We start from the raw sequence: 57509 nt of genomic DNA on the forward strand, positions 1-57509 counted from the left end.
GCTCCCTTTAGGGCCGGGGTAAAACGAAAACTTCCCAAAACCACTCATATCTCATAACCGACAACAGACAACAGACCCCCCTTTTGTCTCCTCGAGTAGTTGCTACTGAGCGATATCGAAGTACAGTCGAAACGTCTTGTTTTCGGCTCCCTTTAGGGCCGGGGTAAAACGAAAACTTCCCAAAACCACTCATATCTCATAACCGACAACAGACAACAGACCCCCCTTTTGTCTCCTCGAGTAGTTTATCCTGAGCGGTGTCTAAGTACGGTCGAGAGCTCTTGTTTTCGGCTCCCTTTAGGGCCGGGGTAAAACGAAAACTTCCCAGAACACTCTTAACTCACAACCGACAACTCACAACTGACTACAACTTCCCATCCACTGGAATTGGCAACACACCTTTTACATCATACAACACACTGGTGTCTTTTCTCAATTTAGCATAGTCCAAATTTAAAAATTCTTGGTGTGCCACGCCCAAAACAAGCGCATCAAAAGTCGTTTCAGGCAATTGATTCAGGGTGGTCAATCCGTATTCATGTGCCACTTCGGCTGGATTGGCCCATGGATCATAAATCGTTACTTGTATGCCATAGTCAACCAAAGCACGTACCACATCCACAATTTTGGTATTGCGTACATCGGGACAGTTTTCTTTGAAGGTAATCCCCAACAACAACAATTGCGCGCCGTTGATGACTACTCCTTTCTTGATCATCAATTTCACTACTTGTGACGCCACATACTCTCCCATACTGTCATTCAAGCGGCGACCCGCCAAAATGATTTCGGGATGATAGCCTTTCTCCTGAGCCTTTTGTGCCAAATAATAAGGATCTACTCCTATGCAATGTCCTCCAACCAATCCAGGCTTGAAGGGTAAGAAATTCCATTTGGTCCCTGCCGCCTTAAGCACTTCACTGGTATCGATGTGTAACAAATTAAAAATCTTAGCCAATTCGTTGACAAAAGCAATATTAATATCACGTTGGGAATTTTCGATTACTTTGGCTGCTTCGGCTACTTTGATAGAAGGTGCCAAATGGGTACCCGCTACGATAACCGATTGGTATAAGGCATTTACCTTTTCCCCAATTTCAGGGGTAGAACCAGAGGTGATTTTTAGAATTTTCTCTACGGTATGTTCTTTATCGCCAGGATTGATGCGCTCAGGTGAGTATCCCGCAAAAAAATCGACGTTGAATTGCAAACCCGAAACCTTTTCCAAAACGGGTACACATTCTTCCTCGGTTACCCCAGGATACACGGTAGATTCATAAATAACCACATCGCCTTTTTTCAGCACTTGCCCTACCGTTTCACTGGCTTTGTAAAGCGGTGTTAGGTCGGGCCGGTTGTTTTTATCTACAGGAGTGGGTACAGTTACAATATAGTAGTTACAATCGCTTATCGCATTTAGGTCTGACGTACACAACAAGCCCTTGGAGGCCGTGGACCAATCATCACATAAAACGGATTGCAACACGGCATCATCGACTTCTAACGTACTGTCGGTACCCGATTGCAATTCGGCGATGCGTTGTGTATTAATATCAAACCCTACAACGGGATATTGGGTAGCAAAAAGTCTAGCCAAAGGCAATCCTACATACCCTAGGCCAATTATGGCAATTTTTGTATTCGTTTTCAATTGGCAATAAATTAAATTCAATTTGTTTTTTCTTAGCGTAAAACCTACTAAAAAAACAAGCTTTCAAAATAATGAATTGCAAATATAACCAATTAAATCAAGTGCTTTACGCTTGAACGTGCAGGCTCCGAAAGGAGTTTATTACGCCAAAAGCTAAACCCCTGAAAACAAAAGATTCAACTAACTGTTAAAACATAGATACCCCATCAAAATCACTAAATTTGGTGAGGCCTTCCAAAAGGGATTTGGAATTAAAAATGTATGAAAAAGAATCACAATTATTAAAAAACAAAGGATTAAAAAAGTTCACACTAGTAAACACTTTGTCGGCACGAGCAAGATGCTCGCGCTAGCGCAATATTGTTTAAAAACGAAAAAAGGGTTTAAAAGTTAAAATCAATCAAACTTTTAAACCCTTTACGAGATCCGACAACTCAGAATAGAGAACCGAAAACCCCTTAAGCCCCAATACCATGATACACAAAACCAATCTCTTGCATTTTTTGTGCATCTAATATATTGCGCCCATCAAATACAAAAGCGGGTTTTTGCATCCCTTCGTAAATGGCTTGCCAATCATAGGTAGTAAATTCATCCCATTCCGTAAGAATCGCAATGGCATGAGCTCCTTGACAAGCTTCGTATGCCGTTTGGGCAGCAGTAAGGTGTTGCTCATTTTTTTCAGCAGCACGAGAGTCAAGGTAATTCAAATCGGCAACAACCTTATAGAACGGTACTTTTGGATCATATACCGCAAGATTGGCTTCTTCGTTGATCAAATCATCGGCCACATAAATGGCTGCCGATTCACGTGTATCATTGGTGTCTTTCTTAAAAGCCCAGCCTAAAAAAGCAATTTTTTTATCGGCAACCGTATTGTATAGGGTTTGAACAATTTTATTGGAAAACCTTCTTTTTTGATGGTCGTTCATGATAATCACTTGCTCCCAATAATCGGCTACTTCGTCCAGGCCATACGATTTGGCAATGTACACCAAATTCAAAATGTCTTTTTGAAAACAAGACCCCCCAAAACCAACAGAAGCTTTCAAAAACTTGGGTCCTATTCGGCTGTCCATACCGATGGCTTTAGCTACTTCGTTGACATCGGCACCTGTTTTTTCACACAATTCCGACATAGCATTAATAGAGGAAATGCGTTGTGCCAAAAAAGCATTAGCCGTTAATTTGGACAACTCCGAGGACCAAACATTAGTCGTCAATATTTTTTCGGGCGAAACCCAATTGGCATAAACGTCGACCAAAGAAGCAATTGCTTGTTGCCCTTCGGGAGACGTATCCCCTCCAATGAGAATACGGTCTGGAAAAAACAAATCGCTAATAGCAGTACCCTCAGCTAAAAATTCGGGATTGGATAAAATTTGGAATTGTACTCCATTACCTGTGTTATCTAGTATACTTTTTATGGCTTCGGCAGTTCGCACGGGTAGTGTCGATTTTTCTACCACAATTTTATTGTCCTTGGCCACTTTAGCAATTTGACGGGCGCACAATTCAATATACTTTAAATCAGCCGCCATGCCTTTTCCTTTTCCATAGGTTTTAGTAGGCGTATTTACCGAAATAAAAATCATTTGCGCTTCGTCTATGGCTTTTTCTACATCCGTAGAAAAAAACAAATTGCGCCCTCTAGCTTCCTGCACTACCTGAGCTAAACCTGGCTCATAAATGGGAATATTATTCACATCGGCATCATTCCAAGCTGCAATACGTGCTTCATTCAAATCAACTACTGTCACTTGTATCTGTGGGCATTTTTGCGCAATTACCGCCATGGTAGGCCCTCCAACATAACCAGCGCCAATGCAACATATTTTTGTAATCTTCATAACACTATTCATTTATTCATTTTTTTTCACTTCTCACTCTTCACTTTTCACCGTCACCCTGAGCGCAGTCGAAGGGCTCACTCTTCACTTTTCACCGTCACCCTGAGCGCAGTCGAAGGGCTCACTTTTCACTTTACACCGTCACCCTGAGCACAGTCGAAGGGCTTACTCCTCACCAAGATGCTCCCAATACCATGCTACCGCTTCCTGCAAGCCCTTTTGCAAAGAATATTGAGGATCATACCCCAAAATCTTTTTGGCTTTATCTATACTCGCTAGCGAATGTGGAATATCTCCTGCACGATTAGGTCCATAAACGATGGCCACGTCTTTGATCCTAGCATCGAAGTCGCTTAAATACGTTTTCAAATAGCCTACCAAATCATTCAGGGTATTTCTATCGCCAAAAGCCGTATTAAAAACCGTGTTGATTGCCTCTGGATTTTGAGTGGTCATGGCCAATTCGTTCATTTGAATCACATTATCAATGTAAGTAAAATCACGAGAATACTGACCATCCCCATTAATTTGAGGGCTTTCTAACTGCATTAATTGTTTTACAAATTTTGGAATGACCGCTGCATAGGCTCCGTTAGGATCTTGCCTACGGCCAAAAACATTAAAATAGCGCAACCCTATGGTTTCCATTCCATACGTTTTTCCAAAAATTTCAGCATACAATTCATTAACATATTTGGTAATGGCATAAGGAGACAAAGGCTTCCCAATTACCTCCTCCACCTTGGGCAACCCTTGAGAATCGCCATAGGTAGAAGAACTCGCCGCATACACAAAACGCTTTACATTTGCCTCACGAGCAGCCATCAACATGTTTAGAAATCCCGTTACATTCACTTCGTTGGTAGTTAGAGGATCATTGATAGAACGCGGCACCGAACCCAAAGCTGCTTGATGCAGCACAAAATCGGCTCCTTGTACTGCTTGGGTACAATCCTCAAGATTTCGGATATCACCTTCTATCAATAGAAAATCCGGATGCTCTTTGACCTCCAACAAATTATGATGATGCCCTGTTGAAAAATTATCCAACACCACCACCTTGTACCCTTTGCTTAAAAAATATTCGGTCAAATTAGACCCAATAAAACCAGCTCCTCCAGTAATTAGTATTGTTTTTTTCATTATCCTTTTCTTTCTTTTATCAACCAATCCCACACTTTTGAAAGACGGTTCTTTGACGTTTCTTGGTCATGGTAGCCCTCGGCATAGGCATTGTTTCCGTAACCGTACCCAAAACCATAACCATACTTAGCACCATATTTTACTTTGTTTTCAAAACCATTCAAGATGATACTTACATTATGCAATTCCTCTCTTTTGACGCGGTTATTGAGCAAGGTAATCATGTCTTTCTTTGAATAATTTTGACGTACCACATACAAGGTTACATCACAAAACTGATCTAATTCTAAGGCATCCGAAACCAAACCTACAGGAGAAGTATCCAAAATAATGTAGTCGTATTGTTGTTTTAATTCCGACATCATTTCTCCCATCGCATCGCTAACTATTAATTCTCCAGGATTTGGAGGAATTGGTCCCGAGAAAATCACATCCAAATTGGGTATAGCAGTCGATTTAATTATTTGATTCAACGAATTTTGATGTATCAAATAATTTACTACTCCAACATCATTTTGGAGATTAAATTCTTCGTATAGTTTGGGTTTTCTTAAATCAAGACCAACAATAACTGTTTTCTTTCCACTTAATGCAAATACAGTGGCAATATTGATTGAGCAAAATGTTTTCCCTTCGCCACTAACCGAAGAGGTAATCATTAAAGTCTTGGCGCCTTCAACTCTTTGCTTTTTGTATAAAAATTGCAAAGAAGAACGAATGGCTCTGAAAGATTCTGACAAGGCCGATTTAGGTTTGTTATACACTGCCAATTCGGATTTATCGGTATTAATGCCCACCACTCCAATCAAAGGAATTTTAGTCAAATTATTTACATCGTCCGTATTTTGAATGGCATTATTCACGAAAAACAAAATCAAAATGAGAGTCAACGGAATCAATATTCCAAGAAAAAGGGCCAACACATAATTTACCGAAGTCTTAGGACCAATTAACCCTCCTCCAACATCTTTGGCCGGATCAATAAAATGAATATCCGACAGATTGGCTGCTTTTACAATATCCGCTTCGCTACGTTTTTGAAGAAAGGTATTATAGATGTTATCGCTCAAATCATATTTGCGCTTGATTTTAATAAGTTCTTGCTGGTCTTCCGGCAGTTTTTTAATAGCGCTTTCAGATGCCCCAATTTTACTGTTCACCGTAGCCAAATCATATTGTAAAGCTTGCTTTGCTGTGGTAATATTTTCCAACAAAACATTTTTTACCGCGTCCATTTGATTGTCAAAATCCTTAAAAATCTTTTCACTTTTCACGGCATAAGCCATTTCTGAACGTTGCGTAGATAAAGCAATGAGTTTAGAAACGTTGACCACAATATTAGGGTCTTCAATTCCTGCAACCGATGGCGCAGGTAATTTTGCATAATCCGTATTGGTATTTAAGTAAGATTTTAAGGAATTGTAGTACACTAATTTTCGGGTAATCTCATCTCTTTTCACGTCATATTGCACGATTTTATCCGAATATTTGACTCCTCCATCTTCGATATCAATAATGTTTTTATCACGTCTAAAGGATTTCAATTCATTTCCAGTTTCTTTTAATTGGGCCTCCATAGCCACCAAAGTACTATCAATAAATGCAATGGTATTGGTTGCAAATTGGTTCTTACTATCCAATTGCCTTTTGATGAGCATTTTTACTGTGGCATTTAAATAATCCACCAAACGTGCTTTGTTGGTCCCTTGAAGACTTAAGGTTAAAATAGAACCACCTTTGTCATCGGCACGAACTCCTATGCCCTTGTAGGCGGAAACCGCCCCGTTAAAATCATTGAACCTTACGTAATATTCATTGCCTTTATAAAATCCTGGATTATCATTTATCTGTAAACGCCAATTCAAAAAAGGCAAACGAACCGGTTCTCCTACACGAAATTGTTTTTTAAATTCTCCTTGAGCAACTGCCGTTGTGGACTGAGTATTATCAGTATAACGAACAATTGGTACCGATTGGGCTTCAAAAGGAATACTGATTTCGTATACTGATTCGGTGATGAACTTTATTTTGATTAATGTTCCTAAAAGTTGTCCTTGCGTTTTATCAATGGTTAGATGAAAAGGGACGGCACCATAAGCATCCACTAAATTGTATTCCCCTTGCACCAAATAATCAATATAATATTGCAACTTTTCCACTACCAATTCGTTGTGAGACCGCGATTGTAAGGTTGTGGTGATATTTTGCACTTCGTCGGAAACTCCTCCCCAATTGAAAGTAAGGCTCGTATTTGAAGTAAACAATGGATTACTTTCTTCTTTTACCGAAATTAAAGTTTCCATTTCATAGATTTTTTCTTTACGTATATTCACTTGATAGGCGATAAAAAAAGCTATGGCTAAACTAAGAAGGAACCACTTCCAATAGCCTACTATTTTCAACAACAAACCTTTGAAATCGAAGTGAGATTGCTCTTCAAAAATGGAAAAATCTTTTAGGTCAAGCATTTGAATGAAAGGGGGTTAATTTTTTAACAAAAGTAAAGTGGTGGTTACCAAAGAAAGAATGGTGATAAACGTTCCCAACGATTCGATTCCGGTTTTTCCTGTTCCCCATGATTTTTGCTTTAGTGGTTTTACATAAATATAATCATTGGGCTGCAAATAGTAATAGGGCGAATGAATTACCTTTCGATCGGTTAAATCCAAATCATGCATTTCTACCCCTGTGGGTGTTTTTCGCATGATGGTAACTTCTTTGCGGTTGCCCACCAAAGTAATATCTCCTGCATTGGCAATGGCCTCCATAATTGTAACATTTTCTTGAAACAACGTTTTGGTGCCGGTACTTCCGACTTCGCCATTTATGGTATAACGAAATCCAGACAATTTCACATTAACAAAAAGATTAGCTTCTTTATTAAAATACTCTTCCAATAATTGTTTTTCAATTTTTAAACGTACTTCTTCAAGGGTATAGCCTAGGACATTGATTTCTCCTAAAATCGGAATCCGAATGTTTCCATGGTCATCCACACGATATCCATTAAAATACAATCCACTCTCAGAGTTTTGCATTTGAGTACTATTTTCGCCTGAACTAACATTAAATATAGCCACCAACTTAGGATCAATAGCTTTAAGATTTATGCTCAACACATCATTGGTTTGCAAACGATAGGGTCTGGCCACCACTGGGGTTATTGCTTTTTCTGGCGATTCGGATTCTTTTTGTTGTAAATACGTTATATCTTTTGCTGGAATGCAAGCTCCAAATAACAAACTTGTGAGGACCATCCAAAAGAAAATCGTTTTGTTCATAGGTTTTAATTTATTACAAATATACTTTATCATTGACAATAGATTCAACTCTAAAAAAATTAATTGGAGCCTGATGATCTAAACGAAGATTCTAAAGGCACCCTCTGAAGAATACTTCGACCTAAGGTAATTTCATCAGCATACTCTAGCTCATCGCCCACCGCTATACCACGAGCGATAGTTGAACAAATAACTGGAGTATTTTGAATTTGTTTGTAGATATAAAAATTGGTCGTATCGCCTTCCATAGTAGAGCTTAAGGCAAAAATAAGTTCTTTCACTCCGCCATTATTCACTTTTTCTACCAATGATGCAATAGTTAATTGACTCGGTCCAATACCATCGATAGGAGAAATTTTACCACCCAGAACATGATACACACCTTTGAACTGACCGGTATTTTCGATGGCCATAACATCCCGTACATCTTCTACTACACAAATAACTTCATGATTTCGAGAAGTATTGGCACATATTTGACACACACTCGTATCTGAAATGTTATGACAGTTGGAACAAAATTGAATTTCGTTGCGCATGCTTTGTAACGCCTCTGTCAAAAAGCGGGTTTGATCTGCAGGTTGTTTTAACAGATGCAAAACCAAACGCAAAGCCGTACGTTTTCCGATGCCAGGCAATTGCGCCATTTCGGCTACTGCTTTTTCCAATAGTTTAGATGAAAATTCCATAACGGCAAAAATACATTTTAAAACAAAACCAATAGGTGTTTTTAACACCAAACTGGCCTTAAAGATGTTGATTATCGGATTTAATTTGTCCTTTTATTTTTGATTGCAAAGAAAAAATTGCTTCTCGAATTCTTTCCTTATCAGCTTCTGAAAGACTTGAACTGGAAGGCAAACAAAGTCCCGTTTTAAACAAGGTTTCGGATACAGTTGAACCATAATAAGGATACTGCTCAAAAACAGGTTGACAATGCATGGGTTTCCACAACGGCCTCGATTCAATATTGTACGTTTCTAACCATAAACGAAAATCTTCCGGACACAAACCATTGGTCTTTACGGGATCAATGAGAATTGTAGTTAACCAATAGGTTGAAAAAAACGCATCTGAAGACACTGAGAAGACTTCAATACCTACAAAATTTTCCAGAAGGTTTTGATAAAAAAGATGATTCGCTCGCCTTGCTGCTATACGTTGATTAATCACTTCTAATTGCCCTCTTCCTATGGCCGCTGCTACGGTACTCATGGCGTAATTGTAACCTATTTCTTTATGCAAATAATGTGAAGCTTTCTCTCTTGCCTGAGTGGCTAAAAAATCGACTTTTTCCTTTTCATTTTTATCTTTTACCACCAAAGCGCCCCCACTAGAAGTTGTTATTATTTTATTCCCATTAAACGAATAAACTCCAAGCGCCCCTAATGTTCCACAAGGCCTGCCTTTGTAGCTACTTCCTAATGCTTCGGCACTATCTTCTAAAATCGGAATATTATATTTTGAAGCTATCGCATTAATTTTATCAGCTTGAAAAGGCATTCCATACACATCGACCACCACAATAGCTTTGGGTTTTTTTCCAATTTTTAATCGCTGGACTATCGCGACTTCTAAGGCTTCCGGGCACATATTCCAAGTCTCTGGTTCGCTATCAATAAAAATTGGTTTCGCCCCTAAATACAAAATTGGATTTACAGTAGCCGAAAACGTAAAAGATTGGCATAAAACTTCGTCACCGGTCTGAACACCTAAAATCATCAATCCCAAATGTATAGCTGAAGTTCCTGAATTTGTGGCACTGACCCAAACTTTTTCTTGTAAATATCCCTCTAATTGTCTTTCAAAAAAACGCACCTCTGCCCCTCCAGAAGTAACGGCATTTTTTTGGAATGCTTGGTTTATATAGACTTGCTCAGTTCCGCTTGGATGTGGTTCTGATAAAAAAATTCGGTCTTGTTTCATTGCTTTATTAAATCGGCTTATTGAAAACTTACATAAGGTCAAGTAGAATCAAAAACAAAGAATCATCAATAGTATCATAAGCTTTGCCTGAACTACTCTCCGCTTTCTATTTTAGTGGAAACAATCTTGATAGCAATAGCTACAAATGGACATCGACAGGTAATATCAAAAGAGTGTCGGAATTAATATTGATGGGTCGTTAATAGTACCAATGTACAGGCTTCTTCTATTGGAATACCGTTGCTTTTTAACAATTGGTAGAATTCCGGATTTTCAGTACCCGGATTGAATATAACCCGCTTGGGTTGCGATTCAATTATGTAATTGTAATACTCCCTTTGGCGTTTTGGGTTCAAATACAAGGTAATTGTATCAATATTTTTCACAGGTATTGCTTTGGTTTGGATTTTCACTCCGGCCACTTCTCCTGACTTTTGACCAATCGCAATTACAGGATGATTGTTGGCCACCAACAAACTTATCGCTTTATAAGCATAGCGTTCTGTATTTGTAGTAGCTCCTAAAACTAAGGTTTTTTTATTTTTTGACATGAATTATGTATTGTAATGCACAAAAGTAATTAAAAAAACCGGGCAATAGTCCCCTAGCCATATCAGATCTGACAATGAAGAGAAAACAATAAAATAACCTAAGACAAACCATTCCTCTTTTCAAAAATTGTAGTTTTGTAAAAATTACTCACTATGGAATTATTCATCTATTTATTTGCCGCTTTATTTTCTGTACTCAATCCTATTGGTACCGTCCCAATATTTGTCGGCCTTACGCATAATGACTCTCAAAAAGAGCGCAATCGAATCTCTTTATGGACCTCTATTAATGTTTTCATCATTTTGATAGTTTCTTTTTTTGTAGGTCAATACGTTTTAACCTTTTTCGGAATTAGCATAGATGCTCTTCGAATTGCAGGAGGGTTGGTTATTTTGAACTCTGGTTTTTCTCTTTTGTCTGGGAAAATTTCCAAAAAGCGAGGCATCAACAAAAAAGTAGAACACGATGCACAGAATAGAAATGATATTGCCTTAACCCCCTTGGCTATTCCAATGCTAGCAGGTCCAGGATCCATTTCGTTGTTAATTGCATTTTACCAAGAGCACCAACAAATGCACGAAATTATTATTTCGTGTTTCGCTATATTGGCCATTGCCATTACTATTTTTGGAATTTTAAAAAGCGCCCATTACTTGTCAAGAATCTTGGGAGCATCTGGAATTGTGGCCATATCAAGAATCATCGGATTTATGGTAATTGCTATCGGCATACAATATATTGTGAGTGCTTTAATCAATATCATTAAAGCCAATTTTTAAAAATAAAAGTCAGCTTTTTGGGCTGACTTTTATGTGTATACAAACTATGCTCTTGGCAGGAATATTTCGGCCATCATACATCGGGCACTTCCTCCTCCGCAGGCTTCTATAGTATCCAAACTCGAGCTTAATATAGTAACATGCTCTTCTAGCTTTTCTATTTGCTTTTTAGTCAATGATTGATGAGCCGAAGCACTCATCACCAAGTACCTTCTGTCATCGGCTCCTTTAACTTCTAGCATGTTTCCAGCAAAATTATTTACTTGATCCTCAGAGATAAGAATCACTTCTTTATCATCATTTTTTAAACTATCGATGACCATTTTGCGTTCTTTTTTATCGTCGATAGCATCCGCACAAAGCACGGCAAATGTCTCACCTAAACACATCATCACATTGGTGTGATAAATTAATTTTCGCTCCCCGTTCACGGTTTGAAAAGCTTCAAAAATTACCGGAGCAAAATCAAAATCTTCGCAAAACTCAATAAACAATTCTTCATCTGCTCTAGGCGAAAGTGCACAATAGGCCTTCCCATTAGCACGATCCAACAATAAACTACCGGTTCCTTCTAAAAAGACCCCATCTTGCTCCGCCTCGGTATAATCCATTATTTCATTGATTACAAAACCCTCATCTTCCAACAGATCCAAGATATCTTCTCGTCGTTCTAAACGTCGGTTTTCGGCAAACATCGGATAGAGGACCACGTCCCCATTTTCATGAAATGAAATCCAATTATTTGGAAAAATACTATCAGGAGTATCTGGCGTCAAAGTATCTTCCACCACTATTACATTAACACCTACCATGCGAAGTTTTTGAACAAATGCATCAAACTCTTCTTGCGCTTTCGCATTTACTGTTTCAGGTGAAAGCCCATCAAGTACTTTTTGATAGTAATTATTAACCGCCGTTTGCTCATTCATCCTAAAAGCAACTGGACGAATCATCAAAATTGAATTTGTAGTTTGTTTCATTATATATCGTATTTCATAAGAAACTTCATGAGTTTCAAAATTATTAATCTCTCAATAGTGGTAAAGTTGAGCAGCGCAACAATCCTTCTTGCTTAGCAATTTCGGCATAAGGAATTTCTTCTACTATAAATTCATGACTGCGCAACCAATTGTTTAATCGGGTAAAATTTCTCTCGGATACCACTACATTAGGTGCAATTGAAAACACGTTTGAATTCATATGGTACATTTCGTCTCTAGTAATGTGAAACAAATTGTCTTTTCCAAAAAGTTGTACTAAAAACAAATAGTCCGATTCTTCTCTAAACCCACTTTTATAAATAATACCTTTATCCAATCCTACAGGTTGAAAACAACAATCCAAATGCAAGGCATTGTCTCTTGCTTCAATTTTGGACTTTACTAAATCAAATTCTTTGACTATTTTATTCGGGAAAAGTTGTTTTATAAAATCCACTCCCTGCATGTTGGTTCTTGCTGTAATATATTCTTTATAATCACTCCCTTTATAGGTTCCAATAAAAATATAATCATTCCACAACATTACATCACCCCCTTCTATATGAACTTCTTCAGGAGGACGTATCACTTTTAAGGGATCCATTTGATCAATTACATATTGAATCGCATCGAGTTCCCGTTCTCTATCTGGTAAAATATTAGACTTGATAAAAATATCATCTATGACAAATCCGATATCTCTACTGAAAATCTGATTGTAATTTGGAATCAATTCTGGTCGGAACACTTCAACATTGTATTTATCAAAAACTTGTTTAAAAGCTTCCATTTCAAGAATCAAATCACTCTCAAGAGGGTAAGTGCCCGCTATAATATGCTCTAAAGACTTAGGATCGTAAGCTTCTTCTTCTGTGGGTGTTGGCCCATTGCTATTGGCTATTCCTAAAATTACTTTTCGTAAACGAGAAGTTTCGTTTTTTACATTCAAATGTAACATTGTACAACAATTTCACTGAACCAAAAAAGCTCCACAAAATGTGAAGCTTTTCTAGGCTCTATTTTACATATCTCTTTTCTAACTCTTTAAATTCCCGCAAAGGATGTCCTACATATACTTGTCTTGGACGCCCAATTGGTTCTTTGTTTTCTCTCATTTCTTTCCACTGTGCAATCCAGCCTGGCAAACGCCCAATGGCGAATAAAACGGTAAACATTTCCGTAGGAATACCTAAAGCACGGTAAATAATTCCAGAATAAAAATCAACATTTGGATACAAACTGCGTGATTTGAAATATTCATCTTCTAAAGCGGCTTTTTCCAATTTTTTTGCAATTTCTAAAATAGGGTCATGCACCCCTAAAGTAGCCAATACGTCATCGGCAGCTTTCTTAATAATTTTAGCTCTTGGGTCAAAATTTTTATATACCCTATGACCAAATCCCATTAATCGGAATGGATCATTTTTATCTTTTGCTTTTGCAATGTATTTCTCTGTATTACCACCATCTTGATGAATTTCTTCAAGCATTTCAAGTACCGCTTGATTAGCACCTCCATGCAACGGTCCCCATAAAGCAGAAACACCTGCTGAAATCGAGGCAAATAATCCCGCATGAGACGAACCTACGATTCTTACTGTAGAAGTAGAACAATTTTGTTCATGATCAGCATGTAATATAAACAACTTATCCAAAGCACTAACTACCACAGGGTCCATTTGATATGGCTCCGTAGGCAATTCAAACATTAGGCGCATGAAATTCTCCACATATCCTTTACGATTATCATAATAATTCAAAGGATATCCCATACTTTTTCTGTATGTCCAGGTAGCAATTACTAAGAATTTAGCAATAGTTTTACAAACCGCTTCATACATGTCATGTTTATTATCTGCATTTACAGATTTAGGGTTAAAAGCGGTAAGGGCACTAGTTAGTGCAGACAACACTCCCATTGGGTGAGCGGTTTTAGGAAAACCATCAATGATAATTTTCATCTCCTCATTAACCAAAGTGTGCTTGTGAATGTCTTTCTCAAATTGATGCAATTCTTCAGCTGTTGGAAGCTCTCCAAAGATTATCAAATAGGATACTTCCAAAAAATGAGCTTTTTCAGCAAGCTCTTCAATGGCATATCCTCTATAACGAAGAATACCCAATTCACCATCTAAAAAAGTAATTTCACTTTTACAAGAACCCGAATTCTTATACCCGGGATCCAAGGTGATGATACCTGATTGATCTCGTAATTTGCTAATATCAATAGCTCCTTCGTTTTCAGTTCCAACAATTAATGGAAACTCAAAAGTATTGCCATCAACTTGTAGGGTTGCAATTTTTGACATGTTGATTTATGGTTATTAAAATAAGGTTAATTTATTCGCCAAATCTAGTGAATTTAGAAGGAAATAAAAAAACAAAATAACGCGCCAACTTGTTAAATATTTACAAAAAAAGCCATCTGAAAATTCAGATGGCTTTATATAAGAAAATTATTACCTTATTTTACTTTGAAAGCGTTTTTACCAGGAAAAAAAGCAGTAGCTTCTAATTCTTCTTCAATACGCAACAATTGATTGTATTTTGCCATACGATCAGAACGTGAAGCTGAACCTGTTTTGATTTGACCACAGTTCAAAGCTACAGCTAAATCAGCGATAGTATAATCTTCAGTCTCTCCTGAACGGTGAGACATTACAGAAGTATAACCAGCATTTTTAGCCATGTTAACAGCAGCAATAGTTTCTGTTAACGTTCCAATTTGGTTTACTTTAATCAAAATAGAGTTAGCAATACCTTTTTCGATACCTGTAGACAAACGTTCTACATTAGTAACAAACAAGTCATCACCTACTAATTGAACACGATCCCCAATTTTTTCAGTCAACAACTTCCATCCGTCCCAGTCATTTTCATACATACCATCTTCGATAGAAATGATTGGGTATTTTGCAGACAATTCAGCTAAATATTCAGCTTGCTCTTCAGAAGTTCTTACTTTACCTGTTGGACCTTCGAACTTAGTATAATCGTATTTACCATCTACATAAAATTCAGAAGCAGCACAATCTAAAGCGATCATAACTTCATCTCCGAAAGTATATCCAGCTGATTCTACCGCTTTTTTGATAGTATCAAGAGCATCCTCAGTTCCACCTGCTAAATTTGGAGCAAAACCACCTTCATCTCCAACTGCTGTAGAAAGACCTCTATCGTGTAAAACTTTTTTCAAGTGGTGGAAAATTTCAGTACCCATTTGCAAAGCATGAGTAAATGAAGTAGCCTTAACAGGCATAATCATAAATTCTTGAAAAGCAATCGGTGCATCAGAGTGAGAGCCACCATTGATGATATTCATCATTGGCAAAGGCAACGTATTAGCAGACACTCCACCTACATAACGATACAAAGGCATGCCTAATTCATTTGCAGCAGCTTTCGCAGCAGCTAAAGAAACTCCTAAAATAGCATTAGCACCTAGTTTAGATTTATTTGGAGTACCATCTAAATCAATCATCATTTGATCAATTTTATTTTGCTCAAATACTGAAACCCCAACTAATTCTTCTGCTATAATAGTATTGACATTATTTACTGCAGTCAAAACACCTTTACCCATGAAAGCTTTACCACCATCTCTTAATTCAACAGCTTCATGCTCACCAGTTGATGCTCCAGAAGGAACAGCAGCTCTACCAATAATTCCATTCTCAGTAACTACATCCACTTCAACTGTTGGATTACCTCTAGAATCAAAAATTTGTCTTGCGAAAATTTTAACAATAATACTCATTATTTTTAAATTTAATGTTATTAATTTATATAATATTCAAATTTACGTAAATTAAATGAATAAAATAAGGCCAAAAGACAGTATATTCTACAATTTATTAACGATAACGTTTTAGATTTTTGACTTCTCAATATTCGCAATAAATTGGTCAAACAAATAAGAAGAATCATGTGGTCCAGGACTTGCCTCAGGATGATATTGTACCGAGAAACAATTTTTATTTTTCATTTGCATACCCGCTACAGTACCATCATTTAAATGCAAATGAGTAATTTCAAGTTCTGAGTGATTTTCTAATTCTTCTCTATTTACGGCAAAACCATGATTTTGAGAAGTAATTTCCCCTTTCCCTGTCAATAAGTTTGTTACAGGATGATTAATTCCGCGGTGTCCATTAAACATTTTATAGGTTGAAACACCGTTAGCTAAGGCAATAACTTGATGACCTAAGCAAATACCAAACAAAGGCTTATCAATAGCGATAATTTGTTTTGCCACTTCAATTGCGCTTTCTAACGGATCAGGATCACCAGGGCCATTAGACAAGAAATAACCATCGGGCTGAAAAGAGGCCAAATCTTCAAAAGTAGCATCGTAAGGAAAAACTTTGATGTAACAATCTCTATTCGCCAAATTGCGAAGTATATTGGTTTTAATTCCTAAATCTAGAGCCGATATTTTATATTTTGCCTTTTCATTTCCAAAGAAATAAGGTTCACGAGTAGAAACTTTAGATGCTAATTCCAAACCTTTCATATCTGGTATACCTGCCAATTTAGTTTTTAATTCTTCAATAGGAGTACCATCAGTACAAATAACAGCATTCATAGCACCATGATCTCTAATATAACTTACAAGAGCTCTTGTGTCAACATCTGAAATTGCAATTAAATTATGATTCTTAAAATAATCTTCTAAACTTTCGGTTGCATCAGGTCTTGAATAATTAAAGCTAAAATTTTTGCAAATTAAACCTGAAATTTTAATACCATTAGATTCTACTTCTTTATCATTAACACCATAATTACCAATATGAGCGTTAGTTGCCACCATTAGTTGCCCATAATAAGATGGGTCAGTAAAAATTTCTTGGTATCCTGTCATACCGGTATTAAAACAAACTTCTCCAAAGGCAAGACCACTTAAACCAATAGATTTACCGTAAAAAATAGTTCCATCACTCAGTAAAAGTAAAGCTTGTTGTCTAGTTGTATATTTCATAATGTAGTTATATATTTTTTTTTGCAAAGTTAAGGCGAAAGCTAAGCGAAACAAAACAATTCTCCTTTATATTAAAATGGTATTTAGTAATCAAAAAAAAAGGATAAACTATAAATAGCTTATCCTTTTTTATATTTTGAACAATTATATCATAATTATTCTGCAGCAGCAGTTGGTTCAGCTGGCGATTCAGGTGCTTCAACAGTAGCATCTGCTTTCTTAGCTTTTCCACCACGACGGCTTTTTGCTTTTTTAACTTCTTTTTTACCTCCGTTGTAAAGTTCGTTAAAATCTACTAATTCGATCATTGCCATATCAGCATTATCTCCTAAACGATTTCCAACTTTAATAATACGAGTGTATCCACCTGGACGGTCTCCAACTTTAGCAGCAACATCTCTGAACAAATCTGTTACAGCGTATTTGCTTCTTAAATAAGAGAAAACGATACGACGATTATGAGTCGTATCTGTTTTAGATTTTGTTATAAGCGGCTCAACAAATTGTTTCAACGCTTTTGCTTTAGCAACAGTAGTGTTAATACGTTTGTGCTCAATTAGAGAACAAGCCATATTAGCCAACATAGATTTTCTATGAGAAGACTGTCTACTTAAGTGGTTATTTTTTTTTCCGTGTCTCATTGCTTTATGAATTCAATCCTATCTACGAAGGGATTAGATTATTCTTTATCTAGTTTATATTTTGTTAAATCCATTCCGAAGGTTAAGTTTTTAACTGCAACCAATTCATCTAGTTCAGTTAAAGACTTTTTACCAAAATTACGGAACTTCATTAAGTCATTTTTATTGAAAGATACTAAATCACCAAGAGTATCCACTTCAGCCGCTTTTAAACAATTTAATGCTCTAACAGACAAATCCATATCAACAAGCTTAGTTTTAAGCAATTGTCTCATATGTAATGATTCTTCATCATATGATTCTGTTTGTGCAATTTCATCAGCCTCTAGTGTAATTCTTTCATCTGAAAACAACATGAAATGGTGAATTAAAACTTTCGCAGCTTCAGTAAGAGCATCTTTTGGATTAATAGATCCATCAGTTTTAATTTCAAAAACTAATTTTTCATAATCTGTTTTTTGTTCAACACGGAAGTTTTCAATGGCATATTTTACATTTTTTACAGGAGTAAAAATAGAATCTGTAAAAATTGTACCAATTGGTGCGTTCTGTTTTTTGTTCTCTTCAGCAGGAACATAACCTCTACCTTTTTCAATAGTGATATCCAAGTTTAACTTGATTTTGCTATCTAAATTACAGATAACCAATTCAGGGTTTAACACTTGAAAACCTGAGATAAACTTTTGAAAATCACCAGCAGTTAGTTGATCTTTACCAGAAACAGTAATACTTACTGATTCATTATCGATATCTTCAATTTGACGTTTAAAACGTACTTGTTTAAGATTTAAGATAATTTCGGTAACATCTTCAACAACACCGGATATAGTAGAAAATTCATGATCCACACCTTCGATACGAACAGATGTAATTGCATAACCTTCAAGTGCTGAAAGCATAACTCTTCTAAGTGCATTACCAACAGTCAATCCATAACCTGGTTCTAAAGGTCTAAATTCAAATTTACCTTCAAAATCGGTTGAATCGATCATGATAACTTTATCGGGCTTCTGAAAATTAAATATTGCCATAAATTTCGACTAAGTCAATTATTATTTGTTGTACAACTCTACGATTAATTGCTCTTTAATATTTTCAGGAATTTGAAGTCTAGCCGGTACAGAAACAAAAGTACCTTCTTTTAAATCATTATTCCAAGTAATCCATTCATAAACATGACTTGAATTTGACAAAGAACGTTCGATTGCCTCTAAAGATTTAGATTTTTCGCGAACTGCAACTTTATCACCAGCTTTTAATTGGTAAGAAGGAATGTTTACTACCTCACCATTTACAGTAATGTGTCTGTGTGAAACGATTTGACGTGCACCTCTACGAGAAGGAGCAATACCCATTCTGTACACTACGTTGTCTAATCTAGACTCACACAATTGTAATAAAACCTCACCAGTAACACCTTTAGTAGCTGATGCTTTTTCATATAAATTTCTGAATTGTTTTTCTAAAATTCCGTAAGAATATTTAGCTTTTTGCTTTTCCATTAATTGAACAGCATATTCAGATTTTTTACCTCTTTTTTTAGCCATCCCGTGTTGTCCAGGAGGATAATTTCTTTTTTCGAATGCTTTATCGTCACCGAAAATAGCTTCGCCAAATTTACGTGCGATTCTTGTACTTGGACCAGTATATCTTGCCATTTTTAAAAAATTTAAGATAGAGATTATGAATTCAGGTCGTATCCTTCGATAATCTAAAATCTATCTAGTTTATACTATAATTAAATTCGAGTATTATACTCTACGTCTTTTTGGAGGACGACATCCGTTGTGAGGCATTGGAGTAACATCAATAATTTCAGTAACTTCAATTCCACCATTGTGTATAGAACGAATAGCAGACTCACGTCCGTTACCTGGTCCTTTTACATACACTTTTACCTTTTTTAAACCAGCTTCAAGAGCCACTTTGCTACAATCTTCTGCTGCCATTTGAGCGGCATAAGGAGTGTTCTTTTTAGAACCTCTAAATCCCATTTTACCAGCTGAAGACCAAGAAATAACTTCACCTTTTTTGTTAGTCAAAGAAATGATGATGTTATTGAAGGTAGCAGAAATATGAGCTTCTCCCGTTGATTCAACGATAACTTTACGTTTTTTTGCAGTTGCTTTAGCCATATTACTTATTATTTAGTTGCTTTTTTCTTGTTAGCAACAGTTTTTCTTTTACCTTTTCTAGTTCTAGAGTTATTTTTAGTTCTTTGTCCTCTTAATGGAAGACCAGATCTATGACGGATACCTCTGTAACATCCAATATCCATTAAACGTTTGATGTTTAAAGAAACTTCTGAACGCAATTCACCTTCAATTTTATAAGCTGATACTGCTTCACGAATGGCTCCAATCTCATCATCGTTCCAATCTTGAACTTTTTTATCTTGACTTACTTGAGCTTTCTCTAAAATCTCAATTGCTCTACTTTTTCCTAATCCGAAGATGTAGGTAAGTGCTATAACACCTCTCTTGTTTTTTGGGATATCTACCCCTGCTATTCTTGCCATAATTATCCTTGTCTTTGTTTAAATCTAGGATTCTTTTTGTTGATTACGTATAATCTGCCTTTTCTACGCACAATAATGCACTCGGCGCTTCTTTTTTTAACTGATGCTCTTACTTTCATTTTGAATATCTTTAATATCTATAAGTAATTCTTGCTTTTGACAAATCGTAAGGACTCATTTCTAATTTCACTTTATCACCAGGTAATAATTTGATATAATGCATTCGCATTTTACCAGAAATATGAGCAATTACAACATGTCCATTTTCTAATTCTACACGGAACATAGCATTTGACAATGCTTCAATTATTGATCCGTCTTGTTCTATTGCTGATTGTTTTGCCATAAAATTAAGCTACTGCTTTTCTATTTTTACCACTTTTCATCAAACCATCATAGTGTTTGTTCAACAAATAAGAGTTTATCTGTTGCATAGTGTCGATTGCAACACCCACCATAATAATTAAAGAAGTGCCACCAAAGAACATAGCCCATGATTGTTGTACATCCATAAGACTTACTACAATCGCTGGGAACACAGCAATTAAAGCAAGAAATAAAGATCCTGGGAAAGTAATTAATGACATCACTTTATCAAGATAGTCAGAGGTTTCTGCCCCTGGTCTAACACCAGGAATAAAGCCTCCGCTTCGTTTCAAATCATCAGACATTTTGTTAGTTGGAACTGTAATAGCCGTATAAAAGAATGTAAAAATAACTATTAAGCTAGCAAACACAAAATTATACCAAAAACCAAAAATATCACTAAACGTACTAACGATTGATTGTGATGTTTCTGATTTAGACAAACCAGCTACAGCTGCAGGAATAAACATTATTGCTTGAGCAAAAATGATTGGCATAACACCAGAAGCATTTAACTTCAACGGAATCCATTGTCTATTTCCACCCATTGCATCTTGTTCAAAATCCCCAGAAGCAGTACGTCTAGCATATTGTACTGGAATTTTGCGAACAGCCATAACTAACAATACACAAGAAATAATAACTAACAACCATACGATAATTTCTACAACCAACAGCATTGGTCCACCGTTATTATTAGTTACTCTTGTTGTAAATTCCTGAATAAATGATTGCGGCAATCTTGCCAAGATACCTACCATAATTAATAGTGATATCCCATTTCCAATACCTTTGTCAGTGATTTTTTCACCCAACCACATCGCAAAGATTGTACCTGTTACTAAAATAACAACTGAAGAAAATAAGAATTCAAAAGAATTAAAACCTAACAAAAAGGCATTACTAGGTAATGTTCTGTAAAGATTGTAGATATAAGTTGGTCCTTGCACCAAAGTAATACCAATAGTTAACCAACGTGTAATCTGATTGATTTTTTTTCGGCCACTTTCTCCATCACTTTGCAGTTTTTGAAGATAAGGTATTGCAATCCCCATCAATTGAACTACAATAGAAGCAGAAATGTAGGGCATAATACCTAAGGCAAAAACTGATGCTTTTGAAAAAGCTCCACCAGTAAACATATCCAATATCGATCCGATACCTTCTTTTGTTTGACCAGCCAAACCTGTCAATTGAGTTGCATCAATACCAGGCAATGTAACGTGTGCACCAAAACGATAAACTAATAGTAAACCTAATGTAATAAGGATTCTATTTTTTAGTTCCTCAATCTTCCAAACATTACTTAATGATTCAAAAAATTTCTTCATACTTATTGAAAAATTATAATGTTACAGCTTCACCACCAGCAGCTTCAATAGCCGCTTTTGCTGTTGCAGTAAATTTGTGAGCAGATACCTTTAATTTCGCTTTTAATTCGCCTCTTCCTAAAATCTTAACGATTTCATTCTTAGTAGCCAAACGATTAGCAACAAAAACTGTCATATCAACAGTATCTGTAACAATTCCATTATCTACCAATAATTGAAGTGTATCTAAATTAACTCCTTCGTATTCTTTACGATTGATGTTTTTGAAACCAAACTTAGGTACACGTCTTTGAAGTGGCATTTGCCCTCCTTCAAAACCAATCTTTTTAGAATAACCAGAACGAGATTTAGCTCCTTTGTGTCCTCTTGCAGCAGTACCACCTTTTCCAGAACCTTCTCCTCTACCTACTCTTTTATTTTGATTGTGCGTAGACCCTTCAGCTGGTTGTAAATTACTTAAATTCATAACAGTATTTGTTATTTAATTTCTTCAACAGAAACTAAGTGTTTAACTTTATTAATCATTCCAAGTATTGCAGGATTTGCATCATGCTCTACCACTTGTCCCATTTTACGTAAACCTAAAGCTTCTAATCCTCTTTTTTGAGTAAGCGGACAGTTGATTTTGCTACGTACTTGTTTTACTAATAATTTAGCCATAATTTCTTTAAATTAACCTTTAAAAACTTTCTCTAAAGAAACTCCTCTTTGTCTTGCAACAGTATGAGCGCTTCTCATTTGCAATAAAGCATCAAAAGTTGCTTTTACTACGTTATGAGGATTTGATGATCCTTGAGATTTTGACAATACATCGTGAATACCTACTGATTCAAGTACTGAACGTACAGCACCACCAGCAATAACTCCTGTACCATGAGAAGCAGGAATTAAAAATACTCTTGCACCACCAAATTTACCTTTTTGTTCGTGAGGAACAGATTGTCCATTCAAAGGAATTCTAACTAAATTCTTTTTAGCATCTTCTACTGCTTTAGCAATAGCTTCAGAAACATCTTTTGATTTTCCTAATCCGTGACCTACAACTCCGTTTTCATCACCAACTACTACAATTGCAGAAAAACCGAAAGCTCTTCCTCCTTTAGTAACTTTAGTAACACGGTTTACACTCACCAAACGATCTTTTAATTCAAGACCACTTGGTTTTACTAACTCTATATTCTTATATTTATTAGACATACTATATTAGAATTTAAGCCCAGCCGCTCTTGCGCCTTCTGCTAATGATTTAATACGACCATGATATAAATAACCTCCTCTATCGAATGTTACTTTTTCAATACCAGCTTTCAAAGCTTTCTCTGCAACTAATTTACCAACTGCAGCAGCAACTTCTACATTCGTACCTTTTCCTATTTCTTTTTCTCTTGAAGAGGCAGCTAACAAAGTAACACCATTTACATCATCAATTAATTGAGCGTAAATCTCTTTATTACTTCTAAATACAGATAGTCTAGGATTAGCAGCAGTACCACTAATAACTTTTCTAATTCTGAATCTAATTCTCTGTCTTCTTTCAGGTTTTGTTAATGACATAATCTTATTTTTTAAGCTGATTTACCTGCTTTTCTTCTTAATACTTCACCTACAAACTTAACCCCTTTACCTTTGTAAGGCTCTGGTTTACGGAAACCTCTAATCTTAGCAGCAACTTGTCCTAAAAGTTGTTTATCATAAGAAGTTAACTTCACAATTGGGTTTTTTCCTTTTTCAGAAATTGTTTCCAAAGTAACCTCAGGAGCAATATCTAAAATAATATTATGAGAAAAACCTAAGGCTAAATCTAATTTTTGTCCTTGGTTTGAAGCTCTATAACCAACTCCAACCAACTCTAAAGACTTAGTAAATCCTTCGCTTACACCAACAATCATGTTATTGATTAATGAACGGTATAAACCGTGTTTTGCTCTGTGAGATTTGTGATCAGATGATCTTTCTACCACAACTTGACCGTCTTCAACTGTTACAGTAACATCTGCATATTCCTGTGTAAGTTGACCATTTTTTCCTTTTACAGTAATAACACCGTCTTTCACTTCTACAGTTACCCCGGCAGGTATTACAATTGGACTTTTACCTATTCTTGACATCTTATTTTAGTCTTTAAAATTAGTATACGTAACAAATAACTTCTCCTCCAACATTCAATTGCTTAGCTTGTTTTCCAGTCATCAAACCTTTTGATGTAGAAACAATAGCAATTCCTAATCCATTAAGGATTCTAGGCAATTTCGAAGCACCTGCGTATTTACGCAAACCTGGTTTACTAATTCTTTGGATATCTTTAATTACTGGCTCTTTAGTAACTTTATCGTACTTCAAAGCGATTTTGATAGAACCCTGAACGGTGTTGTTCTCAAATTTGTAACTCAAGATGTAACCTTGATCAAATAAGATCTTAGTTATTTCTTTTTTTAGATTAGAAGCAGGAATCTCAACAACTTTGTGGTTTGCAGCCACAGCGTTTCTAACTCTCGTCAAATAATCTGCAATTGGATCTGTATACATATGTATTAATTTGCGGTAACGGTTTTCGAAAAATACTCATAATTCGAACCTGAAACCAGTTTATAAATGTGAAAAAACAGACGTGATTACTCACGCCTGAATATTGTTATTACCAAGATGCCTTTTTAACACCTGGTATCAATCCCATATTAGCCATTTCACGGAATGTAACACGTGAAATACCGAATTGACGCATGTACCCTCTAGGTCTACCAGTTAATTTGCAACGATTATGCAAACGAACAGGAGAAGCATTTTTCGGTAATTTTTGCAAACCTACGAAATCTCCAGCTTCTATCAAAGCTTTTCTTTTCTCAGCATACTTCGCTACCGTTTTTTCTCTTTTCACCTCACGGGCTTTCATTGATTCTTTAGCCATATCTTAATTCTTTTTAAAAGGTAAACCTAATTCAGCCAACAAGGACTTTGCTTCTTTATCTGTTTTAGCAGAAGTAACAAAGGTAATATCCATTCCAGAAATTTTATTTACTTTATCAATATCAATTTCAGGGAAAATAATTTGTTCTAAAACTCCTAAATTATAATTACCTCTTCCGTCAAAACCAGTTGCTTTAATTCCACCAAAGTCTCTTACACGTGGTAAAGATGCAGTAATAAGTCTATCTAAAAACTCATACATTCTTTCGCCACGTAAAGTTACTTTTGCTCCAATTGGCATTCCTTTTCTTAATTTAAAAGACGCAACGTCTTTTTTAGAAATAGTAGCTACAGCTTTTTGTCCAGTAATCTTTGTTAACTCCTCAACAGCATAGTCGATTAGTTTTTTATCAGATACTGCTGCACCAACTCCTTTACTCAAAACAATTTTTTCCAATTTAGGAACTTCCATGATATTTGAGTAACCGAACTCTTCTTTAAGAGCAGCAATAACTCTGCTCTTATATTCTTCTTTTAGTCTAGGTATATATGCCATCTCTATAGTACTTGATTAGATTTTTTTGCAAATCTTACTTTCTTATCTCCTTCTACTCTAATACCTACTCTTGTAGTCTCCTTTGTTTTAGGATCTATAAGAGCAATGTTTGAAATTTGAATAGAAGCTTCTTTTTTAACAATACCACCTTGAGGGTTTTTTGCACTAGGTTTAGTATGTTTCGAAACCATGTTTACACCTTCAACAATCGCTTTGTTTTTTTCACGGTAAACACGTAAAACTTTACCTTCGGCTCCTTTATGATCCCCAGCAATTACTCTTACAATGTCTCCTGATTTTATTTTTAGCTTTATCATCTTATAACGAATTAAAGCACTTCTGGTGCTAATGATACAATTTTCATGAATTGTTTTTCACGAAGTTCTCTTGCAACTGGACCAAAAACACGAGTTCCTCTCATCTCACCAGCTGCATTTAACAATACACAAGCATTGTCATCAAATCTGATGTAAGATCCATCGGCTCTTCTCACTTCTTTTTTGGTACGTACAACCACTGCAGTTGAAACAGCTCCTTTTTTCACGTTTCCGTTTGGAGTTGCATCTTTGATAGAAACTACAATTTTGTCACCAACAGAGGCATATCTTCTTTTAGTACCCCCTAAAACACGGATAGTTAAAACTTCTTTAGCTCCAGTGTTATCTGCTACTTTTAGTCTTGATTCTTGTTGTACCATAATTATTTAGCTCTTTCAATGATTTCAACTAATCTCCAACATTTTGATTTACTCAAAGGACGCGTTTCGCTAATTCTTACAGTATCACCAATGTTACAGTCGTTTGTTTCGTCGTGTGCTACAAATTTCTTTGTTTTCAACACGAACTTACCATATAATGGGTGTTTTACTTTAGTTACTTGAGCAACAACAATAGATTTATCCATTTTGTTTGAAGTAACCACACCTATTCTTTCTTTTCTTAAATTTCTTTTTTCCATCTTTCAGCAGATTACAATTATTGTAATTCTCTTTTAGTAAGTTCTGTAGCTAATCTAGCAACCGTTCTACGTACACTTCTAATTTGAAGTGGATTCTCGATCGGAGAAATAGCATGCGCCATTTTTAAATCAGCATAAAGCTTTTTAGTTTGACCTAATTTTTCTTGCAACTCCGCTGCAGAAAGATTTTTAATTTCTGATTGTTTCATAATAATATAGATTATGCTTCGAAATCTCTTGCAACAACAAATTTAGTTTTAACAGGAAGTTTTTGAGCCGCTAAACGTAACGCTTCTTTCGCGATAGCTAATGGCACCCCGCCTACTTCAAACATAATTTTTCCGGGTTTAACAACGGCTGCCCAATATTCAACAGCACCTTTACCTTTACCCATACGTACTTCAAGTGGTTTCTTAGTAATTGGTTTGTCTGGGAAAATTTTAATCCACAACTGACCTTCTCTTTTCATGTAACGCGTTGCAGCAATACGAGCTGCTTCGATTTGACGTGAAGTTAAGAACATACCAGTTTCGTGTACAGATTTAATTCCAAACATTCCATTTGAAAGTTCATGTCCTCTTTGAGAATTCCCTTTCATTCTACCCTTTTGTACCTTACGGTACTTTGTTCTTTTAGGCTGTAACATTTTTCTTTAATTTAAAAATTTACTTTCTTTTACGAGCGTCTGGTTTACCACCTTTGTTAAAAGATTTGCGGTCTCCTCTTGAAGACTCTCCTTTTCCACCTGCTTGTTTTTTATCCATACCTACAAGTGGAGAAAGTTCTCTTTTACCATAAACTTCACCTTTCATGATCCAAACTTTAACTCCCATTCTACCATAAGTAGTATGAGCTTCTGCTAAAGCATAATCAATATCAGCTCTGAAAGTTGATAGAGGAATTCTTCCTTCTTTAAAACCTTCTGAACGCGCCATTTCAGCACCGTTCAAACGACCAGAGATAAGCACTTTAATTCCTTCAGCATTCATACGCATAGAGGCTGCGATGGCCATTTTAATAGCTCTTCTGTAAGAAATTCTGCTTTCAATTTGACGACAGATGCTTGTAGCAACTAGATACGCGTCAAGTTCAGGTCTTTTAATTTCAAAGATGTTAATTTGAACCTCTTTGTCTGTAATTTTCTTAAGTTCTTCTTTCAACTTGTCTACCTCTTGGCCACCTTTACCAATAATGATACCAGGTCTAGCTGTCGTGATAGTAACGGTTACAAGTTTAAGTGTTCTTTCGATAATTACTTTAGATACACTAGCTTTTGATAAACGAGCATGAACATACTTTCTGATTTTGTGATCTTCAGCGATTTTATCACCGTAATCATTTCCACCATACCAGTTTGAGTCCCATCCTCTGATGATACCAAGTCTATTTCCAATTGGATTTGTCTTTTGTCCCATGCTGCTTAAGAATTGCTTTGTGTGTTATTGATAGCTCCTAACACGATGGTTACGTGATTGGAACGTTTTCTTATTCTGTGTGCTCTACCTTGTGGCGCTGGACGAAGTCTTTTCAACATCATACCACCGTCTACACGGATTTCCTTAACAAATAATCCTGCTTCTTCTAAACTAGCTTCACTATTTTTTTGCTCCCAGTTATTGATAGCTGATAATAATAGTTTTTCTAATTTTCTTGAAGCTTCTTTCGAACTAAATCTTAATATGTTAAGTGCTCTTTCTACCTTCTGACCTCTTACTAGATCTGCTACTAAGCGCATTTTTCTAGGTGAAGTAGGGCAGTTATTTAACTTCGCGAAAGCGATAGACTTATTAGCCTCTTTTCTCGCATCTGCTGTTTCTCTTTTACGAACTCCCATTGCTTCTTTTATTTTTTACCTTTATTTTTTGCTCCAGCATGACCTCTAAAAGATCTCGTTGGTGAAAACTCTCCTAATTTATGTCCTACCATGTTTTCAGTTACGTAAACTGGTACAAATTGACGACCGTTATGAACTGCGATAGTTTGACCAACAAAGTCAGGTGTAATCATAGAAGCTCTAGACCAAGTCTTAACCACTCCTTTATTGCCACCAGCAATGTTTTCTTCAACTTTCTTCTCTAATTTATAATGAACGAAAGGTCCTTTTTTTAATGAACGTGCCATATCTTATTATTTCTTTCTACGTTCTACGATATACTTATTACTCGGGTTTTTCAAAGAACGTGTTCTATAACCTTTAGCAGGTATTCCGTTTCTTGAACGTGGATGTCCTCCAGAAGAACGTCCTTCACCACCACCCATTGGGTGATCTACTGGGTTCATCGCTACTGGTCTTGTTCTTGGTCTTCTTCCTAACCATCTAGTTCTACCAGCTTTACCTGACACTACTAATTGGTGATCAGAATTAGAAACTGCTCCAATTGTAGCAGAACACGTTAACAAAATCAATCTTGTTTCACCTGATGGCATTTTGATAGTAGCATATTTACCATCTCTAGCCATTAATTGAGCAAAAGTACCTGCAGAACGAGCGATAACAGCACCTTGACCTGGTCGTAACTCAATACAAGAAATTACAGTTCCTAGAGGAATTCTGCTTAATGGTAAAGTATTACCAATTTCTGGTTGAGATTCAGGACCTGATACTACAGTTTGTCCTACTTGTAATCCATTTTGTGCGATGATATAGGTTTTCTCACCATCAGCATACGCTAATAACGCGATAAATGCAGTACGATTTGGATCGTATTCAATTGATTTCACAGTAGCAGGAATTCCTACTTTAGTACGTTTGAAATCAATAATACGATATCTCTGCTTGTGACCACCACCTGTGTAGCGCATGGTCATCTTTCCTTGACTATTTCTACCTCCTGAGTTTTTTATCGGCGCTATCAAAGAGCGTTCCGGCTTATCAGTTGTAATGGCGTCATAACCATTCACAACTCTAAAACGCTGACCCGGGGTAATAGGTTTTAATTTTCTAACTGACATTTTTCTATCTTAGATATTGTTGTAAAAATCAATTGTTTCTCCTTCTTGTACTTGTACAATTGCTTTTTTAATAGCATTTGTCTTTCCACTGATTAAACCACTTTTAGTGTATTTAGTAGTTCTGTCAGGTCTTACATTCATAGTGTTCACACTAACCACAGTTACTCCATAAGCAGCTTCAACAGCTTTCTTAATTTCAACTTTGTTAGCTTTTCTGTTCACTTCGAATCCAAAACGATTCAAAACTTCACTTTCTTTGGTTATTTTTTCCGTTACTATAGGTTTAATTATGATGCTCATATCCTATTATTTACTTAAATTTTCTTCAATTACCTCCAAAGAACTCTCTAAAAGCACTAAATTATTAGCGTTCAAAATTGCGTAAGTGCTTAATTCTGAACTACTTAATACATTTGAAGTCTGTAAATTACGAGACGACAAATATACATTTTTATTAACATCACCCAAAACAAAAAGTGATTTCTTGTTTTCTAACTCTAAAGCTTTCAAAACGTTAATGAAATTTTTAGTACTTGGTGTATCAAAACTAAAGTCTTCTAAAACGATAATATTTGATTCTTTAGCTTTTATAGAGAAGGCTGATTTTCTAGCTAAACGTTTTAAATTTTTATTTAATTTAAATGAATAACTTCTAGGTCTAGGTCCAAAAACAGTTCCTCCACCTTTAAACAATGGATTCTTAACACTTCCTGCACGAGCTGTACCTGTACCTTTTTGTTTTTTAATCTTACGAGTACTTCCAGTTACCTCAGCTCTTTCTTTTGCTTTGTGAGTACCTTGTCTTTGATTTGCTAAATATTGTTTAACATCAAGGTAAACTGCATGCTTGTTCGGTTCGATTGCGAATACTGAATCAGAAAGTTGTACTTTTCTGCCAGTATCTTTTCCGTTGAAATCTAATACTTTTACTTCCATTACTTCTGAATGATTACATAAGAGTTTTTATGCCCAGGAATACATCCTTTTACAACAAGTAAGTTTTTATCAGAAACCACTTTTAAAACTCTAAGGTTTTGAACTTTTACATTTTCTCCTCCCATTCTTCCAGCCATACGCATTCCTTTGAATACTCTAGATGGATAAGATGAAGCTCCTACAGAACCTGGCGCTCTCAAACGGTTGTGTTGACCATGAGTTGCTTGTCCAACACCACCAAATCCGTGACGTTTCACAACCCCTTGAAAACCTTTACCTTTAGATACACCTTGTATATCTACAAATTCTCCTTCTTCAAAAATAGACACATCAATAAGATCTCCTAATTTTTGTTCGGTTGCAAAATCTTGAAATTCAACGACTTTTTTCTTCGCAACAGTTCCAGCTTTTTTAAAGTGTCCTAAAGACGCCTTATTGGAATGTTTCTCATTTTTGTCATCGAAACCAAGTTGCAACGCTTCATACCCGTCAACCTCTTTGGTTCTGACTTGGGTAACGACACATGGACCTGCTTCAATTACTGTACAAGGAATGTTTTTCCCGTTTTCATCGAAAATACTAGTCATGCCGATTTTTTTACCAATTAACCCAGACATAAATATTAATTATTAATTATTAAAATATAAATATAGAACGCAGTTTTTAAGTCCATCCTATTTTTTAAAAGTGGGTGCAAAGGTATAACTTATTTACACACAATCCAAAAAATATTTTTTAGACTTAAAAAAAGCGTTCTTTATTGTTTTAAAGCTCTACTTAAACTTTGATTTCTACTTCAACTCCGCTAGGCAATTCTAACTTCATCAAAGCATCGATTGTTTTAGAAGAAGAAGAGTAAATATCGATTAATCTTTTGTAAGACATAACCTCAAATTGTTCTCTTGCTTTCTTGTTAACGTGAGGCGAACGCAACACGGTAAATAATTTTTTGTGAGTAGGCAAAGGAATTGGACCTGTTACTACAGCACCAGTAGTTTTTACTGTTTTTACAATCTTTTCAGCAGATTTATCTACCAACATATGATCGTAAGATTTTAATTTTATTCTGATTTTTTGACTCATTTTCTTAAAGATTATGCGTTTCCTTTTGCTTTTTTGATAACTGCTTCTGAAATATTAGAAGGTGTTTCAGCGTAGTGTGAAAATTCCATTGTTGATGTAGCACGACCAGAAGACAAAGTTCTTAAAGTTGTAACATACCCAAACATTTCTGACAATGGCACATCAGCCTTAATAGTTTTTGCACCATTTCTATCACCCATGTCATTTACCTGACCTCTACGACGGTTAATATCTCCAACGATATCTCCCATGTTTTCTTCTGGCGTAATAACTTCCATTTTCATGATTGGCTCTAGAATAATAGCTCCAGCTGCTTTAGCAACCTCTTTATACCCCATTCTAGCCGCCAACTCAAAAGAAAGCGCATCAGAATCTACAGGGTGGTAAGAACCATCTAACAATGTAACTTTTAAACTATCCACTTGATAACCTGCCAATGGACCAGTTTTCATAGCTTCACGGAAACCTTTCTCAACCGCAGGAATATACTCCTTAGGTACGTTTCCACCTTTTACTTCATTCACAAATTGCAATCCTACAGGCACTTTACCATCCACTTCATCAGCAGGCTCCACTCTAAATACGATATCACCGAATTTACCACGACCTCCTGATTGTTTTTTGTAAACCTCTCTGTGTTGAGCAGTTTTTGTAAACGCTTCTTTATATTCTACTTGTGGCTCTCCTTGGTTTACTTCCACCTTGAACTCACGTTTCATACGATCTACTAAGATATCTAAGTGCAACTCACCCATACCTGAGATAATAGTTTGCCCAGAAGCCTCATCTGTTCTAACAGTAAACGTTGGATCCTCTTCAGCTAATTTTGCCAAAGCCATACCCATTTTGTCCACGTCAGCCTTAGTTTTAGGCTCAATAGCAATACCAATTACCGGCGCAGGGAATTTCATTGACTCAAGAATAATTGGGTGTTTTTCATCACACAAAGTATCCCCAGTTTTGATATCTTTAAATCCAACAGCAGCTCCAATATCTCCAGCTTCGATATATTCGATTGGGTTTTGTTTGTTAGCGTGCATTTGGTAGATACGAGAAATTCTTTCTTTGTTTCCAGAACGTGTATTCAACACATAAGATCCAGCATCCAATCTTCCTGAATAAGCACGAAAGAACGCTAAACGACCTACGAATGGGTCAGTAGCAATTTTAAATGCCAAGGCAGCAAATGGTTCCTTTACATCTGGCTTACGCAAGATTTGAGTTTGATCTTCTTCTAACAATTCAGCATCATCAGGATGAATACCTTTAATACCTTCTTTATCCAATGGAGAAGGCAAGTATTTACATACTGCATCTAGCATAAATTGAACTCCTTTGTTTTTGAAAGAAGAACCAGCAATCATAGGAATAATTGCCATATCCATAGTAGCTGCTCTTAATGCAGTATTGATTTCTTCTTCTGTAATAGAGTTTTCATCTTCCATATACTTATCCAAAAGATTTTCGTCATAAGTAGCGATTTCTTCGATAAGAATTGAACGATAATGTTTTACTTCATCCACCATATCCGCAGGGATATCAACGATATCAAAAGTAGCTCCTTGTGTTTCATCATGCCATACAATAGCTTGATTTTTCACCAAATCAACCACACCTTTGAAATCAGCCTCTTCACCGATAGGCAAAGTAATTGCAACAGCATTTGATTTCAACATGTCTTTAACTTGCTGACAAACTCCTAAGAAGTTTGAACCTTGACGGTCCATTTTATTAACAAATCCCATACGCGGAACACGGTATTGATCTGCTAATCTCCAGTTAGTTTCTGATTGAGGCTCTACACCATCCACCGCACTAAACAAGAATACCAATCCATCCAATACACGTAAAGAACGGTTTACCTCTACGGTAAAATCCACGTGACCGGGAGTATCGATAATGTTAAAGTGATATGGTTTAGAATCTGGTAATAATCTACCTTGCTCAGTTGGGAAATTCCATTCACAAGTTGTAGCAGCTGAAGTAATAGTAATACCTCTTTCTTGCTCTTGTGCCATCCAGTCCATTGTTGCAGCACCATCGTGCACTTCACCAATTTTGTGTGATTTTCCAGTATAGAATAAAATACGCTCAGTTGTTGTGGTTTTACCAGCATCAATGTGAGCCGCAATTCCTATGTTTCTTGTATATTTAAGATCTCTAGCCATTTCTATACGAATTAAAATCTAAAGTGAGAGAATGCTTTATTAGCTTCTGCCATTTTGTGAGTATCCATTCTTTTCTTAACAGCAGCACCTTCTTCTTTCGCTGCAGCTAAACACTCAGAAGCCAATCTTTGAGCCATTGATTTTTCGTTTCTTCTTCTTGCATAAAGAATCAACCATTTCATTGCCATAGATATTTTTCTGTCTGGTCTAATTTGCATAGGAATTTGAAAAGTAGCACCACCCACTCTACGACTACGTACTTCTACGTGAGGCATAACGTTAGTTAAAGCATCTTTCCAGATTTCTAAAGCTGATTTCTCGTCATTTTGCTTTTTGTTCTCAATGATATCAATTGCATCATAAAAAACTTTAAAAGCTGTTGATTTCTTACCATCCCACATTAAGTTGTTTACAAAACGTGTTACCAATTGGTCATTAAACCTTGGATCTGGTAAAAGTGGTCTTTTCTTTGCCGCTCTTTTTCTCATGTCTTTTTTTAATTTTTTGTCAGTAACATAGCCTTTCAAAACAGAATATTCCGTTTTAAAATCAATGCATTTAACTTTTTAAATTACTTTTTTGCTTCTTTTGGGCGTTTTGCACCATACTTAGATCTTCTTTGCGTTCTTCCAGCCACACCTGACGTATCAAGCGCACCACGAACGATGTGATATCTAACACCTGGTAAATCTTTTACCCTTCCACCTCTAACTAATACTATCGAGTGCTCTTGTAGATTGTGCCCTTCTCCTGGGATGTAAGCATTCACTTCATTACCATTTGTCAAACGTACACGCGCCACTTTACGCATTGCAGAGTTTGGTTTTTTTGGTGTAGTAGTGTAAACACGCGTACAAACCCCTCTTCTTTGAGGACAAGAATCTAAAGCAACCGATTTACTCTTCTTAGTTATCTGAGTTCTTCCTGTTCTTACTAATTGTTGAATTGTTGGCATAATTAATACTAAAAATTTCTTATTATATTAAATTCCCGCTTTTTACGGGGTTGCAAATGTATAAAATAATTTTCACTATACAAACCTTAATCCATTAATTTTCAACATCCTTGTTTTTAGATTATGAAATCCATAACATTCGTTAGATATTTGCGTTATCTTTTTTTTAAACAAAAAACATTGAAACACTTCTTTTCCCTCCTATTATTTCTTTTGCTTTACACCCCATGTAACGCACAAAAACTTCAACTTATTCTCAACGGAGAATCCAAAACAGAAACACATATAATTGACTCTCTGAATTATACCCACTACCACAAAAACTTCCAATCCATTAAAAACGAAATCAAACTAACTTCTGAAAAACTCAAAAAAATAGGATTTCTAGAAAACGAACATGACAGCATTTTAAAAAACAACGACAGCCTTTTTTCATCTATATTTCACTTGAAAAAACCAACAAAAAACCTACATATATATATAGGAGAAAATTCAACCATAAAACCCTATATCAAAACACGAACTAACAACGACACCCTCTATTTAAAAATAGATGAAGTAGAAAATTTCCTTAACGAAACACTAAACGCTATCCAACAAGCAGGCCACCCTCTATCAAAACTCCGCCTTGCCAATATCAAAAAACAAAACAATTCTCTTATTGCCGAAATCAAATATGAAATTTCTCAAAGAAGAACCATCGATCACTTAGTTTTAAAAACCACCTCCACCACACCCACCACAGGTATCATCCCCAAAAACTACCTACATCAAATCAAAAAAAAAATCTTAAACAAAACTTTACACACCGCATCACTACAAACGCTTTCAGCAGAATTCGAAAAAATTCCTTTTATCACATTAACCAAACCCTCTGAAGTCCTTTTCAGCAAAGACTCTTCCATTGTTTATGTATATATTGAAAAGAAAAAAGCCAATTATTTTGATGGATTTATCGGCTTTAACAACTCCAATGAAAAAAAATTACAACTAAATGGCTACTTAGACCTAAAACTCCATAACGCATTAAAAAGCGGAGAAGAATTTTATTTAAACTGGAGAAACGACGGCAACAACCAAACCACCTTCAAAACCAGCCTCACACTATCCTACCTTTTCAAATCCCCATTAGGCCTTAAGACACAATTAGACCTATTCAAACAAGATAGCATTTTCCAAAATTCAAAAACCAACATTGACCTACAATGGAACACAAGCTTTCCTAGTAAAATTTCATTAGGGCTTGAATCAACAACTTCAAGCGACATACAAAACAACCAATCAACTATTAGCGACTTTAGAAATCAATTTATCACACTCGGCTATCACTATCAAAAAAAAGACAACCAACACTCCATATTCCCGCTCCAAACCTCTATTTCAATTAGAGTAGGCAATGGCAAAAGAACCACCAACAACACCTTAACAACAACCAACAATAGCCAATTTTTTATTTCTGTCAATGCATTTCACACCTTCTATTTCAATAACAAAAACAGCCTAAATTTAAAAACTCAAAACTTCTACCTAAAAAGTGAAAAATACTTAGAAAATGAACTTGTCCGTTTTGGCGGCCTACAATCCATTAGAGGAATTCCAGAAAACAGCCTCTCTGGAAACTACGTTAGCACCCTTGCCACTGAATACCGTTATCACATCAGCAACAAACTATACCTGCACTCCATACTCGATTTCGGAATCTACCAAAACGATAGCGCAATTTTGTCAAATCATAAAAATTTTAACAAGTTACTATGCATAGGTTTTGGCACTGCATTATCAACAAATAATGGTTTTTTCACAATATCACTAGCCAATAACACCAATAACACAAAGGATAATTCGATATTTAACACTATTCTTAACTTATCTTATAATGTTAATTTTTAACCCACAGGTTAAAAAAAACACAAATTCATTAGGATAGTTAACAAATTATTAAGAGTTTTGAAGAACTAATTCAAAACAATTTAATAATGAAACTAAAGTTCAATGGACTCTTAGTACTTTTTGTAGTACTAATGGCGCAACTAACCTTTGCGCAAGAAAGATCTGTTTCTGGAACCGTTTCTGACAATGCAGGCATGCCTATACCAGGAGTGAGTGTATTAGTTAAAGGAACAAAATCAGGAACTCAAACGGATTTTGATGGAAAATACACCATCAAAGCAGAAGCCAACCAAACCTTAGTGTTTAGCTATGTTGGTATGAAAACAGAAGAAGTAGTTGCTAAATCTACTACTGTAAATGTTAAAATGGGAAGTTCTGCCATGGAACTTGAAAGCGTGGTAATTAATACACTAGGTATTGAAGTTAAAAAAAGTGAAAAAGCGTCTGCATTTTCAAAAGTTAAAGGTGATGTAATCAAAAATTCCGGAGAAACATCACTAATTAAAGGTTTATCTGCAAAAGCATCAGGAGTGGCTATTGTTTCTAATTCAGGAGATCCAGGATCAGGGGCATACATCCAAATTAGAGGACAAAACTCAATTACAGGTTCTACACAACCATTATTTGTTATTGATGGAACACCTATATCAAATGACGAAATTGGTAGTAATACAGCTGGAGTTGCCCAACAAAGCCGTCTAAACGACATCAACCCCAATGATATTGAAAATGTACAAGTACTAAAAGGAGCCTCTGCTGCGGCTTTATGGGGATATAGAGCTGCAAATGGTGTGGTATTAATCACAACAAAAAAAGGAAAAAAAGGGAAAATTTCCATAGATGTAAATTCTTCAGTTTCTTTCGACAAGGTTAACGTTGAGTTTAAGCTTCAAGACAAATTTGGACAAGGCACAGGGGGTACTTGGAGAAGAAATAACGCCAACTCTTATGGAGACAAAATATCATCTAGACCTGGAGGAGAAGATATTTACAATACAACTGGCCAATATTTCTTAACTAATGATAGAAGAAAAATTTACCCTATTGCAGCAGGAGGAAAAAGAAGTAATGCTAATTTCCAAAAATCCAATATGGATGCAGTAATAGGTGATGGTTTACTTTTTGATAACCACGTGGGAATTAGTGGCGGGAGTGAAAACACGAGCTTCTACTTAGGCTTAGGAAACACAGATCAAAAAGGGATTATCCGAAATTCGACCTATAACAGAACCAGTGTTGATTTCACTTCGGAATCTAAAATTGCTGACAAAACAACATTCAAAACCAAATTTGGGTATTCTTCTGTGAGTTCCAACAGAATTCAAACAGGTTCAAATTTAAGCGGATTATACCTTGGACTATATAGAACTCCTTCTGATTTTGATAACCGAGATTTTATCGGTACTAATTATCAAACCAATGGTTTAATTCAAACTAATAGTCACAGAGCTTATCGTCAAGATGTAGGTACTTGGTCAGGAGACACAAACCCTAGCTACAACAACCCTTTATGGACTACCGATATTCAAAAAAACCCCAACACTGTTGATCGTTACATTGGTGGGTTCGAATTGAAACATACATTCAGCCCATATGTCGCAGTCCTAGCGAGATTAGGGTTAGACGGCTATAGTGACAAGAGAATAACAATGTTCCCTATGAACTCCTCTGAAAACGGTGGAAATGGAAGTGCTAGCGAGAGCGTAACTGATTTCAAATCTTTTAATGCGGATTTGATCGCTTTAGGTGATGCGAAAATAAACGAAAACATTGGAGTGTCTTATTTAGCAGGTATTAACTTTTCACAAACTAATTATGACCAAAGAGGAGGTTCTTATAAAAATTTCTTGATTGACTACAACGGGTTTTCATATGATAACGCTCTGATTGAAGACAAAACTACATTCTTAAACAGAACCTACTCTAAACTAAGCGGTGGTTATTTTTCTGCAGCATTTGATTATAAAAACTTTTTATTTTTAAACTTAGGAGGACGATTTGAAACCTCTTCAACCTATGACCCAAATTTAAAGGTGTATTTTTATCCAACTGCTGAATTTGGATATAAATTCACCAATAACCTAGAAAGCGAAATTTTAACTGACGGAAAGCTAAGGGCAACTTACGGTCAAATTGCCTCAATACCATCAGCTTATGCCGGCACAACGTATTTTAATGGTGCAGCAGGGGAAGAAGGTTGGGGAGCAGCATATGATGCAGGAGCTTACCAAGGATCTTTTCAAAGAGCTGATTTTAGTGGAAATACTAATTTGAAGCCCGAGATCAAAACAGAAATGGAACTAGGTCTTGATTTAGAATTTTTCAAAAGAATCACTTTCAACGCAACTTATTACAGCAATGAGACTAAAGATTTGATCGTAAATGTACCATTAAATGGTAGTGCTACATATAGTTCTCAATACGGAAATCTTGCTACTATTCAAAATAGAGGTATAGAGGTTGAATTTAATGCTAATTTACTAGGCGCCAGTTCAGAATTAAAATGGAATCTTTTCGGTAACTGGAGTAGTAACCGAAACAAAGTAACACATTTAGTAGGAACTTCATCATTATTTTTAAATGGGTTTACAGGAGCTTCATCCAGAGCCGTATTAGATCAACCATTAGGAGTACTTTGGGGCGGTAAATTTGACAGAAATGAAGACGGAACCCTTATTTTAGATGCTAATGGATTCCCCGTGGTAGCAAATTCCGAAGGAATAATTGGTGATCCAAACCCAGATTGGAGAGGAGCCATAGGAACTTCATTTTCGTATAAAGGTTTCAAGATAAGCACTTTATTTGACGCATCAATTGGTGGTGATTTATGGGATGGAACAAGTGGAGCACTAAATAACTTCGGAAAAACATTAGAAACCGCCAATGAAGTTACCTTAACAACACCTACTAAAAACTACGCAGGACAAACTATTGCCCCTGGAACCGTTAGAGGTAATCTTAGAGACTTCGGCGCAGGCCCAGTTTTGTTGGATCAAAGTTGGTACCAAGCTTTAGGGGGTGGATTTGGACCTGTTTCAGAACAGTTTGTAAAATCTGCTACTTGGATTAAATGGAGAGAACTTTCATTGTCTTACAACTTAAATTTAAGCCAGAAAAACCTAGGACTGGAAAGCATCACTTTCACAGGAACAGGTAGAAACTTATGGTTATGGACAGAAGCTGATTTAGGGCAAGACCCTGAATCAAACCTTACAGGTGCATCCAATGGACGAGGTTTACAATACTTCAATGCCCCTAACACTAAATCAATAATATTTAGCGTAAACTTAAAATTCTAAAAATGAAAAATATATATAAAAAATCGATAAGTCTATGCCTTGTAGCGATTACATTATTCAGTTGTACTGATTTTGTGGACGATTACAATGTTGACCCTGATGGCATACTAGATAGTGATGCAAAAAATTTATTTCAAGGTGTTATTTTGGCAGACCAATTTTTCCATACCAGTGGAAATGCTAGAGATATAATGGTTTGGCTAAATCAAGCAAATGGAGAAAACAGACAATATGTATCATTAAACGATTGGAACCTGTCTACAGCCTCTCAATTCGATGACAATTGGAACATTGGTTACGTAAACTGTATAACCAATGCAAAAATTGCTGCCCTAAAAGCTACACAAGAAAACAATCCGAGATTGGCAGGCGCCTGCCAAGTACTTGAAGCGCACTGTATGGGAACAATTACTTCATTATATGGTGATGCTCCTTACAGCGAAATAGACATCACTGGTAAAACTTTAGCTCCTAAATACGACAAACAAGTTGACATTTACAACAAATTACAACTTCTTTTAGACAAAGCTATTGCTAATCTATCTACTGTAAAAGGCGCTGGTATACCAAGCGCTCAAGATATTTCTTACAATGGAAATGCTAGTAAATGGATCAAATTAGCTTATTCTTTAAAAGCGCGTTACTACTTGCATGTTAAAAACTATGCTCAAGCCAAAGCGAATGCATTGCTAGGTATTGCAAGTTATGATGAAGATTTTATCGCGAAATTCGGTAATTCAAGTTATCAAGATTTCAATCCATATTATTCCTTTTTAGTGTATGACCGAGATGATTATATGTCTGGCGACGGATATGGAGCAAGACTACTTGATCCTTCTGCTGCAGAATACCGAGGAAATGCTAAAACTGACGAAAGTGCACGCTACGCCTTCTGTTATAACCAAGAATATTTCTCTCCATATGGATTAAACATCTACAGCACTGATTATTGGGGAGAAAAAGGAGGAAAAGATAACGGATTACCAGACAATGGTAAATTTGGAAGTGACTCTGACTTGCCTATGGTTACTTATGGTGAAATGTTATTAATCATTGCTGAAGCAGATGCTAGAGCAGGATTCGCAACCGGCTTAGCTTCTTATAACAATTATAGAAACATAATTAATAAAGGATACTCCATTGGTGCCGGCAGTGTAAAATCTGGCATAACCGCTAATACTGGGTATTTTGACGGAGAGGATCAATTAACCTTCAAATACGAACCATATATAGCTGCTGACTTTGCAGCAGGAGGTATTGAAAATAAGAAGAGTACCGTTTTAACAGATCAAAACGCGCTTATTAGAGAAATTCTAGAAGAAAAATATGTTTACTTAATGGGTAATTTTGAAAGTTTCACAGATTACAGAAGAACCAATAATGCTGCTGAAATTAAACTTAAAACTGGATTTGCAGGAACACCTCAACGATTACTTTACCCACAAGTTGAAATCAATGCTAATCCAAACACTCCAAATCCTATACCTTCTATTGTAACTAAAACTCCAGTTAATCAATAAATGTTTAAAAAAACATTTTAAATTATTGTTTACCATAAAAAGGCTGTCTCTAAATCATTGAGACAGCCTTTATTTATTTTCATTTATGTATTGTATTTTCAACAACTACCATTCAACTTAAAAAATCACCTCAACTAACTTTATGTTTATTTAAAATCTTGAATATAATTCAACTGTCGTAATTTGATTCAAGCCAAAATGGATTTTACAAAATAAAAAAATCAACAAAACAAAAGCAATACAACCTTTAAATAAAACTTAAAACAACCCCATAAAAAAACCACCCATATTACTATGAGTGGTCTATTTAAAATTTTTGGAGAGATTTAGAAACTATCGAGTTCCTCCTGCCCACCAAACTTTTTCGGTGTACACATATGATCCGTCGCCAAATGCTTCTCTTACGTGCACATTGGCAGACACATCTGAAGCACCATAACTAAATCGTTGTGGAAATAAGTCTGGTCTAGCATTCACTAATGGTATCAAATCACCATCTCCCATAGCAGCTAAACGACGCGTGTCATTATAATCTTCAATCCCCTCGTTTTCATAGAAAGAAATGTGCTTTTCAACCATAATTTTTTTCAACAAATCTCTACCTGTTAACGTACCGATAGATGCAATGTAAGTATCCGCTTGAGCTTGAGTAAATGTAATTACTTGTTGTTTTTTGTAGGCCGCTGAAATCGCTTGATTCAAAGTAGCTTGTGCTTCAGCGTTTTTACCTAATCTAGCTTGAGCTTCTGCTTTTAAGAATAACAATTCATGATAGCCTAACACATAAATTGGATTTTTCTCGCTCATAATTCCTGAAATTGAATATACCCCTTGCGCTTCAGCTGGTAATGGCAAAGAGTTATCCATAGGATTAACTACTCCATTTTTCTTTGTAAAAAACACGGCAGTTCTGGCATCAGCAGCACCGTTTGCTTTCATTAAGTCATAAAAACTTTTGGCTACACACAATCCTCCTCTATCCATTTCGAAACGAGCATATGGATTTGGAATTTCGCTATTAACCAATTTGAATTCTTCGCTTGCATTGGCAAAAGAAGCATCTACATAATCAATAACTGCTTGATAGTTTGGTTTTACTAATGACAAGCGCATTGTATATCGAGCTAACAACCCTTTGGCGGCTTTTATCCATTTTGAAGAATTACCTCCATATATTACATCTTGAGCACCTAAACTAGCATATGAGGTCGTTTTACCTAAATTTACCACAGCTTCATTTAATAATCTGAAAACCTCTTGATAAATTACTTCTTGCTTGTCTAACTTAGGCTGAAGATTTTGAATATTTAAAGCTTCGCTATGAGGCACATCACCAAATAAATCGGTTAGCATCGCTAAATTATAGGCATATAAAATCTGTGCTACACCTAATGTTTGGAAATTTCCTTTTTCTGCTCCGTTTGCACTACATTTTTCAATGATAATTTTTAAAGCACGCAATTGTCTGTAACTCGTATTCCAAGAATTATTATAAGTAGACGATTTTTGTGGTTCTCCATCTCTAATTTGTGCTTTATAGGTTTGATTGTGATTTCCTGCATTCAATTCAGAATACACCCCAGCATAAAAAGAGTTATCCGCTCCTGTAAGTTGAAATGCAGAAGCCACCATGACATCGGTAATGATTAATCTACTTGGGACATCAGTAGGTTCATTGGGATTCGAGTTGATATCATCCATGATATCTTCTGAACAAGACTGAAACAAAAACAGTCCCATTAGAGTAAGCAAAGTGATTTTAATATTTTTCATCAGTTGATTTTTTTAAATTAAAAAGTAACATTTAAACCCACACCATAACTTTCGGCTTGAGGCAAGGACCATTGTTCAAATCCACCAGCCATATTGTTATTTCCTTGAGAAGCTTCGGGATCTAAATTGGGTAATTTAGACCACAATAAAATATTTCTTGCGAAAACTGAGGCTCTTAAATCAATTTTTTCTTTAAAGATTTTAGGAAATTGGTAAGCAAATGTTACCTCTCTTAACTTTACAAAACTGGCATCAAAAACAGCACTTTCTGTAATATCAGATAATCTAGAATTCAATTGCTGAATACCATTTACGCCAAGAGCAATATCGTTGGCAGTTCCGTCTTCTTTAACACCAGGATAAATGTATCCAGCTTCTCTGTTTGCCGTTGAAGCATCTACTCCATAGTAGCGCATCAAACTATTGGAACCACTGTACATTTTTCCACCATTTTTCCAATCGAAAGTAGCCCCCAAAGACATTCTTTTATAAGAAACTTGAGTAGATCCACCCAACGTAAACTTAGGCATCACTTCACCAATAGCTTTCTCTTCTCCAATCATTGGCAATCCATATTGGTCTACCATGATATTGTTGTTATCGTCTCTTTTGTAACTTGTACCATAAATTACTGGGAACGTATCGCCCACATTTGCTCTAATTTGAGGTGATACAAAACCTCCTAAAAAGATACTTTCAACGCCTGGCGCTAATTCATCCACTACAGAAACTACTTTTGAGAAGTTGATGTTAAAATCCCAATTAAAATCTTCTGTTTTCACAGGATTCACATTCAACACGATTTCATGTGCATTGGTGTGGATTTTTCCTCCATTGGTTACAAAAGAGCTAGCTCCTACTGATCCTGCTAAAGGCACATTAAAAATTTGATCTTTTACATTTTGTCTAGAATAGGTATAATCGATACCAATTCTGTTTTTAAAGAATCGCAAATCAAAACCAAATTCATACGATTGGGTATTTTGAGGTTTCAAATTTGGATCATACACTATAGGATATGGAATAAAGGAACTTACTCCTCCTACTGGATACTGTACTGGTGGTGCACCCCAAAATCCTCCACCATAACTTGGTGTAGAATAATAATCCATAAAATAAGTACCTGCTTGTCCTACTTCAGCAAAAGAGGATCTAATTTTAGCATAAGATAACACTGGACTGTTTTTCAAAGCTTCCAATTCAGTTAACACAAAACCTAATGAAACAGATGGATAAAGGAAATCTCTATTCCCTCTTGGCATCGTTGAAACATAGTCTTGACGAACTGTAGCCCCTAAATACAACATGTTTTTGTATGACAATTCACCATTACTGAAAAAACCAACGGTTCTATTTTGTCTTCTTCTCTCTACTGAAGTTACTTTTCTTGCATTTGCAATCGTTGGCCAACCACCAAAGTTAAATCCAGTACCTAAATCATCATAGGTTTTTCTGTTTTCGTGGTTGAATTCATTTCCTACTAACACATTGAATTTAAAATCCTCATTAATATCTAAACTATAGTTTGCGGTAAACAAAGAGTTCAACACATCAGTTGTAATACCATAAAGATTGGCTCTACTTTGCGCTCCAGTCAAATCATGTTTACTACCAAATTCAAAAATATCTCTATAGTTTGTTGTATACGAATCGATACCCATTTGATATCTGAACACTAACTTGTGTTTGTCATTTAAACTAATTACAGGTGCATACTGTACATGAGCATTTCCGAAGAAACGATTGGTTTTTTCACTGTTTTCATTATGTTCCGCTGCCCAATAAGGGTTGTTAAAAGTATTTCTTCTATAAAACACTTGATCATAAGGATTTGTAGCCGAAGCAAAACCATTCCCTTTCAAGTCATAACTTCTTGGTGCACCATATACCCCCACTAAAGTAGCGTCATTGGCAGAAGTTGTTTTGTCAATTGAGGTTTGTACATAATTGAAAGAAAATCCAGATTTCCATTCATTATTCAAATTAGTCTCAACTACCGCTTTCATATTGTAACGATCTAAACCTGTAGCAGGCAACATCCCTTCTTGGTTGGTCGCTCCAATTCCGAAAGAGTAATTGGTTTTCTCTGTTGATTGGCTTACATTGAAGGAATTATTTACAGTAACACCATTTCTGAAATAATCGTCAATATTGTTATGCGCTTTTGGAGCTACCCATGGATCAAGACCCGCTTTGGCTCTTTGAGGCACATAATACATTCCAGGTCTTAGTACACCTCCATTTAAAGCATTAGCAACGTTTCCTCCATAAGTAGGATCATTCGGTAATTCTGAAATTTTGGGCCCCCAGCTTGTAGAAGCGTATGGGTTAAATACTCCGTTAGATCCTTGTGCATATTCATTTTGTGTGCTTGGTTTTTTAGATACCAACTCAAAACTTGTATTATTAGAATAACTATACACTGGTTTTCCGTTTGTAGCTAATCCTTTCCCGCTTTTTGTTGTGATAAGGATTACCCCATTGGAAGCTCTTAGACCATACAATGCAGAAGCCGCTTGCCCTTTTAAGATAGAAATAGAGGCAATATCATTTGGATCGATATCCACTGCTCTATTGGCAGAATCGGCACCGGTAACACTATTTCCTGTTGAATAATCCGCTTGAGAAGCTACTGGCATACCATCTATTACGTATAATGGTGTATTATTACCCGTAAAAGAACGTGCTCCACGAATTACAATTTGAGACGATGCCCCAGGAGCACCACTAGAAGGCGTAATTTGAACCCCTGCAATTTTACCTTGCAAAGCACCAGAAAGATTACTGTTTCCGCCTTTATTTAAATCGGCTGCTTTCAATTCTTGAACCGCATATCCTACAGCACGACTACTCTTTTTAACCCCTAAAGCAGTAACCACTACAGTTTCAAGTTCATTTGGATTTTCAGCCATTGAAACGTTAAGTGTCGATTTATTTCCAACTACAACTGTTACATCCTTCATACCCATATAAGAAAACACCAAAACATCTCCCGTTTTAGCTTTAATGGCAAAAAGACCATCAAAATCAGTTTGCACACCTACAGTGCTCCCCTTAACCAATACATTTACTCCAGGTATCGGTCCTGACTCATCAGTAACTTTTCCATTAATTATTTTCTCTTGTGCAAAACATAGTTGCAAAATAAACACTAACGCAAGTGTTGTAATCCATTTAAATTTAGATCTCATAATGATTATTTTGAATTAGTAAAAAAGCAAACTTGCCACTTATTATTCAAAATCACAAAATGAGAAATCATCAAAATAATTTAAGAAAACGTTGTAAAAAATAGCGTTTTTAAAATATTATATGTTAACATAATGATGATTATTCAATGTTTTTATATTTATAAAACACATATTGATTTTTAATCTAAAATTCAAAAAACATCTTCCAACATTTTTAACAAGGAAAAAATTAGAAGCCGTTTGGAGACAAAAGTTTAAATTTTAACTTTATTTAAAGTTTTATAACATTTTGTGAATACTATTAATACTACTAATGCGATAGAAAAACAACAAAACACCATCACTAATTCTGTATACAATCTATTAATTTCATTACATAAATCGCAACAAAAAACAGATTCCCATTCGAAGTCATAGTACATCTTAACAGTTTGCAACCCGGCTTCATTTTAACAAATGACAGAATACGAAATAGGCATTGCAATAATTCAATATTAAAATACTAATTTTGCAAGATGGAAAAAGAACATCAAATATTTGGGATAAGAGCCATCATTGAAGCGATTCAAGCGGGGGCAACTGTAGATAAAGTCTATATTCAAAAAGAAGCCAGTAGCGAATTGATGAAAGACTTAATGAAAGTCATGAAACGAGAAAATATTAATTTCTCTTACGTTCCTGTTGAAAAACTCAACCGACTTACTCCTAATAACCATCAAGGCGCGGTAGCAACCATCTCTCCTATTTCCTTTTTTGATTTAGAATCTTTGATTGAAACCGTTCTTGAAAACGGTAAAAATCCTTTATTCTTAGTATTGGATGGAATATCTGATGCTAGAAATTTTGGAGCCATCATCAGAACAGCTGAATGTACTGGAGTGAATGGTATTATTATTCAAAAGTCGGGTTCGGCGCCTGTAAACGGAGATACTGTAAAAACTTCGGCAGGAGCGGTATTTAATATTCCGATTTGTAAAGTAGACCATATTAAAGATGCTATTTTCTTATTGCAAGCGAGCGGCATTAGTACGGTTGCGGCAACTGAGAAAACAGACCAAAGTTTGTACGATGTAACGCTTTCTGGACCTACTGCTATTGTAATGGGAGCCGAAGACCGAGGTATTAATCCATCGGTTTTAAAAATCATAGATGAAAAAGCGAAACTGCCTATGTTTGGAACTATTGGCTCACTAAACGTATCTGTGGCTTGTGGTGCATTTTTGTATGAAGCAGTAAGACAGCGTAGCTAGATTGTAGAAGGCAGATTTTAGAATACTGTTCGTGGTAGAAAATCACGAATTGCTCAATATTAAAGGAATCAAGACTCTTGTTTTGGTTCCTTTTTTTGTGTGGGTACACAATCGTAATGTATGGGTAAATTGGAAGTAAAATACGCCATTACAGGATCTATCTCTTCCTCTACCTCCGGTTTTGGCGGGTTGACAAAGTTGCCATTTTCGTCAAAACGTTGCATAAATTTGTCTTGCGATGGGTCATAATCTGGGCGCTCCCAGTCGTATTTGTATATTTTTTGATATTCCTCGGCTTTGAAAACAATGGACAATAAAAATCCAGTAATAAAACCTGCTAAATGACCTTCCCAAGAAATGGTATTATCTACTTTGGGGAATACATACCAAATCAAACCGCCATAGACCAAAACGACGGCTAAAGAAAGTGCTACCAAACGATAATATTGCGTTTGAATTCCCTTAAAGAATATAAAACTGACTAAAACATAAATAAGTCCACTAGCACCAATATGATAATTAGGACGACCTATAACCCAAGTAATACCACCTGATAAAACTATTCCGAAGCAAAGAACCGCTAGCGTTTGTTTAGGATAAAAATAAGATAGGGCAGTCAACAAAACGAGTAATGGCAGGGAATTATTATAAAGATGCAACAAATCAGCATGGATGAAAGGACTAAAAAGTATGCCTTGGAGTCCCGATAAAGTTCTTGGTAAAATACCATTTTTATCAAAATCGAAATGAAAACGAATTTCTAGCCAATAGACCATCCATATCGTCAATAAAAAAAGTAGGGGCAATAAGACTACACGATTACGAAATTGAAAATGGTTTTCTTCCATAGGATACATACTATGAAATTGGTCTCTCAAAAATACATCCAAAATAGCAGAAATGCTAAATTGTCATACCTAATGTGTCGTGGTGGGTTTAGCCCAGATGGAAATGGAAAGCCCGGAGTGCCGCGCTCTATTTTTTTCTTGGTAGAAAAGAGCGACCAAAGGAAGCTCCTTTCATGCCTAGAAAAAAAGAACGCGGTGCGAGGACTTGTAATGTACAGCTGGATTGGCTCCTGAAAACTATAAAAATGTTTATTTTTGTGGTATGGAAGCACCTTTAGCAGAACGCATTCGGCCACAAGCCTTGACGGATTATATAAGTCAAACCCATCTGGTGGGCCCCAACGGCTCGTTGACGCAACAAATTAAGAACGGCATTATCCCTTCCCTACTTTTTTGGGGACCTCCTGGGACTGGCAAAACTACGCTGGCGCAGATTATTGCACAGGAATCTAAACGACCTTTTTATGAATTGAGCGCCATCAATTCGGGCGTGAAGGACATTCGGGATGTGATTGAAAAAGCCAAACAAAGTGGCGGTTTGTTTACGGCCAAAAATCCGATTTTGTTTATTGATGAGATTCATCGTTTTAGTAAATCGCAACAAGATTCGCTTTTGGCGGCGGTGGAAAAAGGATGGATTGCTTTGATTGGTGCTACGACTGAAAATCCGAGTTTCGAGGTGATTCCCGCGTTGTTATCGCGTTGTCAAGTGTATATTTTGAATGCTTTTACCAAAAAAGATTTAGAATCTCTACTAGAAAGAGCAATGAAAGCAGACGCCATTTTGGCCAATAAAAAAATTGAATTACAAGAAACCGAAGCTTTGTTGCGTTTATCTGGAGGAGATGGTAGAAAACTGCTGAATATATTTGAATTGGTGGTCAATGCGTCGGCGTCGGAACCGATAATCATTACCAATGAGCGAGTTTTGGAATTGGTGCAACAAAATACGGTTTTGTATGACAAGACGGGAGAACAACATTATGACATTGTTTCCGCTTTTATAAAATCGATTCGAGGAAGTGATCCCAACGGGGCGGTATATTGGTTGGCACGAATGATTGAAGGTGGCGAGGATGTTAAATTTATAGCCAGACGTATGTTGATTTTGGCAAGTGAAGACATTGGCAATGCTAATCCTACGGCCTTTATTATGGCTAATAATACGTTTCAGGCGGTGGCGACGATTGGCTATCCTGAGAGCCGTATCATTTTGAGTCAGTGTGCGGTGTATTTGGCAACTTCCCCAAAAAGTAATGCCTCGTATATGGCCATAGGCACAGCACAACAAATCGTAAAACAAACCGGAGATTTACCTGTACCCTTGCACTTAAGAAACGCTCCAACAAAATTAATGAAGGAGTTGGGCTATGGCGAAGAATACAAATATTCGCACGATTACGCGAACAATTTTGCCGAACAAGAATTCCTTCCTGACGCACTGAGCAACACGCCTATTTATGTTCCCGGTAACAACTCGAGAGAAAACAGTATTCGAGAGTTTTTGAAAAATAGATGGAAGGATAAGTATGGATACTAATGAAGTTAGAAATTAGAAGTTAGAAATTAGAAGTTAGAAATTAGAAATTAGAAGTTAGAAATTAGAAATTAGAAGTTAGAAGTAAATAAAAACGAGAATGCTTTGATAAATCAAATCATTCTCGTTTTTATTATTTGTGTGGTTGGTATTCTAAACGAACTAAAACTTAATCGCTATTTTTTCAGACATCAATTGGTCATTTTGATAATACTCAAAATACCACTCGTTATCTTTTAAAAGTAAAGCACCTTGAACGCCGTCTCTAACAGCCGTAAAATAATCGCTTTTTGAGGTTTTGTACAATTTCATCACAACTTTTGGAGTCGTATCTACTAATTGATAACCATTGGCTGTAGGTTGTGCATAGTACACTGCTACAGTCGAAGCAACATTTGGAGTTACCGTTGTTGTCACCGGAGTAGAAGTTGCAGGAATAGCAGGCACAACAGCAGGGACCGTACTAGTAGTTGGTGTTGCTGTTTTTACAACAATTGGTGTATTTCCTGGCACGTATTTATAATTCATTGCATACAACGATTCAAAAGCTTCATTTAACGCTTCGGTGTAGGCAATTTGGTATTCTTTTTCTTTGGTATAGCCTGTAGCGGATTTAAAAATTTCTTTTCCGTTACAATCTTTCAACACAAAATACATTTTGGTAGCCAAAAAAGCTTTTACATTAATCACGTCAATATACAACAAACTGCATTTATCGTAGGCATTCGGCTCTTCGGCATAAAAAGCTTCAAAACCTGCTTTATTCAAATTAAACTTCGATAGCGTAGACAAACGATATTCATTTTGCTTTTTTTGAAAATCAAATTTCAAAGGAACAATAACCGCTTTAAAGTCATTTATAGATTGAGCAAAAGCAAAAGAACTCATCAACATAATTACACACAGGAAACGTATTTTCATAAGGTTTTAATTTTTGTAAAATGGTAAACAAATATTTTAGAGTGGAAAAGAAAAGTTACTTTTTGCTAAAATTACAAGAATTTCTTTAATTCTAGCAAATATTGGACTTGTTTGATTTCCTTTTCAACGGGCAAACGGTTAGGATTAAAATAAATTGCCTCAAAACCAGCATTTAAAGCGCCTCTAACATCAGCCTCAATACAATCGCCAATCATGATACTATTTTCTTTTTTGGCATTGGCCAAATCCAAAGCATGTTCAAAAATAATAGGATGTGGTTTTTTAACCCCTGCGCGTTCAGAGTTGGTTATGGTTTTGAAATAAAGCTCAATATTAGAATTTTTCACTTTCTTGTCCTGCACAGCAGCAAATCCATTGGTGATAATGTGTAAAGTATATTTTTGATGCAAATAGTCCAATATTTCGATAGCTCCTTCAAAAAGAAAATTGTTTTCCGGAAGCAACTCAATATAATCTATGGCCATTTGATGAATAGCCTCATCCGAAATAGCATATCCAATAGCGTCGAAAGTTAACTTCAACCGATCGTAACGCAATTGTTCGTGACTAATTTTATCAAATTGGTACAACTTCCAACACGCTTGATTAATTGGGATATATTGTTCTATAAATGAAGTGGTATCCACATTAGGATGATTTTTTTTGAAGATGGCATCAAAGGCCATTTCAGAATTCTTATCAAAATCCCAGAGGGTATGATCTAAATCAAAAAAAACATCGGTGATATTTTGTAAAAGCATACTTTTTATTTGAATATTCGTTTATCAAAAGGAAAATCAACTTGATCAATGATTTGAATTTGCTTAAAATCCTGATGAAACGGATTGATTAAAAAATTACAATCTCCTTGGGCCACAGCCGAAGGCACTTTGAGCACCGCAAAATCGTTTTGTTGAATAAAACGATCTCCTATTTCTGCGGTAGGAAAAGAAGCGGGAAACACATTCCAATCCAATGGCAAATCTACCATTTTAACTTCTAAAACTTCAATGGTATCTGGAATAGCAATAGTTAACATTACAAAATCACTAGGCAAAGTGGCTAATGACAAATGTACAACAACTTCTGCCATGGCAAGCGCTCTGTTTTGTGCAGTGTAAATAATTTCTGTGCCTTTAGAATTCCATCTGGCACCACACATGGCAGCACCTTTCCCCGATAATTCTATGGGATACTTCTTTCTAGCTAGTCGAAAAACTTCCATTACACAAAAATACCTTGGTCGATTTTCATCATTTCTTGTAAGACCATTTCTTTGCCGTAAGAATCTCGCAATAACTCAATTGGTTTTAGACTTCCTAAAGCATAAGAAGGAAGATTTAACCAATTATAAAACTGCTCTTCTGAATCGAAAATGGTTCTTCCAACATGGGTAACTTCGGCCAATTCTAATATTTTTTCGGATTGCAAGGGTTTGAAAACAAAACTGTCCTTGGCGCGACTGCGCTGTAAAGATTTGGTTGATATTCCTAAGAAAAGCGCCCAATCTTCTTCATTAAATGGCGTTTGTTCTTGAATCAATTTAAAAAAATCATACGGAATCCCTTCGCGAATGGCGTGAACAATTAGCATTTTATTCTTTAAGAAATCGGCATAGGTCAATTTCTTATTCAAGACCTTATAGCCGCTAGTTTTTTCTATTTTTGAAACAAAGGAACGAACTACGGCATTTATTACAGTTTGAGAATTTAATTTAATTGCTTCCATACACAAGACATTTGTCTACAAATATAAGACAATTGTCCTTGCTAAGCACATGAATTATAAAATTCCTTCATCAGCAAAACTAAAATAGCCGTGTTCAGCCACAATTACATGGTCCAATACGGGTATGTCCAACTGTCGCCCTGCATTTTGAATTTTCTTAGTTACTAGTATATCGGCTTCACTGGCTTGGAGTTTGCCCGAAGGATGATTATGTGTTAAAATTATTGCCACGGCATTCTGTTCGAGTGCAATTTTAAACACCAAACGCACGTCGACCAAAGTACCTGTCATCCCTCCCTTGCTTAATTGGGCTTTGAACAAAATCTTATTAGAATTATTCAAATAAAGTACCCAAAACTCTTCGTGAGGTAATTCGGCAATAATAGGATGCATCTCTTGAAAAACAATTTTACTTGAAATAACTTTAATCAACTCCAATGGATTTTCTTCCTTTCTTCTTCGGCCTAATTCTAAAGCGGCGGCAATTGTAATGGCTTTGGCTTCGCCTATCCCTTTAAATCCCATCAACTGAGCCAAAGATTGTTTCCCCAAAGATGACAAATTATTATTGACACTCGCTAAAATTCGCTTACTCAGCGCCACTGCCGATTCATTTCTACTTCCTGAACCTATCAAGATGGCGACTAATTCGGCATCGCTTAAAGCACTTTTACCTTTAAGCATCAATTTTTCGCGAGGCTTGTCATCTTCTGACCAATGCGTGATGGGAAAATTCGGTGTTTCCAATTGCTAATTATTTACAAATGAATTGATTAGTTAAGAAGTAAAAATATAGCATATTTCTGAAAATAAAAAATGTGCCATTTACAAATTGTAAATGACACATTTCGATATTCGAATATACGTATTACTCTATAATTCCTTTCACCTCATCAAAATTCAATCCCCCGTAATTTCCTGAACTCATGAGCAACAATGCTGAATGTTCTAAATCTTGATTGAACAAAAACATTTTAAATTCGGCTGGATTGGTGAAAATAATCAAATCTTCTCTATTGAACGCTTTAGCTATTTGTTCATAGGTTACTTCTTCAAGTTTTTTGATTTTTACAGCATCTGGAGAATAAAACACAACTGCAACATCGGCATATTCAAGTGCTCCTTCGTATTCTTTTAAGAATTCTGCATTCAAACTACTGTAAGTGTGTAATTCCAAACAAGCCACCAACGTACGATCTGGATATTGTTCTTTTACTGCCTTAGTAGTTGCAGCCACTTTACTTGGTGAATGTGCAAAATCTTTGTAAGCTACTTTCCCTTTACCTTCGGCAATTTTCTCCAAGCGTTTTGAGGCTCCTTTAAAACTAGCAATTGCTTCATAAAAATCAGCCTCATCTACACCCATATTTTGACAAATCCATTTAGCACCCGCAAGATTGTTCAAATTATGCGCACCAAAAACTTCAATTGGCATAGGTCCTTCGGGCGTTTCTAAAAGCGTTACTCCATCTTTCACATCATAGTTGGGTGTGGTGTACGGTATTTTTCGAATGGGGTTCGTTGCTGCTTCGGCCACTCTTTTCACTTCTGCATCTTCTGCATTATACACTAATATTCCACCATTGGTGATTTTGTCAATAAAAATCTCAAACTGATTGACATAATTTTCATAGGTCGGAAACACATTGATATGGTCCCAAGCAATTCCAGAAATCAAAGCAATGTTCGGTTGATACAAATGAAATTTAGGTCGTCTATCAATTGGTGAAGACAAATACTCATCTCCTTCCAAAACCATAAAATCATTTTCTTCGGTAAGATGCACCATAGTATCAAACCCTTCCAATTGGGCGCCTACCATATAATCTACCTTAATGTTGTGATAGTGCATCACATGCAAAATCATTGAGGTAATAGTAGTTTTTCCGTGCGAACCTCCTATCACAACACGGGTTTTGTTTTTGGATTGTTCGTATAAAAACTCAGGGTAAGAATAAATTTTCAATCCTAATTCTTGCGCTTTTAATAATTCTGGATTATCAGCTTTTGCGTGCATTCCTAGAATTACAGCTTCAATATCAGCAGTAATTTTTTCAGGAAACCAACCTAGTTCCGCAGGCAAAATTCCTTTTTTATCCAAACGAGATTTTGAAGGTTCAAAAATAGCATCATCGCTACCTGTTACTTGATATCCTTTGTTGTGTAAGGCCAAAGCCAAATTGTGCATGGCACTTCCACCAATAGCTATAAAATGAGTTTTCATAGTAAATTCCAAATTTATAAGTTCCAAATTCCAAACGAAATTTGATTAATTTTTTTCGAATTGCCCTTTTAGTTCTTGCGCCCTCTTGGGGTTGTTTAATTTTTTCAAATATAATTGATATAATTTTTGAAACGTGACTTTTGAATGTCCAATTTCATGGGCTTTCACATAGTACTTCTCAGCCTCTTTATACCGTTTAAAATGCTCCTCAATATGTCCTCTTGACAAAAAACCATCTACAGGAGAAATTTTCACCAACTCATTTGCATACTGTATCGCTTTGGATTGACTGCCACCTACAATTCCAGGTAATTGCAAATTGAGTTCAATAAGTGCCCATCTCGCCTCAATATGTTTTGGTTCAAGAACTATGGCTTTCTCAAAAGAGGATCGTATTTCATCCATCATCCCCAAAGCCTTGAATGGATTAGATTCCTTGGCTTTCATCCCTAATACCCCTCCGCATTTGTAAAAATAATCGGCGTTATTGGGTTGTATTTTTTTTAACTTAGAATAAAAACCATACGCTTTATCCCATTGTTTTTGTTTCCCGGCTATATCTCCCAAATATTCAATGGCTTTCAAATCATTTGGGTTAGCTTTCAAAACCGACTCAAACAAAGGAGTTGCTTGCGCATATTTTTCTGCTTTGAACAATTTTTCAGCGGTTTCGAAATTAGATTGCGAAACCATACAAAGAGGAAATAGAATAAAAAACAGTACTGATTTTTTCATTGTTCAAAAATAAATAAATTTTGAAGGAAACAGGCGTATAATTTACATTCAAGATAAACTAAGAAGAAATAAATAATACAAAGAAAAAATTAAAATCACATTCCCCTAACACTCCCCTCTTATTTTCGTAAAAACTTTATATGAAAAGTAAACGAAAAATTCCTCTAGTCGTAATTAGTGATGTGCATTTGGGCACGTATGGTTGCCAAGCCAAAGAATTACTACAATACCTCAAATCCATTCAACCGCAAATCTTAATTCTCAATGGCGATATTATTGATATGTGGAATTTCAGTAAAAGTTACTTTCCTGTGGCGCATATGAATGTTTTGAGACAAATTATCAAATTATCTACTTTAGGTACAAGAGTTATCTACATTACCGGAAATCATGATGAAGCCCTTCGAAAGTACTCGGATTTTGCCTTTGGAAATTTTGAATTGGTGGATAAACTTATCTTGGAAATTGATGGCAAACTTACTTGGTTTTTTCATGGCGATGTGTTTGATTCTTCCACTAGAGGATATGCTAAAATTCTCGCTAAATTGGGTGGCAAAGGCTATGATTTATTGATTCTAATCAACAGTTGTATCAATTGGTTACGAGAATTGTTCGGTAAAGAAAAAAGAAGCTACTCCAAAACCATCAAAGACAGTGTAAAAAAGGCCGTCGCGTTTATCAGCAATTTCGAAACGACCGCTGCCGAAATCGCTATTGAAAAAGGATATCATTATGTAGTTTGTGGACATATTCATAAACCTCAAATGAAAACCATCGAAAACGAGCACGGACAAGTCACTTATCTCAACAGTGGTGATTGGGTAGAAAATCTCACCGCTTTAGAATACAAAAAAGGAGAATGGAGGATTTACCAATATTCTGCAAAAGACTTCAAATCTACCGAAAAACCAGTTGAAAAAACCAAGAATGATATCGTTCTGAAAATCTTATCCTAATCTGTAAAATGAAAATATTCTACGCCATTCAAGCCACTGGAAATGGACACGTTAGCAGAGCCATTCAACTCTATCCTTATCTACAAAAGTATGGCGAAGTAGATTTCCTCCTTAGCGGCACTTACGCTTCCTTAAAACCAAGTATACCTATCAAATACCGAAGCAACGGATTGAGTCTTCACTACAGCCAATGTGGTGGATTAGACTATTGGAATATTGCCAAAAAAGTAAAGCCCAACCAAATCTACAAAGACGCTCGCTCCCTACCATTAGACCAATACGATGTCATCATCAATGATTTTGATTCCATCACTTCATTGGCTTGTAAACTACAAAAAAAACATTCCGTGTCTTTTGGTCATCAAGCCAGTTTCACCTCAAAACTAACCCCTCGACCCGAAAGAAAAGATGCCATCGGTGAATTAATTTTCAAACATTATGCGCCTGCTCCTCAAAACATAGGACTACATTTTGAACGCTACGATGATTTCATTTTGCCCCCCATAATCAAAGACGAAATCTTACACGCTGAGCCTAAAAATGGCGGACACATTACCGTTTATCTTCCTTCTTTTAACAAAGAGTGTTTAGAAAAAGCCTTCAATAAATTACCCAACGAGCACTTTCACTGGTTTTTGAGCGACGTAAAAACAAAGCATAGAGTCAAAAACATCACTTTTTATCCTGTAGACCAAGCGCTGTTCAATAAAAGTGTAATCAAATGCCAAGGCATAATCACAGGCGGCGGATTTGAAACGCCTTCCGAGGCATTGTACCTTCGCAAAAAAATCCTTTCCATTCCCATTCGGAAACATTACGAGCAAGAATGCAACGCTGCCGCTCTAAAAAAAATGGGTATTCCCGTTATTTACGAAGTCGGTCGAGATTTCGATTTGATTATAGAAAATTGGCTTACCTTGCCTATGAATTACCCCAAAATCGAAGCCAATGTCATTCCACACACATTAGATTTCTTGTTTGACACCTATCCCCAAAAACAAAACCGCCTCGAAATGAATCAAGACGGTCTTATCTAATAAAGTTTTTAGGAGCAGAAAAAATAGGCATTCCAGTTGTTATCGTCCCGCTATCCGTTACAATCTTTGGTGTCGAACACCGCCACCAAAGGA

63 protein-coding genes are annotated in these 57509 nt (G+C 36.0%); 8 read left to right on the top strand and 55 right to left on the bottom strand.

Features of this window, described 5'->3' with window-relative positions; genetic code table 11:
- Window positions 1–364: 364 nt before the first annotated feature.
- The 8 genes from ACZIX2_RS09860 to ACZIX2_RS09895 form a co-directional block, all read right to left on the bottom strand.
- Window positions 365–1651 (bottom strand): nucleotide sugar dehydrogenase, encoded by a 1287-nt coding sequence (locus ACZIX2_RS09860; RefSeq protein WP_463339929.1) that lies wholly within the window; start codon window positions 1649–1651, stop codon window positions 365–367.
- Window positions 1652–2109: 458 nt separating this feature from the next.
- Window positions 2110–3501 (bottom strand): UDP-glucose 6-dehydrogenase, encoded by a 1392-nt coding sequence (locus ACZIX2_RS09865; protein WP_463339930.1) that lies wholly within the window; start codon window positions 3499–3501, stop codon window positions 2110–2112.
- A 165-nt stretch (window positions 3502–3666) separates the two neighbouring features.
- Window positions 3667–4644, bottom strand: a complete 978-nt coding sequence (locus ACZIX2_RS09870) for an SDR family oxidoreductase (protein WP_463339931.1) — start codon at window positions 4642–4644, stop codon at window positions 3667–3669.
- Window positions 4644–7112: a polysaccharide biosynthesis tyrosine autokinase gene (locus ACZIX2_RS09875; protein WP_463339932.1), complete on the bottom strand. Its 2469-nt coding sequence runs from the start codon at window positions 7110–7112 to the stop codon at window positions 4644–4646. Before ACZIX2_RS09875 ends, ACZIX2_RS09870 begins: the two co-directional genes overlap by 1 nt.
- 15 nt (window positions 7113–7127) lie before the next feature.
- Window positions 7128–7925: a polysaccharide biosynthesis/export family protein gene (locus ACZIX2_RS09880; RefSeq protein WP_463339933.1), complete on the bottom strand. Its 798-nt coding sequence runs from the start codon at window positions 7923–7925 to the stop codon at window positions 7128–7130.
- 59 nt (window positions 7926–7984) lie between these two features.
- Window positions 7985–8614 (bottom strand): recombination mediator RecR, encoded by a 630-nt coding sequence (gene recR, locus ACZIX2_RS09885; RefSeq protein ID WP_463339934.1) that lies wholly within the window; start codon window positions 8612–8614, stop codon window positions 7985–7987.
- Between the two features lie 58 nt (window positions 8615–8672).
- Window positions 8673–9851: a DegT/DnrJ/EryC1/StrS family aminotransferase gene (locus tag ACZIX2_RS09890; protein ID WP_463339935.1), complete on the bottom strand. Its 1179-nt coding sequence runs from the start codon at window positions 9849–9851 to the stop codon at window positions 8673–8675.
- Window positions 9852–10033: 182 nt separating this feature from the next.
- Window positions 10034–10402 carry a CoA-binding protein gene (locus ACZIX2_RS09895; RefSeq protein WP_463339936.1) on the bottom strand — a complete coding sequence of 123 codons (369 nt, stop codon included), beginning with the start codon at window positions 10400–10402 and terminating at the stop codon, window positions 10034–10036.
- A gap of 153 nt (window positions 10403–10555) precedes the next feature.
- Here ACZIX2_RS09895 and ACZIX2_RS09900 point away from each other — a divergent pair, with 153 nt between their 5' ends.
- The gene (locus ACZIX2_RS09900; RefSeq protein ID WP_463339937.1) at window positions 10556–11182 is read left to right on the top strand and encodes a MarC family NAAT transporter; all 627 of its coding nucleotides are present in this window, start codon (window positions 10556–10558) and stop codon (window positions 11180–11182) included.
- Window positions 11183–11226: 44 nt separating this feature from the next.
- Here ACZIX2_RS09900 and ctlX read toward each other — a convergent pair whose 3' ends face one another.
- The 37 genes from ctlX to rpsL all read right to left on the bottom strand — a co-directional run bounded on the left by ctlX (window position 11227) and on the right by rpsL (window position 34507).
- Entirely contained in the window at window positions 11227–12162 is a 936-nt protein-coding gene (gene ctlX, locus ACZIX2_RS09905; RefSeq protein ID WP_463339938.1) for a citrulline utilization hydrolase CtlX, read from the bottom strand.
- A 43-nt stretch (window positions 12163–12205) separates the two neighbouring features.
- Window positions 12206–13120: a dimethylarginine dimethylaminohydrolase family protein gene (locus tag ACZIX2_RS09910; protein WP_463339939.1), complete on the bottom strand. Its 915-nt coding sequence runs from the start codon at window positions 13118–13120 to the stop codon at window positions 12206–12208.
- 58 nt (window positions 13121–13178) lie between these two features.
- The gene (locus ACZIX2_RS09915; protein WP_463339940.1) at window positions 13179–14471 is read right to left on the bottom strand and encodes a citrate synthase; all 1293 of its coding nucleotides are present in this window, start codon (window positions 14469–14471) and stop codon (window positions 13179–13181) included.
- Window positions 14472–14626: 155 nt separating this feature from the next.
- Entirely contained in the window at window positions 14627–15919 is a 1293-nt protein-coding gene (gene eno, locus ACZIX2_RS09920) for a phosphopyruvate hydratase (protein ID WP_463339941.1), read from the bottom strand.
- A 111-nt stretch (window positions 15920–16030) separates the two neighbouring features.
- Window positions 16031–17140 carry a glutamine-hydrolyzing carbamoyl-phosphate synthase small subunit gene (gene carA / locus ACZIX2_RS09925; protein ID WP_463339942.1) on the bottom strand — a complete coding sequence of 370 codons (1110 nt, stop codon included), beginning with the start codon at window positions 17138–17140 and terminating at the stop codon, window positions 16031–16033.
- Window positions 17141–17295: 155 nt separating this feature from the next.
- Window positions 17296–17781 (bottom strand): 50S ribosomal protein L17, encoded by a 486-nt coding sequence (rplQ, locus tag ACZIX2_RS09930; protein ID WP_463339943.1) that lies wholly within the window; start codon window positions 17779–17781, stop codon window positions 17296–17298.
- A gap of 38 nt (window positions 17782–17819) precedes the next feature.
- The gene (locus ACZIX2_RS09935; RefSeq protein ID WP_463339944.1) at window positions 17820–18812 is read right to left on the bottom strand and encodes a DNA-directed RNA polymerase subunit alpha; all 993 of its coding nucleotides are present in this window, start codon (window positions 18810–18812) and stop codon (window positions 17820–17822) included.
- 21 nt (window positions 18813–18833) lie between these two features.
- Window positions 18834–19439, bottom strand: coding sequence for a 30S ribosomal protein S4 (gene rpsD / locus ACZIX2_RS09940; RefSeq protein ID WP_463339945.1), 606 nt, complete (start codon window positions 19437–19439; stop codon window positions 18834–18836).
- Window positions 19440–19532: 93 nt separating this feature from the next.
- On the bottom strand, window positions 19533–19916 hold the full coding sequence (gene rpsK / locus ACZIX2_RS09945) for a 30S ribosomal protein S11 (protein WP_007803677.1): 384 nt from the start codon (window positions 19914–19916) through the stop codon (window positions 19533–19535).
- Window positions 19917–19924: 8 nt separating this feature from the next.
- Complete coding sequence (gene rpsM, locus ACZIX2_RS09950; protein WP_066329345.1) at window positions 19925–20299, bottom strand: 30S ribosomal protein S13; 375 nt, start codon at window positions 20297–20299, stop codon at window positions 19925–19927.
- Window positions 20300–20301: 2 nt separating this feature from the next.
- Window positions 20302–20418 (bottom strand): type B 50S ribosomal protein L36, encoded by a 117-nt coding sequence (ykgO, locus tag ACZIX2_RS09955; protein ID WP_002987490.1) that lies wholly within the window; start codon window positions 20416–20418, stop codon window positions 20302–20304.
- Between the two features lie 11 nt (window positions 20419–20429).
- Complete coding sequence (gene infA, locus ACZIX2_RS09960; RefSeq protein ID WP_026714631.1) at window positions 20430–20645, bottom strand: translation initiation factor IF-1; 216 nt, start codon at window positions 20643–20645, stop codon at window positions 20430–20432.
- Window positions 20646–20649: 4 nt separating this feature from the next.
- Window positions 20650–21996 carry a preprotein translocase subunit SecY gene (gene secY, locus ACZIX2_RS09965; protein ID WP_463339946.1) on the bottom strand — a complete coding sequence of 449 codons (1347 nt, stop codon included), beginning with the start codon at window positions 21994–21996 and terminating at the stop codon, window positions 20650–20652.
- A gap of 13 nt (window positions 21997–22009) precedes the next feature.
- Entirely contained in the window at window positions 22010–22462 is a 453-nt protein-coding gene (gene rplO / locus ACZIX2_RS09970) for a 50S ribosomal protein L15 (protein ID WP_463339947.1), read from the bottom strand.
- 11 nt (window positions 22463–22473) lie between these two features.
- Complete coding sequence (gene rpmD, locus ACZIX2_RS09975) at window positions 22474–22656, bottom strand: 50S ribosomal protein L30 (RefSeq protein WP_463339948.1); 183 nt, start codon at window positions 22654–22656, stop codon at window positions 22474–22476.
- Between the two features lie 12 nt (window positions 22657–22668).
- Window positions 22669–23193, bottom strand: a complete 525-nt coding sequence (rpsE, locus tag ACZIX2_RS09980; protein WP_064716174.1) for a 30S ribosomal protein S5 — start codon at window positions 23191–23193, stop codon at window positions 22669–22671.
- A gap of 6 nt (window positions 23194–23199) precedes the next feature.
- Window positions 23200–23550 (bottom strand): 50S ribosomal protein L18, encoded by a 351-nt coding sequence (gene rplR / locus ACZIX2_RS09985; protein WP_463339949.1) that lies wholly within the window; start codon window positions 23548–23550, stop codon window positions 23200–23202.
- 11 nt (window positions 23551–23561) lie between these two features.
- A complete protein-coding gene (gene rplF, locus ACZIX2_RS09990; RefSeq protein WP_463339950.1) occupies window positions 23562–24104 on the bottom strand; it encodes a 50S ribosomal protein L6 in 543 nt (180 codons plus the stop codon).
- 19 nt (window positions 24105–24123) lie between these two features.
- Complete coding sequence (rpsH, locus tag ACZIX2_RS09995) at window positions 24124–24522, bottom strand: 30S ribosomal protein S8 (protein ID WP_064716177.1); 399 nt, start codon at window positions 24520–24522, stop codon at window positions 24124–24126.
- Between the two features lie 109 nt (window positions 24523–24631).
- Window positions 24632–24901: a 30S ribosomal protein S14 gene (rpsN, locus tag ACZIX2_RS10000; protein WP_463339951.1), complete on the bottom strand. Its 270-nt coding sequence runs from the start codon at window positions 24899–24901 to the stop codon at window positions 24632–24634.
- Between the two features lie 3 nt (window positions 24902–24904).
- Entirely contained in the window at window positions 24905–25456 is a 552-nt protein-coding gene (rplE, locus tag ACZIX2_RS10005) for a 50S ribosomal protein L5 (RefSeq protein ID WP_463339952.1), read from the bottom strand.
- A gap of 2 nt (window positions 25457–25458) precedes the next feature.
- Window positions 25459–25773 carry a 50S ribosomal protein L24 gene (rplX, locus tag ACZIX2_RS10010; RefSeq protein ID WP_463339953.1) on the bottom strand — a complete coding sequence of 105 codons (315 nt, stop codon included), beginning with the start codon at window positions 25771–25773 and terminating at the stop codon, window positions 25459–25461.
- A gap of 11 nt (window positions 25774–25784) precedes the next feature.
- Window positions 25785–26153, bottom strand: a complete 369-nt coding sequence (gene rplN / locus ACZIX2_RS10015) for a 50S ribosomal protein L14 (protein ID WP_007803649.1) — start codon at window positions 26151–26153, stop codon at window positions 25785–25787.
- 2 nt (window positions 26154–26155) lie between these two features.
- Complete coding sequence (gene rpsQ / locus ACZIX2_RS10020) at window positions 26156–26413, bottom strand: 30S ribosomal protein S17 (RefSeq protein ID WP_159687102.1); 258 nt, start codon at window positions 26411–26413, stop codon at window positions 26156–26158.
- A gap of 17 nt (window positions 26414–26430) precedes the next feature.
- Window positions 26431–26622, bottom strand: a complete 192-nt coding sequence (rpmC, locus tag ACZIX2_RS10025) for a 50S ribosomal protein L29 (RefSeq protein WP_463339954.1) — start codon at window positions 26620–26622, stop codon at window positions 26431–26433.
- 11 nt (window positions 26623–26633) lie between these two features.
- Complete coding sequence (gene rplP, locus ACZIX2_RS10030) at window positions 26634–27059, bottom strand: 50S ribosomal protein L16 (RefSeq protein WP_463339955.1); 426 nt, start codon at window positions 27057–27059, stop codon at window positions 26634–26636.
- Between the two features lie 19 nt (window positions 27060–27078).
- Window positions 27079–27828, bottom strand: a complete 750-nt coding sequence (gene rpsC, locus ACZIX2_RS10035) for a 30S ribosomal protein S3 (protein ID WP_463339956.1) — start codon at window positions 27826–27828, stop codon at window positions 27079–27081.
- Window positions 27829–27833: 5 nt separating this feature from the next.
- Entirely contained in the window at window positions 27834–28247 is a 414-nt protein-coding gene (gene rplV / locus ACZIX2_RS10040) for a 50S ribosomal protein L22 (RefSeq protein ID WP_024981512.1), read from the bottom strand.
- Window positions 28248–28255: 8 nt separating this feature from the next.
- A complete protein-coding gene (gene rpsS / locus ACZIX2_RS10045; RefSeq protein WP_024981511.1) occupies window positions 28256–28534 on the bottom strand; it encodes a 30S ribosomal protein S19 in 279 nt (92 codons plus the stop codon).
- 6 nt (window positions 28535–28540) lie between these two features.
- The gene (gene rplB / locus ACZIX2_RS10050) at window positions 28541–29365 is read right to left on the bottom strand and encodes a 50S ribosomal protein L2 (RefSeq protein ID WP_463339957.1); all 825 of its coding nucleotides are present in this window, start codon (window positions 29363–29365) and stop codon (window positions 28541–28543) included.
- A 9-nt stretch (window positions 29366–29374) separates the two neighbouring features.
- Window positions 29375–29665 carry a 50S ribosomal protein L23 gene (gene rplW, locus ACZIX2_RS10055; RefSeq protein WP_463339958.1) on the bottom strand — a complete coding sequence of 97 codons (291 nt, stop codon included), beginning with the start codon at window positions 29663–29665 and terminating at the stop codon, window positions 29375–29377.
- A gap of 6 nt (window positions 29666–29671) precedes the next feature.
- The gene (rplD, locus tag ACZIX2_RS10060) at window positions 29672–30301 is read right to left on the bottom strand and encodes a 50S ribosomal protein L4 (RefSeq protein WP_463339959.1); all 630 of its coding nucleotides are present in this window, start codon (window positions 30299–30301) and stop codon (window positions 29672–29674) included.
- Entirely contained in the window at window positions 30301–30918 is a 618-nt protein-coding gene (gene rplC / locus ACZIX2_RS10065; RefSeq protein ID WP_463339960.1) for a 50S ribosomal protein L3, read from the bottom strand. Before rplC ends, rplD begins: the two co-directional genes overlap by 1 nt.
- Window positions 30919–31078: 160 nt before the next feature.
- On the bottom strand, window positions 31079–31384 hold the full coding sequence (rpsJ, locus tag ACZIX2_RS10070; protein ID WP_007803605.1) for a 30S ribosomal protein S10: 306 nt from the start codon (window positions 31382–31384) through the stop codon (window positions 31079–31081).
- Between the two features lie 11 nt (window positions 31385–31395).
- Window positions 31396–33552, bottom strand: a complete 2157-nt coding sequence (gene fusA, locus ACZIX2_RS10075; RefSeq protein ID WP_463339961.1) for an elongation factor G — start codon at window positions 33550–33552, stop codon at window positions 31396–31398.
- An 11-nt stretch (window positions 33553–33563) separates the two neighbouring features.
- Complete coding sequence (gene rpsG / locus ACZIX2_RS10080; RefSeq protein WP_463340010.1) at window positions 33564–34040, bottom strand: 30S ribosomal protein S7; 477 nt, start codon at window positions 34038–34040, stop codon at window positions 33564–33566.
- 83 nt (window positions 34041–34123) lie between these two features.
- Window positions 34124–34507, bottom strand: coding sequence for a 30S ribosomal protein S12 (rpsL, locus tag ACZIX2_RS10085; RefSeq protein WP_007136570.1), 384 nt, complete (start codon window positions 34505–34507; stop codon window positions 34124–34126).
- 180 nt (window positions 34508–34687) lie between these two features.
- On the opposite strand from rpsL, the gene ACZIX2_RS10090 reads away from it, so the two are divergent.
- The 3 genes from ACZIX2_RS10090 (at window position 34688) to ACZIX2_RS10100 (ending at window position 41216) form a co-directional block, all read left to right on the top strand.
- Window positions 34688–36397: a BamA/TamA family outer membrane protein gene (locus ACZIX2_RS10090; RefSeq protein ID WP_463339962.1), complete on the top strand. Its 1710-nt coding sequence runs from the start codon at window positions 34688–34690 to the stop codon at window positions 36395–36397.
- An 86-nt stretch (window positions 36398–36483) separates the two neighbouring features.
- Window positions 36484–39696: a SusC/RagA family TonB-linked outer membrane protein gene (locus tag ACZIX2_RS10095; RefSeq protein WP_463339963.1), complete on the top strand. Its 3213-nt coding sequence runs from the start codon at window positions 36484–36486 to the stop codon at window positions 39694–39696.
- Between the two features lie 2 nt (window positions 39697–39698).
- Entirely contained in the window at window positions 39699–41216 is a 1518-nt protein-coding gene (locus ACZIX2_RS10100; protein WP_463339964.1) for a SusD/RagB family nutrient-binding outer membrane lipoprotein, read from the top strand.
- Window positions 41217–41549: 333 nt separating this feature from the next.
- On the opposite strand, the gene ACZIX2_RS10105 is transcribed toward ACZIX2_RS10100, so the two are convergent.
- Both ACZIX2_RS10105 and ACZIX2_RS10110 read right to left on the bottom strand, forming a co-directional pair.
- Entirely contained in the window at window positions 41550–42989 is a 1440-nt protein-coding gene (locus tag ACZIX2_RS10105) for a SusD/RagB family nutrient-binding outer membrane lipoprotein (RefSeq protein ID WP_463339965.1), read from the bottom strand.
- Window positions 42990–43006: 17 nt separating this feature from the next.
- Window positions 43007–46180 carry a SusC/RagA family TonB-linked outer membrane protein gene (locus tag ACZIX2_RS10110; RefSeq protein WP_463339966.1) on the bottom strand — a complete coding sequence of 1058 codons (3174 nt, stop codon included), beginning with the start codon at window positions 46178–46180 and terminating at the stop codon, window positions 43007–43009.
- Between the two features lie 515 nt (window positions 46181–46695).
- Here ACZIX2_RS10110 and rlmB point away from each other — a divergent pair.
- Window positions 46696–47430, top strand: a complete 735-nt coding sequence (gene rlmB, locus ACZIX2_RS10115) for a 23S rRNA (guanosine(2251)-2'-O)-methyltransferase RlmB (RefSeq protein ID WP_438061555.1) — start codon at window positions 46696–46698, stop codon at window positions 47428–47430.
- A 68-nt stretch (window positions 47431–47498) separates the two neighbouring features.
- Here rlmB and ACZIX2_RS10120 read toward each other — a convergent pair whose 3' ends face one another.
- Entirely contained in the window at window positions 47499–48278 is a 780-nt protein-coding gene (locus ACZIX2_RS10120; RefSeq protein WP_463339967.1) for a rhomboid family intramembrane serine protease, read from the bottom strand.
- A 262-nt stretch (window positions 48279–48540) separates the two neighbouring features.
- On the opposite strand from ACZIX2_RS10120, the gene ACZIX2_RS10125 reads away from it, so the two are divergent.
- A complete protein-coding gene (locus tag ACZIX2_RS10125; protein WP_463339968.1) occupies window positions 48541–49818 on the top strand; it encodes a replication-associated recombination protein A in 1278 nt (425 codons plus the stop codon).
- Between the two features lie 159 nt (window positions 49819–49977).
- Here ACZIX2_RS10125 and ACZIX2_RS10130 read toward each other — a convergent pair whose 3' ends face one another.
- The 7 genes from ACZIX2_RS10130 to ACZIX2_RS10160 form a co-directional block, all read right to left on the bottom strand.
- Complete coding sequence (locus ACZIX2_RS10130) at window positions 49978–50736, bottom strand: hypothetical protein (protein WP_463339969.1); 759 nt, start codon at window positions 50734–50736, stop codon at window positions 49978–49980.
- 71 nt (window positions 50737–50807) lie between these two features.
- Window positions 50808–51497 (bottom strand): YjjG family noncanonical pyrimidine nucleotidase, encoded by a 690-nt coding sequence (locus ACZIX2_RS10135; protein ID WP_463339970.1) that lies wholly within the window; start codon window positions 51495–51497, stop codon window positions 50808–50810.
- Window positions 51498–51502: 5 nt separating this feature from the next.
- Window positions 51503–51961 carry an RES family NAD+ phosphorylase gene (locus tag ACZIX2_RS10140; protein WP_463339971.1) on the bottom strand — a complete coding sequence of 153 codons (459 nt, stop codon included), beginning with the start codon at window positions 51959–51961 and terminating at the stop codon, window positions 51503–51505.
- Entirely contained in the window at window positions 51961–52464 is a 504-nt protein-coding gene (gene parS / locus ACZIX2_RS10145; protein ID WP_463339972.1) for a type II RES/Xre toxin-antitoxin system antitoxin, read from the bottom strand. The genes ACZIX2_RS10140 and parS overlap by 1 nt, the downstream gene beginning before the upstream one ends.
- A gap of 54 nt (window positions 52465–52518) precedes the next feature.
- Window positions 52519–53211, bottom strand: coding sequence for a RadC family protein (radC, locus tag ACZIX2_RS10150; RefSeq protein ID WP_463339973.1), 693 nt, complete (start codon window positions 53209–53211; stop codon window positions 52519–52521).
- Between the two features lie 121 nt (window positions 53212–53332).
- Window positions 53333–54688, bottom strand: a complete 1356-nt coding sequence (locus ACZIX2_RS10155) for a UDP-N-acetylmuramate--L-alanine ligase (protein WP_463339974.1) — start codon at window positions 54686–54688, stop codon at window positions 53333–53335.
- Between the two features lie 45 nt (window positions 54689–54733).
- On the bottom strand, window positions 54734–55423 hold the full coding sequence (locus tag ACZIX2_RS10160; RefSeq protein WP_463339975.1) for a tetratricopeptide repeat protein: 690 nt from the start codon (window positions 55421–55423) through the stop codon (window positions 54734–54736).
- 140 nt (window positions 55424–55563) lie between these two features.
- On the opposite strand from ACZIX2_RS10160, the gene ACZIX2_RS10165 reads away from it, so the two are divergent.
- Window positions 55564–56379 carry a UDP-2,3-diacylglucosamine diphosphatase gene (locus ACZIX2_RS10165; protein ID WP_463339976.1) on the top strand — a complete coding sequence of 272 codons (816 nt, stop codon included), beginning with the start codon at window positions 55564–55566 and terminating at the stop codon, window positions 56377–56379.
- 8 nt (window positions 56380–56387) lie between these two features.
- Window positions 56388–57416 (top strand): glycosyltransferase family protein, encoded by a 1029-nt coding sequence (locus ACZIX2_RS10170; RefSeq protein ID WP_463339977.1) that lies wholly within the window; start codon window positions 56388–56390, stop codon window positions 57414–57416.
- Window positions 57417–57509: the final 93 nt, after the last annotated feature.

This window comes from Flavobacterium riviphilum (assembly GCF_055231795.1).

Excerpts from the sequence above, each read along its gene's own strand:
- ACZIX2_RS09865 (WP_463339930.1), bottom strand. The coding sequence starts at position 3,501 with ATGAAGATTACAAAAATATGTTGCATTGGCGCTGGTTATGTTGGAGGG.
- ACZIX2_RS09870 (WP_463339931.1), bottom strand. The coding sequence starts at position 4,644 with ATGAAAAAAACAATACTAATTACTGGAGGAGCTGGTTTTATTGGGTCT.
- ACZIX2_RS09875 (WP_463339932.1), bottom strand. The coding sequence starts at position 7,112 with ATGCTTGACCTAAAAGATTTTTCCATTTTTGAAGAGCAATCTCACTTC.
- ACZIX2_RS09880 (WP_463339933.1), bottom strand. The coding sequence starts at position 7,925 with ATGAACAAAACGATTTTCTTTTGGATGGTCCTCACAAGTTTGTTATTT.
- recR (WP_463339934.1), bottom strand. The coding sequence starts at position 8,614 with ATGGAATTTTCATCTAAACTATTGGAAAAAGCAGTAGCCGAAATGGCG.
- ACZIX2_RS09890 (WP_463339935.1), bottom strand. The coding sequence starts at position 9,851 with ATGAAACAAGACCGAATTTTTTTATCAGAACCACATCCAAGCGGAACT.
- ACZIX2_RS09895 (WP_463339936.1), bottom strand. The coding sequence starts at position 10,402 with ATGTCAAAAAATAAAAAAACCTTAGTTTTAGGAGCTACTACAAATACA.
- ACZIX2_RS09900 (WP_463339937.1), top strand. The coding sequence starts at position 10,556 with ATGGAATTATTCATCTATTTATTTGCCGCTTTATTTTCTGTACTCAAT.
- ctlX (WP_463339938.1), bottom strand. The coding sequence starts at position 12,162 with ATGAAACAAACTACAAATTCAATTTTGATGATTCGTCCAGTTGCTTTT.
- ACZIX2_RS09910 (WP_463339939.1), bottom strand. The coding sequence starts at position 13,120 with ATGTTACATTTGAATGTAAAAAACGAAACTTCTCGTTTACGAAAAGTA.
- ACZIX2_RS09915 (WP_463339940.1), bottom strand. The coding sequence starts at position 14,471 with ATGTCAAAAATTGCAACCCTACAAGTTGATGGCAATACTTTTGAGTTT.
- eno (WP_463339941.1), bottom strand. The coding sequence starts at position 15,919 with ATGAGTATTATTGTTAAAATTTTCGCAAGACAAATTTTTGATTCTAGA.
- carA (WP_463339942.1), bottom strand. The coding sequence starts at position 17,140 with ATGAAATATACAACTAGACAACAAGCTTTACTTTTACTGAGTGATGGA.
- rplQ (WP_463339943.1), bottom strand. The coding sequence starts at position 17,781 with ATGAGACACGGAAAAAAAAATAACCACTTAAGTAGACAGTCTTCTCAT.
- ACZIX2_RS09935 (WP_463339944.1), bottom strand. The coding sequence starts at position 18,812 with ATGGCAATATTTAATTTTCAGAAGCCCGATAAAGTTATCATGATCGAT.
- rpsD (WP_463339945.1), bottom strand. The coding sequence starts at position 19,439 with ATGGCAAGATATACTGGTCCAAGTACAAGAATCGCACGTAAATTTGGC.
- rpsK (WP_007803677.1), bottom strand. The coding sequence starts at position 19,916 with ATGGCTAAAGCAACTGCAAAAAAACGTAAAGTTATCGTTGAATCAACG.
- rpsM (WP_066329345.1), bottom strand. The coding sequence starts at position 20,299 with ATGGCAAGAATAGCAGGGGTAGATATCCCAAAAAACAAGAGAGGTGTT.
- ykgO (WP_002987490.1), bottom strand. The coding sequence starts at position 20,418 with ATGAAAGTAAGAGCATCAGTTAAAAAAAGAAGCGCCGAGTGCATTATT.
- infA (WP_026714631.1), bottom strand. The coding sequence starts at position 20,645 with ATGGCAAAACAATCAGCAATAGAACAAGACGGATCAATAATTGAAGCA.
- secY (WP_463339946.1), bottom strand. The coding sequence starts at position 21,996 with ATGAAGAAATTTTTTGAATCATTAAGTAATGTTTGGAAGATTGAGGAA.
- rplO (WP_463339947.1), bottom strand. The coding sequence starts at position 22,462 with ATGAATTTAAGTAATTTACAACCAGCTGAAGGGTCTACGCACAATCAA.
- rpmD (WP_463339948.1), bottom strand. The coding sequence starts at position 22,656 with ATGGCTAAATTATTAGTAAAACAAGTACGTAGCAAAATCAACTGTCCG.
- rpsE (WP_064716174.1), bottom strand. The coding sequence starts at position 23,193 with ATGTCTAATAAATATAAGAATATAGAGTTAGTAAAACCAAGTGGTCTT.
- rplR (WP_463339949.1), bottom strand. The coding sequence starts at position 23,550 with ATGTCATTAACAAAACCTGAAAGAAGACAGAGAATTAGATTCAGAATT.
- rplF (WP_463339950.1), bottom strand. The coding sequence starts at position 24,104 with ATGTCAAGAATAGGTAAAAGTCCAATTGTAATACCTGCCGGGGTAACT.
- rpsH (WP_064716177.1), bottom strand. The coding sequence starts at position 24,522 with ATGTATACAGATCCAATTGCAGATTATTTGACGAGAGTTAGAAACGCT.
- rpsN (WP_463339951.1), bottom strand. The coding sequence starts at position 24,901 with ATGGCTAAAGAATCAATGAAAGCCCGTGAGGTGAAAAGAGAAAAAACG.
- rplE (WP_463339952.1), bottom strand. The coding sequence starts at position 25,456 with ATGGCATATATACCTAGACTAAAAGAAGAATATAAGAGCAGAGTTATT.
- rplX (WP_463339953.1), bottom strand. The coding sequence starts at position 25,773 with ATGATAAAGCTAAAAATAAAATCAGGAGACATTGTAAGAGTAATTGCT.
- rplN (WP_007803649.1), bottom strand. The coding sequence starts at position 26,153 with ATGGTACAACAAGAATCAAGACTAAAAGTAGCAGATAACACTGGAGCT.
- rpsQ (WP_159687102.1), bottom strand. The coding sequence starts at position 26,413 with ATGGAAAAAAGAAATTTAAGAAAAGAAAGAATAGGTGTGGTTACTTCA.
- rpmC (WP_463339954.1), bottom strand. The coding sequence starts at position 26,622 with ATGAAACAATCAGAAATTAAAAATCTTTCTGCAGCGGAGTTGCAAGAA.
- rplP (WP_463339955.1), bottom strand. The coding sequence starts at position 27,059 with ATGTTACAGCCTAAAAGAACAAAGTACCGTAAGGTACAAAAGGGTAGA.
- rpsC (WP_463339956.1), bottom strand. The coding sequence starts at position 27,828 with ATGGGACAAAAGACAAATCCAATTGGAAATAGACTTGGTATCATCAGA.
- rplV (WP_024981512.1), bottom strand. The coding sequence starts at position 28,247 with ATGGGAGTTCGTAAAAGAGAAACAGCAGATGCGAGAAAAGAGGCTAAT.
- rpsS (WP_024981511.1), bottom strand. The coding sequence starts at position 28,534 with ATGGCACGTTCATTAAAAAAAGGACCTTTCGTTCATTATAAATTAGAG.
- rplB (WP_463339957.1), bottom strand. The coding sequence starts at position 29,365 with ATGTCAGTTAGAAAATTAAAACCTATTACCCCGGGTCAGCGTTTTAGA.
- rplW (WP_463339958.1), bottom strand. The coding sequence starts at position 29,665 with ATGAGCATCATAATTAAACCTATAGTAACGGAAAAAATAACCAAAGAA.
- rplD (WP_463339959.1), bottom strand. The coding sequence starts at position 30,301 with ATGGAAGTAAAAGTATTAGATTTCAACGGAAAAGATACTGGCAGAAAA.
- rplC (WP_463339960.1), bottom strand. The coding sequence starts at position 30,918 with ATGTCTGGGTTAATTGGTAAAAAAATCGGCATGACTAGTATTTTCGAT.
- rpsJ (WP_007803605.1), bottom strand. The coding sequence starts at position 31,384 with ATGAGTCAAAAAATCAGAATAAAATTAAAATCTTACGATCATATGTTG.
- fusA (WP_463339961.1), bottom strand. The coding sequence starts at position 33,552 with ATGGCTAGAGATCTTAAATATACAAGAAACATAGGAATTGCGGCTCAC.
- rpsG (WP_463340010.1), bottom strand. The coding sequence starts at position 34,040 with ATGAGAAAAAGAGCGGCAAAGAAAAGACCACTTTTACCAGATCCAAGG.
- rpsL (WP_007136570.1), bottom strand. The coding sequence starts at position 34,507 with ATGCCAACAATTCAACAATTAGTAAGAACAGGAAGAACTCAGATAACT.
- ACZIX2_RS10095 (WP_463339963.1), top strand. The coding sequence starts at position 36,484 with ATGAAACTAAAGTTCAATGGACTCTTAGTACTTTTTGTAGTACTAATG.
- ACZIX2_RS10100 (WP_463339964.1), top strand. The coding sequence starts at position 39,699 with ATGAAAAATATATATAAAAAATCGATAAGTCTATGCCTTGTAGCGATT.
- ACZIX2_RS10105 (WP_463339965.1), bottom strand. The coding sequence starts at position 42,989 with ATGAAAAATATTAAAATCACTTTGCTTACTCTAATGGGACTGTTTTTG.
- ACZIX2_RS10110 (WP_463339966.1), bottom strand. The coding sequence starts at position 46,180 with ATGAGATCTAAATTTAAATGGATTACAACACTTGCGTTAGTGTTTATT.
- rlmB (WP_438061555.1), top strand. The coding sequence starts at position 46,696 with ATGGAAAAAGAACATCAAATATTTGGGATAAGAGCCATCATTGAAGCG.
- ACZIX2_RS10120 (WP_463339967.1), bottom strand. The coding sequence starts at position 48,278 with ATGGAAGAAAACCATTTTCAATTTCGTAATCGTGTAGTCTTATTGCCC.
- ACZIX2_RS10125 (WP_463339968.1), top strand. The coding sequence starts at position 48,541 with ATGGAAGCACCTTTAGCAGAACGCATTCGGCCACAAGCCTTGACGGAT.
- ACZIX2_RS10130 (WP_463339969.1), bottom strand. The coding sequence starts at position 50,736 with ATGAAAATACGTTTCCTGTGTGTAATTATGTTGATGAGTTCTTTTGCT.
- ACZIX2_RS10135 (WP_463339970.1), bottom strand. The coding sequence starts at position 51,497 with ATGCTTTTACAAAATATCACCGATGTTTTTTTTGATTTAGATCATACC.
- ACZIX2_RS10140 (WP_463339971.1), bottom strand. The coding sequence starts at position 51,961 with ATGGAAGTTTTTCGACTAGCTAGAAAGAAGTATCCCATAGAATTATCG.
- parS (WP_463339972.1), bottom strand. The coding sequence starts at position 52,464 with ATGGAAGCAATTAAATTAAATTCTCAAACTGTAATAAATGCCGTAGTT.
- ACZIX2_RS10155 (WP_463339974.1), bottom strand. The coding sequence starts at position 54,688 with ATGAAAACTCATTTTATAGCTATTGGTGGAAGTGCCATGCACAATTTG.
- ACZIX2_RS10160 (WP_463339975.1), bottom strand. The coding sequence starts at position 55,423 with ATGAAAAAATCAGTACTGTTTTTTATTCTATTTCCTCTTTGTATGGTT.
- ACZIX2_RS10165 (WP_463339976.1), top strand. The coding sequence starts at position 55,564 with ATGAAAAGTAAACGAAAAATTCCTCTAGTCGTAATTAGTGATGTGCAT.
- ACZIX2_RS10170 (WP_463339977.1), top strand. The coding sequence starts at position 56,388 with ATGAAAATATTCTACGCCATTCAAGCCACTGGAAATGGACACGTTAGC.